We start from the raw sequence: 57,671 nt of genomic DNA, 5'->3' as shown, positions 1-57,671 counted from the left end.
ATGCTTAAAACCATTCGCAGTTTTGATAAAAGCACTAATAAAATTTTTAATATGATAAAGCATATTGAAAATTTACGTGCTGATGCGATTAATGGCATCTTATATCAGGATTTCAAACAAATTGTCCAAGACAAGCAGAGCTTTAAAGAAGCTTTTGAAGACTTAATCTTTAGCACTAAAATTATTTTTACAAACAAGAATGAGTTTTATGAATTTCTTAATCAACTTGTAGAAAATAATTATCAAGATATGTCAATGGAATATATTGAATATATGGAATCTTTAAAAAAAAGTGTTATTTACGATAAAGAGATTGAGAAGATTCTCCAAAAGGTAGCTGATGATAATCAAAAAAAACGTAAGTTATAAGGATAGAAGCTTTATAGCTCTGACAGATGATACACGAGTGATAGAATCCCTCTTAAAAGGTGAGGGTGATAAATTTGGCTTGCAAAAAGATGCAGATACAGACAAGGTTTTATTCGTAAAGAATAAACAAAATAAAAACTTTATTACGCCTCAAATAGCACAATCTTGCTCTATGGTAGAATCTTATGAACTTAACGATATTCTTATGGCAAATTTTTCTCATAATTCACCAAATATTGTAGGTATCACTGGCACAAATGGAAAAACAACCACCGCAGCTATTATTTACTCTATTTTGCTTGATTTGGGATTTAATGTTGCCTTGCTTGGCACAAGAGGTTTTTTTATTAATGAGCATAGGATTAAACCTAAAGGCTTGACAACTCCAAGTATGCTTGAGCTATATGAAAATCTTTGTATAGCAATGGAGCAAAAGTGTAATTTTTTTATTATGGAAGTAAGCTCCCACGCTATTGAACAAGAACGCATAGCCGGACTTGATTTTGCACTTAAGATTCTCACAAATATTACAAGTGATCATTTGGATTATCATAAGAGTGTAGAAGAATATCGGCGCATTAAAAATAGCTTTTTTGAAGGTGAAGGTAGAAAACTCCTCAATGCTGATGAGCCCTATATATATTGCACTGATAAAGCAGCATATTTCTATGGCATAGAAAAAAAAGGAAATTTAAGCGTTGATGTATATGCACTTGAAAATGGTATTGATGGGTATATTTCGTGGAGAGAACGAGATTATAAGACAAATGAACAAAGTGCAATACAAGCGCATTTGTATGGAAAGCATAACCTGTATAATACCCTTGCTGCTATTGGAGCAGTAAAGATTCTCACTCAAGAACCACTAGAGCGAATAGCGGAGGCATTAGAACATTTTGGTGGTGTGAGTGGACGTATGGAGGTAGTGCATAATATGCCTCTTGTTATTGTGGATTTTGCTCACACATACGATGGTATGTATCAAATCTTTGAGAGTTTTAGGCATTGTAAAATAGCTGTTGTTTTTGGGGCAGGTGGTGATAGAGATAAATCTAAACGCCCTAAAATGGGAGCTTGTGCGCAACAATTTGCACATAAAATTTATATCACAAGCGACAATCCACGCACAGAATCCCCAAAAAGCATTATTGAGGATATTTTGAGTGGTATGCAAGATGGAGAATATGTATTTGTTGAAGCAGATCGCAAAAAAGCAATTTATATGGCGCTAGAATCCTTAGAATCTGATGAAGTGCTTTTGATTTTAGGCAAAGGCGATGAAGATTATCAAATTATAGGTAATGAAAAAATATATTTTGATGATAGGGAAGTAGTGCGCAACTATTTTGCAAGCCGCACATAGTTTTATTGTTCAATCCATTCTTGTATTTTTTTATATAACTGAACACTTACGCGCTGTGAAGCAAAACGTAATGCCTCTTGCACATTGGTAGCATTATGAGTATAGCTTACATTTGTATTAAATATGGGATTATTGCGACAATCAAATATGGTAAAAATTATATTAATTTTTACACCTTCGTTGCTGTTGCTTACTTGCACTTTAGCTTTTAGAATTTGGTTTGCTTGAGAATCAAAGCTGTAAAAATGTCCCAATTCCTTTGCCAAATTATTATAAATTATTTCATTAGTCAAATTACTTTCAATAACAAGCTTCGCATTAGGTTGTGGTGTATTTGCGGCAAGGATATTTTCAAAATTATTAAGTGGTTTGCTTGTAGTTCCTAATGTTTGGAGTAGTGTAGCATACAGGTGTAAAATTTCTAAATTTTTCTCAATCTGTATTTTATCTTTAATAGAAATTGTGTTGCATTGAGTAATACGAGAAAGATTAAGGGAGTTATATACGGTATTGAACTTTTTTTGGAACTGCTTAATAAGAGTAGCTTTATGAACTTTTGCTTCTACATAAAATATACCATTTTCAAATGCACTACGTGAATATTGCACATCATTTAATTCAATTCCTGCACTATCAAGATATACCTCATTGCTTGAATTATGAGTGATAAGATTATTTTGTCTTTTTATATTGGAGCTAAATTGTGTGCTTACTTGGACATTGATTTGGGTAATAATATCACTCAAAGCATTAGCTTGAGCAGTATTGAGACTATTTGCACTTCCAAAACCAATGAGTTGGGTTTCATTTGTTGAGGATTTACCATACCAAGAAGGAGGTTTAGGCGAACTACCAAAGCAACCTCCATATATAATGATAATATATATGGGAAGTATGATTCTTAGCAATGACATCATATTTAATTTATTTTAGTTTTCAAATTTAGCATTACCGAATCAAAAATGATCTTGCAGCCTCTTGTCTTATATTGCTTGGAAGAGAACTTTTGTTAATTTCTCTCTTTACATTAGCTTGAAGCTTGGCTTTAAGCTCCGGATTAAGTTTAATAAGCACAAAGATTTTGGTTGCATCTTTGGTAATCCAAGTATCGGTTTGCTTTGTTCCACTAAGAGTTTGAGAAACACCCTGTTTTATGATTTGTTCACTAGCTTTAGAAACCTGCGCATCTTGGACTGAAGAACCCATAGTTACACTTGCTGCACGATTTATTACGCCTTCAACCTCTGTAGCTACTTGTCGTGCAAGTTCATCTCTAGCTAAAGCTAATGCTTCTGTGCGTGCATAGCCCAAATCACCATTAATAATATCAGCAATTCCTACGGCGCTCATATCACCTTGCCCACCATTGAGCACCCAATTTGGTGCACCTTGAATACTAAGAGCTTGAAGTGCTTTTTTATCGATACTCTTACCACCAACACCAAGTGCATCATCTTTATTGGCGCAGCCTATAATAAGCAACCCTGTAATAATGCCTCCAAATAAAACTTTTGTATGTGTTTTCATAAATGCCTCCTAAAATTTAGTTATTTACCAGCTTACAGATGAATTTGAGCCAAGCTTAATGATATTTACCTCATCGTCCCAAACAACAAGACCATCTTTAATGTTGGTAAGTGTGAGAAGGAAATAATAGTCAGTGCGCTGCTTTGAGCCAATTTTAGTATTTTTTTGCACAATTTTTCCTGATAGAGAAAATTCTGGAGCTTTTAATGTGCCTTTTTCAATTGTAGTGTGTTGGTCAAATTCATCATTATCACGCACACTCCTACCCATCGTAATACCTTTATCTTTTTTATTTCCTACTGCGAGAGTAAGAACAAATTTTCCACTATTACGCATATCACGTGTTACTTTCCGAGTAAGCTGTTCTGTATCAATAGTTTGCATAGTATCATTAATGACATTTGATATCATTAATACTTTAGGAGAGCCTGTGCGAGAAAGATTGCGCACATAATTACTATTGAGTAAAGAACGAACACTATTACTTGCTGCTTTTTCAATGTCGTGATAATCAAGTCCCATACTTGTATAAGATTTAGAATCTGCTGTATTAATATATTTTGGTGATGTGCTACAACCTACCATAAATAATGCACCTATGGTTATAAGATATAAAAAAGCTTTATTCATCAATGTTACCGCCCTTTAAGATTCTATAAGTTGGGTTATTACCCTTGACACGCAAATATAGAATGTTATCGTTTTTTTCACATAAAGTAATAATATTTTTTATTTTTTGCATATTTTTTTGTAAAGATGTTTCTTTTATACACTCAAAATGCACATTATAAAGTGGACGATTATCAGCCTGAAGCATAAATTTACCCACATTATTTGGAATTTGTAGCACAAGTACACGTTTGGGTAAAGCTGTAGCAATACGCACATCAGCATTTGTTGTGCTCATAGAATAAAGTGCACCTGCTAAAGCTCCTATTGTGCCAAATTGATTATCCAATACATTTTGAGTAATTGATTTGAGTATAGCAGAAGAGATTGTGCGTGTAAGAATAAAGGGGAGTTGCTTATTAAATTCATTTGCAATCACTTTATCTAAATCAGCTACTTCAGAGGCTTTAAAATTTTGTTGTTCTGTGCTTTGAGCTTGATATATGCGAGCACTTATTTTTCCTTCTACAAGCATTGGTATAGCAACACCTACGTGCAAGACATTATTGCTAACATAAAATGTAGGTAAATTAATTGACATATCCTGTTTATGCGCACTTTGCCCATCTTCAATAATAAACCAAGTATATCTAGCATCTGTATTACTATTTTTACGCTTTTGCATTATTTGTAAGTCTTGATTAATGATTGAAGCGTGATTAATCCCATAAGATTCTTTGTATAAATCCATTGCTTTATTGTAATCTTCTTCAAGCATAAAAAAAAGCGCGGAAACATAACTTACTGCAGGATTGATAAAGCCCTCATAAGCTTGAAAATTTTTTAAATTGCTGTATTCTTTTTGCAAAAGAGAAGAGATAGAAGAGTGAGTATCAACTTGCTGAAGATTCCTATCTTGTGCATTTTGTTTATGTTCTTGTGCAAGAGCTTTTTGAATATCTTTATTAAAGTAATCTTTAGCACGACGTTGTCTGTCATTTGCACGATTAAATTCTACACGTGCACGAGCATAGTCTTTTTGCGACATAGTATTGAGTGCCTTATAATAATTGAACATAACGCCCTCATAAATATTGCCACGATAATCTCTAATATTTTCATTAACAAGCACTGAACCTACACTGCCAAATATGCCACCCATTAAACCTTCTGATTCATATTTGCTAAAGAGTGTTTCACCTTGTTCTAAAAGATTTAGAGTATCTTCTTGATGTGAAGTAAATGCACTCACACCCGCTTGAAGATTCCATAATACATCTCCAGATTTTCCGGCTTTGTCTTTGGCATATTTATAGGCTTTTTCATCATTGCCACCGTAGTAATATTTATTAAATGATTGTAAAGAATCGTGGTGTGAGCAAGCAGTCATAAAAATTATAGTAATCCATAGCATACTTATGAATACAATTTGTCTCAAATGATTCTCTCTAAAATGTTAAGATTTAAGTAGTTTTGGATTCTAATCTTTTAATATTTAAGATTCACTTTAATTTCACATTTTTTCAATATCATTTTAAGAGTAACCTTAAGATATTAAAAGGAATGAGATAAGTGAGGAAGATATGCTTATTTGTTGGTATGATATATACTGGTTGTAGCACACCTATTCCCACACTTGAGCAAAGTGCTAAGCAAACACATATTCCCGCTGCTTTTTCTAATACCAAAGACTTACTTACATCTCAAAATACCACAAAAATAAAACAATCCACAAATCTTATAAATATGGAATCCTTACAAGAGCAACCTTTTAGATTACAGCAGTTTATGGCACTTATTGATGATAAGCAGTTGCACCAAATCCTTCATCTTGCGCTTGAAAATAATACAAATGTATTGAGTATGATTTCTCGTATTAAGCAAGCCAAGTCTCAAATGAAAATCAATACAGCAAATATGTTTCCTACAATTAATGCTGGGTTAAATTCAAGTTATATTGATAGGCGCACTCTCTCTCAAAGCACAATTATCCGTCCAGGTGCAAATTCAATCAATGCAAATATCAGTATGAGTTGGGAACTTGACTTATTTGGTAAACTTAATGCCTTACGTCAAGCGAACAAAAAATCTTATCTTCAAGCACAAAGTAATCTTGCTTTTGCACAAATTTCTTTAATTGCTGAAGTGGCGACTTTATATTTTACATTGCGGGATAATGCTTATTCGCTTGCTATTGCCGAATCTACTCTAAAAAACTTAGAGCAGATTCAGGCAATTAATATAGATAAATATAAATTAGGACTTATTGATGTAAGCACTTATCAAAGCTTTGTGGCAAATACAACCGCGCAAAAGAATACTTATGAAAGTCTCTCTTATACTTTTGAGCAAAATAAAAATGCTCTGCTTGTGCTTTTAAATATCACTGCCGATGAACTCGCCCAAAACATTGATTTTTTAGATTCTATAAATTACACATTTCCGCATATTGCAAATTTTTATGTAGATAAAATGCCAAGTGATATTTTGCTCTCTCGTCCAGATATCCAAGCAAGTCTTTATGCTCTGCATTCTCAGCTTTATAAACAAACAAATGCAAATGCTGCAAGATTGCCAAATATTTCGCTTAGTGGCTCAATCGGTGAGATTCTATATAGCACAAATGGCGCAGGTTCTCTCGTATTTCAGATAGCAAATTCCATTACTGCACCTCTGCTTAATCGCACCCCTTTAAAGCAAAATTATCTTATTCAAAAAGAGTTAAGTAATGAAGCATATTATACCTTGCAAAATAATGTTAATACAGCTTTAGGCGAGGTTGAAAACGCACTTTTTGATGTACAATCTAAAAAACGTCAGGTGCAAAATACGCAAAATGTATATGAAATTGGTGTAAAGGCTTACGAAAGTAATAGTGCAAAAAATAAACGTGGATTGCTTGATAAAAATGATTTTTTAAATAATGAAAATACATATCTTAATTTGCAGACACAGCTTCATAGTGCAAAAACAAACGAGATTCTATCGCTTATTACGCTTTTTAAAGCTTTAGGTGGGAATCTTGCTTTGGAGCAAATAGAGAATCCACAAAAAGAACAATCTCCACAAGGAAACAAAGAATGAATTTATATCAAACTCTTCATACAAAAAAATATATAGGCAAAAAAATTCCTCCTATGGTGTGGTTTATCTTACTTGGTGTCATTGCACTTTGTATAGGTGGTATTATTTTATGGAATCTTTTTACTTCCCAAATGGAATATGAGACAATAAAACCTACTCGTGGTGATATTAAATCAAGCATTTCAGCTTCAGGCTCTCTCTCTCCTGTGAATGAAGTAGAAATTGGGAGTGTGATTTCCGGACTTGTGCTTGAAGTACTTGTAGATGAAAATGATGAAGTCAAGCAAGGACAAGTGCTTGCTCGCATTAATCCAGAGAGTATTAATCAACAGATTGCTAAATTTCAAGCCCAGCTTCATTCCGCACAAGCTCAACTTAGAGCGAGTGAGCAAACTTTGGCAGATAAAAAATGGAATTATGATAGATTAAAAGAACTTTATAAAGCAACAAATGGGGCTTCGCCTTCTCTACTTGAATTACAAACTGCTAAAACTAATTATACCTCTGCACGTTCCGATGTAGATATTAAGCGCGCTACTATCATTGAAATTCAAACAAGCATAGAAAGCGCTAAGATTGATTTAAAAAATTCCGAAATTATTTCACCCGTTGATGGTATTGTTCTTACGCGTAGCGTTGAAGTGGGGCAAAGCGTAGCAGCAAGTTTTCAAGCTCCTACGCTTTTTAAGGTTGCTGAGAATCTTGAAGAAATGCAGCTTTATGCAAGCATTTCAGAGGCAGATATTGGCAAGGTTAAAGAAGGACAAGAAGTCATTTTCACCGTTGATGCTTACCCAGATAAAAATTTTCACGCAAAAGTTAATCGTGTGAATTTTGGTTCAGGCGATGGAGGCAGCTCTTCTTCAAATACTTCTTCAAGCACTTCTAACATCATTACTTATCGTGCAAAAATTGAAGTGGATAATAAATCTCTCCTTTTGCGTCCTGATATGAGTGCCACAGCTGATATTATCATTGCAAAAGCCCAAAATGCACTTCTTGTGCCAAGTTCTGCTTTGTATTTTGATTTAAATAAGGCATTGCAAAAAGCAGGCATAAAAAAGAATGATTCTGCACTCAATCCAATGGTTGCACCCTCGCGCCCACGTCCTAAAGCGCAAATTAATATCAAGCAAAAGCAACAAGGCAAAAGTGGCACATTATGGATTTTAAAAAATGGCGTGCCCGAATCTGTGGAGGTAGAGACGGGTATTACCGATGGGGTTTATACACAGATTCTAAGCGGTATTGACGAGCAAACACAAGTGATTACAAAAATAAAGGTGCAATGATTTAAGGCAAGTTAAATATGGAAGATTTTATTAAATTGCACAATGTGCGCAAAACTTATGGCAAGGGAGAGAGTGCATTTGAAGCACTCAAAGGTGTAGATTTACTCATTGATAAAGGCGAATTTGTTGCATTAATGGGACCTAGTGGTTCGGGTAAATCAAGTCTAGCAAATATACTTGGCACTCTTGATGTCGGGAGTAGTGGAGAATATTGGTTTTATGATGTGAATGTATTTGAACTTACACAAAATCAACGTGCACTTTTACGCAGAAACTATATAGGCTTTATTTTTCAAGGTTTTAATCTTTTAGCACGCACAACTGCGTTAGAAAATGTAGAATTGCCCCTTATGTATCGTGGAGTAAAAAAGACAGAAAGAGAAGAGATTGCTCTTAAAGCACTTGATAAAGTAGGATTAAAAGATTGGGCTTCGCACACAAGTGCAAAATTAAGCGGAGGACAACAACAACGCGTAGCAATTGCACGAGCAATTGCTTCAGAACCACTTTTTTTACTTGCTGATGAACCAACAGGAAATCTTGATACAAAACGAAGTGTGGAAATTATGGAAATTCTCCAAGAACTCAATCAAAATTTGGGTATTACGATTCTTATGGTAACGCACGAACCTGATATGGCAAAATATGCAAGTAGGGAATTGCACTTTTTAGATGGGCGCTTAATAAGTGATTCAAAGGATTGCTAATGATTTTAAATGCTTTTATCCTCGCATTAAGACAAATTAAACGCAACTTCTTGCGCGCATTTTTAACAATGCTTGGGGTAATCATTGGTGTGGGTGCAGTGGTGGTAATGATTAGTTTAGGAAATGGCACGACTAAAATGATAAGCGATAGAATCTCCTCACTTGGCAGCAACCTTTTGCTTGTGTTTCCTGCGCGCGTAATGAATCCAAGTGGAGCAAATCTTCGCCGTAATTTTAGCCTGCAAGAAGCACAGAATCTTACTATGCTTACACACGAATATATACAGGCTCTTGCACCCATTTCTCAAGGTTCAGTTACCCTACAATACCAAGCTCAAAATACAGCAACTCAAGCACAAGGTGTAAATGCAGCATTTTTTGAAGTAACGCAATGGGATACAAGTGAAGGAAGAAGTTTTGAAGAAAATGAATATCGTGTAGGAAGCAATGTGTGTATGATAGGACAATCGGTGCGTAAGAATCTATTTAATGAGGGTAATCCCTTGGGACAGAGGATTCGTTTAAATACAATCGTGTGTGAGTGCATTGGCGTATTAGAATCTAAAGGGCAGGGTGGTATGGGAAATGACCAAGATGATGTAATTTTGCTTCCACTCAAAACATTCTTACGTTCTGTATCAGGGAGCAATACACTTTTTTTTGTTAATCGACTTATGCTTCGTGCAAAAGATGGCGTAGATTCTGAACAAATGCTTCCCGCTCTTACTCAAGCACTGCGTCAAGTGCGCAATGTCCGTGCCGGAGATAGAGATTCTTTTGAGATTATGGATACAAAGCAGATTGCAGAGACACTCACTTCTGCCACAAAGAGACTTACCGCATTTTTAGGTTTAATTGCTGGAGTAAGCTTAGTTGTAGGGGGAATTGGCATTATGAATATTATGCTCGTTTCCGTAACAGAGCGCACCAAAGAAATTGGAACGCGTATGGCTATTGGTGCATTGCAGAGTGAAGTGCTTATGCAGTTTTTAATAGAATCTATTACCTTAAGCTCACTTGGAGGAATAATTGGAATTATTTGGGCATTTTTTGCTTCATTGAGCCTAAGTTATTATATGGAAATTCCTTTTATTTTTGATATTCCAACGGCTATCATTGCCTTTTTATTTTCGGCTTTTATTGGTGTTCTCTTTGGTTATCTTCCCGCAAGGAGAGCCTCAAAGCTTAATCCTATTGATGCGCTGCGCCACGAATAGTTGAGTAGATTCTATGGGAGAGAAAGAATAGGGTAGCCGTGTTTATTGCTTATAGGAAGCTCAAAGTGCCACCATTCTGTTTTTATACTCTTTAATCCAGCTTGGCTCATTATCTCTTGGAGTTCGTTACGATGAGTGCAATTTTGTGTTCGAGATTGCGGACACATATAATCACGCCACGCTTTTGCACTAAATTCATCAAATGCGCTTGGCATACTTAAAGCTTCTCCATTTCCTTGAGCTAAGCCCACATCAATGGCAATCCCCCTTGAGTGATTTGAGCCTTTCTTTGGGTGAGCGACATAGCGCGTATCAGGCACAATACTCCAAGCAAGCTCTTGTGCAGCTTGTGGACGGAAACAATCATACACAATAAGCTTTAAATTCTTTGCTTTTAGAATCTTGGCAAGTTTTTGCATATGCTCTTTCATATCTTTATGGAGATAGCATTTGTGTAAAGAAAAAGGTGCATAGATATTTGTTTTCATAAAGTTTTCTTTACTATCATAAGCAAGCCGCGTGATAAAAGTATCTTTATCTATTTCTTCAAGTGCAAAAAGCCCAATATTACGCATTTTATCTTCAATTAGAGAATCTTTGCCTTGCGCAAAGCTACATATAATTATAATTAAAAGCAAGGCAAGTTTCATTCTTTACATTCTTTCAACATATGTCAAATTTTTAAAACGCATTTTGAATCTCTCTGCTAAGCTTAGGTTCGTTTTCTCTCCATTTTTATGTAAAAAATTCAGCAACATTCCCCAAAAGCCTATTTCATTTTTACCTAACTCTTGCTTCTCAATGGCTGCTTGTTCTTGCGCAATATTGAGCACACTCAAAATATCTCCTTTAGCAAGTAGAGAAAATACTTTATATCGTAAGTTTTTCTCACTTTGGTCTTGAAGATGCTGCACATATTCATCAAAATTGCGATATGTTGCATAAAAGGTATCAATACAAGATTGGACATACTCTAGCATTAAGGGGAGTTTTTCTTTGATAGTTGTTATTTGGGCTTCATCAAAGGGCTTTTTACAAGGGATTACATAAAAGCTTTTTTCTGCTCCTATATTTTCGCTTGGCACAACAAAAGAACCATTTGCCCTCAAAGCATCACTTTTGTAAGTTAAGCATTCTTCTGCCTCTGTAATTTCCCAATAGAGTCTATCCATCTCATAGCCTTTAATCGTTACACTCCAAATGCCTGTATGATATGTATCTGGACGCCTATGTAATAACTCATAATGCACACTAATAAAATCATCTCCATTGCGTTTATACAAAATCCAATTTGAGTAAGTTTTAAATCCCTTTGCTTTGGCTAATACTTTAAAATAAGATTCTAATTCTTTGCTTATACTCTTATCAATTTTTGCCACTTCCCCTCCTAAAGCCTCTTATCGTGTTTGGTTATGATGAATTAACACCATTATAGCAGAGGATTATCTATAATCATAGCTGCTATAGCCTTCATAATCGGCATTGATAAGTGTGCTATCAATACAGGAGGGAATCTCCACATCATCATCTACTTCGATACATTTTAGATTCTTACACTCGCTTAGCCACTCTGGTAAAGCTTTTATGGGATTGTCATTCAAACATAAAATTTCTAAAGATTGTAGATTTTTTATACTCTCTGGCAAAGATGTAATGTTATTTCCACTTAAGTAAAGTTCTCTTAAAGATTCTAGTTTGCCAATTTCTTGTGGGATTTGTGTGAGTTCATTATCAAATAAATCCAAAACTTCTAAACCCTTGATTTCACATATTTCTTTAGGAATGCTTTGAATGGATTGTTCCTGTGCTACAATGGCTTTTAAGCCCTTTAATGCACCTAATGCTTTTGGTAAATCTTTTATTCCCTCAGGGCAATTGTCATCAAGTGCAAATAGTCTTGTTTCCAAAAGCCAATCTTCAAGTTCGCTAGGGTCTAAATCTGCAGGATTTTCATCGCAATATCGTAAAGAATCTGTCATATCTTCAAGCATTAGTCCGCAATCATCGCAATTATTCCATAGCCAATTACTTAACTCTTCAAGTTCCTGTGGGGTAAGTTTTGAAACATTATCTTCTTGTTTCATTGTTTCTCCTTTTTGTTTTTACTATTATTATATCACGCATTTTTTTTTTTTTTGAATAATAATTTTTAGAGTTTTTAGTAAAATTTTAAAATAAGTTACAATAAATTACATTATTTTTCTTTTATAATTTTAGTTTGCATAAAATAAATACATATAAAATATAAATATTTATTACTTTTTAGCAATCAAAGTGCCAAAATTCACCCATTTAAAAAGCACCTCAATGCCACTAAAACCTATATCTTTAAGCATTGCAATATTTTCTTCAAGGCTAAAAGGCACAAGCACATTTTCTAATGCTTCACGCTTTTTGCTAATTTCGGTTTTTGTGTAGCCTTGCTCTTGTTTATAGCGAACATATCGTTCTATCATTTGCCTATCAAGGATTCTATGATGAGAAGTCATCTTTTCGCTCACAATTAAAATTCCTCCCTCCGTAAGAGCATTGTAAATTTTTTGCAGAAGTGCAGGGCGTTGCATTGGGCGGATAAATTGTAAGCTATAATTAGCAATTACAATATCAGAGTGCAAAAAATCGTATTCAAGCAAGTCTGTGCAGATAAATTCAATGTTCGCGTTATAGGCTTGAGCTTTAAGTGAGGCTTTATCAATCATAGCTTGAGAACTATCAATACCAATAAAGCGTGTATGTGTTGATAAAGCTTGAGAGAGAGCTAAAAGTGTCGTTCCTGTGGAGCTTCCTAAATCATAAACAAGAGGTATAGCACTTTTAGAAGATTCTAAAGTATAGGAGCAAAAATCTACAATTAAACCTAACACCTCTTTATAATGAGGAATTGAACGCTCAAGCATATCATCAAACACACTTGCTACTTGCGCATCAAATTCAAATTGTTTGCCAATATCTTGTTTAAAGATTCTATCTTTCATTATTTTGCCTAGAATCTAACCAAATTGCATCATACCTTCAAGTGGAGAACTTGCACTTGCATAGGCTTTACGTGGTATGCGTCCAGCAAGATAGCTTAATCGCCCGGCTTTTACAGCGTATTTCATCGCTTCTGCCATCGTTACAGGATTTTGTGCTTGAGCAATTGCCGTATTTGTAAGCACAGCATCTGCTCCTAACTCCATAGCGATACTTGCATCACTCGCACAGCCTACCCCCGCATCAACAATCACAGGCACTTTTACTGCTTCTTTGATAAAGCCGATATTATAACGATTTTGGATTCCAAGTCCGCTTCCAATAGGCGCAGCAAGAGGCATAATCGCGCTTGCTCCCGCATTTTCAAGTCGTTTTGCCATAATAGGGTCATCATTTGTATAAGCCAATACGCAAAAGCCCTCATTTGCTAGAATCTCTGTGGCTTGTAGGCTCTCTATTACATCAGGATAGAGTGTTTTGTCTATATCGCCTATGATTTCAAGCTTGATAAAATCAATACCTGTTGCTTCTCTCACAAGACGAAAGAGTGTAATTGCTTCCTTAGCATTGACACACCCAGCAGAGTTGGGCAAAAACTGAATATTTGTATCTTTAAAGGTTTCAAGAAGATTCTCACTTTTATTATCCATAATATTCACACGCCTAACTGCAACGGTGATAATTTCTGCGCCACTTGCTAAAGTCGCTTCTTTGGTGGTAGCAAAGTCTTTATATTTTCCGCTCCCGACAATTAAGCGCGATGCGAAAGTATGTGAGCCGATTTTGAGAGTATCTTTAATATGATTCATTTATGTATCCTTTTATGAGATTGCAAGGTAGTAATGCTTTCAAGAAGCATACTTGGTGTCAATGCGTAATTTGCAATATGTTTTGTAGCTTCTCTTGCTGCAAGTGTATGAGCAAGTGAACCTTGCAGTGCCGAATCTAAGCCATTATATCCTTGAGCTAAAAGTGCGCCAATAAGCCCGCTTAAAACATCGCCACTGCCACCTTTTGCAAGTGCATTGATACCGAGCGGGTTAATATAAATATCTTGTGCCTTTGCTATAAAAACATTTGCACCTTTGAGGACAAGAGTAGTATGTGGATATTTTTGAGTAAAGCTAAGCATACTATCTATACGTTTTTGAGGATTATAATCTCCCAAATCACAATGCTTAAGTAATGCTTCAAACTCTTTTGGGTGTGGTGTTAAGATAATCTCACGTGAAAAATCTAAAGTCTGTTGATTTAAACTTTTATCAAGAAAATTTTTAATCATAGGTGTATGAAATACATCAGCATCAAGTATGCAGGGCAAAGTGCTCTCTTGTAAGTTTTGAAGTATTTGCGCAACATTTTTTACACCAAGTCCCATACCTAGAGCAATAGCAGTCGTATTGTGAGGGAGTGTGTGTGTTTGCATAATATCAAATGGAATCTGTAAATCTTTTTGAGATATTATGCTAACTAGTCCAGCACCAAAATGCAATGCGCTCTGTGCGCTCAAAATCCCAGCACCGCTTTTTTCTCCTACAAATACTGCCAAATGTCCAAAATCACCTTTATGCACATTTTTATTTATGCGCTGTGGTAATGCTAAATCAGAGCTTTCAAGCATTTTAAGATTAGAAGTTACTTCATAATGATTCCCACTTAAACCAAGTTTGCCAATATACAATTCTCCCACATAGTCCTTTGCTCTATCGCTTAGACACACAAGCTTAATTGCTCCCATACATAATGTATAATCTGCCTTAAATACAAAGCCTTCATCTTTATCGCTTAAACCACTTGGAATATCACACGCAATGCACAAACGAGCATTTTTATTTGCCAAAGAGAGAATCTCACTTGCTTCACGCTCTAAGCTACCTTTTAAACCGCTGCCCACAACACAATCTACTACTACATCACAAGGTAAGATTTTTTTTATGAACTTTATTCCACACTCACAGGCACGCTCGTATGCTTGAATACAAAGAGGTGATTTTGGTTCTTTTACCTGAAAGATTCTTATAGAGTAGTCCCCGCTTAAACGCCTAGCTAATGCATATCCATCGCCACCATTATCACCACTCCCGCATAAAATAGTTATCACGCTTCCCTTATGTGTCAAAGAATTGATTAAAGATTCTAATGCACAAGCCGCATTTTCCATAAGAATTTCAGGTGTAAGATGATATTTTTCACACGCTCTTTTATCCAAAAATATTGTGCTTTGATAGATATTTTTCATAGGCTACTCCATTGTTTTATGCTCCATAGCGTGCGCTTAAGGCCGCGACAATGACGCTTACCATATCATCTTCAGGCTTAGATTGTGGGGGGGGCATAAGCTCTTTAATTTTACTTTCAATATAAGAAGTATCAAAATATCCTCGCCTAAAGTCTTTATCATTGCAAATGTTTATCAAAAAAGGAATTGTTGTTTTCACGCCTTTAATGGTAAATTCATTCAAAGCTCGCGAGAGTTTATTTACCGCAAGATTATAGCTTGAAGCTTTCACAATGAGCTTTGCTACCATAGAATCATAAAAGGGTGGAATCACATAATCTTTATAAATACAACTATCTACTCGCACAAAAGGTCCTAAAGCAGGGTAATAAGTGGTAATTTTGCCCGGATTTGGCACAAAATCATTAGCCACATCTTCAGCATTAATTCTCACTTCAATAGCAAAGCCTTGTGCGCGTATATCGTGTTGTGTAAGGTCTAAAATTTCTCCTTGCGCAATGCGGATTTGTCTCCCTATAAGGTCATAACCAGTAATTTCCTCTGTAACGCCGTGCTCAACCTGTATGCGTGTATTCATTTCCATAAAATAAAAAGTATTGTTCTCATCAAGCAAAAATTCAACCGTGCCTGCATTTGTGTATTGTGCAGCTTTAGCGGCAGCCACGGCAGCAGCTCCCATTCTTCGGCGTAAATCATCGCTAATAAGGGGACTAGGAGCGATTTCAACAAGCTTTTGATGTCGTCTTTGTATGGAACAATCACGCTCAAGCAGATGAATCACATTACCATAATTATCCGCTAAGATTTGAAACTCTATATGTCTAGGATTAACGATATATTTTTCCATAAAAACATCATCATTTTTGAAAAATGCCATAGCTTCGCGTTTACACGCCTCAAAAGATTCTATTAAATCCTCTTCTTTTTCTACTACGCGTATGCCACGCCCACCTCCACCACTACTTGCTTTAAGTATCACAGGATAGCCAATTTTTTGCGCATATTTAGCAATATCACTTATAGAGTGCTTATTAAGTGGTTGAGTGCCTGGCACAATGGGGATTCCATTTTTTTCCATAATAGCTCTTGCTGCATTTTTATCGCCCATTTTTGCAATTGTTAGAGCATCAGGTCCTATCCAAGTAATTCCCGCTTCTTGCACTTTTTTAGCAAATGTGGCATTCTCACTTAAAAAACCATAGCCGGGGTGAATTGCATCAGCTTCAGCGCGTAATGCTACCTCAATAATCAAATCCGCATCAAGATAGCCTTGCAATGGGTCATCACTGATTTCATAAGATTCATCAGCCATTTTTACGTGCAAACAATCTCTATCAGCTCTTGCATATATGGCTATACTTTTAATATGTAAATCCCTACAAGCGCGGATAATACGCACTGCAATTTCGCCACGATTAGCAATGAGAATCTTCTGAAACATCATAACCTCCTTTAAACATCATTTTAAGAGTATTTTTAGCCTTTGTAGGCTTTGATTGATTTATCTAAAATCTCTTGTGCAGCAGTTTTGTCTTTGTATTCTTTAACTTTTACCCATTTGTTTGGCTCTAGTGTTTTGTAAGTTTCAAAGAAATTTTTGATTCTATCAAGTGTGATTTGTGGTAAATCTGCTAGGCTTTGAATCTTTTCAAATGAGGGGTCAATTTTAGAAACAGGCACAGCAATGAGTTTTTCGTCCATTCCGCTTTCATCTTCCATAATTAGCACACCAATAAGCCTAGAAGCAATCATACTTCCTGCTTGAAGTGGATAAGAATTAAGCACAAGAACATCAACAGGGTCACCATCATCTGCGAGTGTATTGGGGACAAAACCATAATTAGCAGGATAAAACATCGCACCATACATCACTCTGTCTACGACAACTAAACCGCTTTCTTTATCAACTTCGTATTTAATATTTGAACCATAAGGGATTTCAATGATAACATTGATTTTATTTGGATTTTCACCCACTGATACTTTTGAAAGATTCATTACTGCTCCTTTAAACTTAAAATATGTTAAAAGAAGCGATTATACCAAAAGATTCTACTAAAACGAAAGTGCAATTTGTGCTTTTGTGCTAAAACCGGGTTCATAGAGTGGTGTGCCTTCTCCTTTTGAAAAGAGTTCCTTAAGCGGACTCATAGGGTTTATGTAAGTTTGATTTGTAAGATTTAAAAATGCTAAACGCACACTCAAATAAGACTTCACATCATAGGTTAAATAAAGATTATGCGTGTTATAGCCTTTTTTAGTTACAGATTCGGTATCATTATAATACATATTGTAACCTTGATAATTTATTCCCTCTACAAAACGACTAAGCCATAAAATACGAAATTGCGGTAGAAAGTCAAAAGGGCGGATTCCCGCACTCAAAAAATAACTTCTCCCACTTACGGCAGCAAGCTCAAAAGTATCAGTAATGAGTTTTTGCCTATATGTAGGAAAGCTTTGAGCAATACCCATATGCACATCAATAAAACTAAAATCTAGCCCCATACTCGCTTCATAGCCAATTATTCGTATAGCGCTAGCCATATTCTCACGAAAAGAATCACCGTGAGCATGAGTAGCACCATTTGTATGGCTACCTGAATTGACATAGCTATTGATAAAGTTTTTTAAATATTGATGATAGAGACTTATATGCACACTAAAGAGGCTATTATCATAATCCATATTAAGCTCTGTGTTATACATTCCTTCTGCTTTTAATGGAGTAATTTTTACGTGAGGATTTGAGAGCAATGAAGCATCAAGAGGCATAGCTCCACGTGTATTATAATTTTGTGTGATTTTAAAGCTAAGTTCATTTGTTGGAGCATAAAGAAGCGAGATATAAGGGCTAAATCCTTGAGTATTATGCCTTGTATTAACTTTATCACGATAAGTGAAGACATCATAGCGCGAACCTACATCAAGGCTTAGAGATTCTAAAAAGTTAAAATTTGCTCCAATAAATCCGCCATAAATAGCACCTAATTCGTGTCCTTGATTATTATCATCTCTATCGTGTCCATCAAGATTGTGTTCTTTGGTAGTGATAAGCTGATAGTTTAAACCATATTTTATATAATGACGCACAGGGCTAAAGTAGTGTTTCAACATTATATCGCTTCCAAGATGATGCAAACTTAAATCGTGTGCTTTTTCGTGATCAGTGCTAGATACTGCTCCAATAGGTGAAAGTGTAAGATTCTTATATGAATAAAAAGTATTCCACAATAAAGTAAAATTATCAGTTGGCACATAAGCGTATTGTGTGCTTATGGCGTGAGAAAAGAGGGTATTATCATAAAGTTTTGGATCTTGGCTAAGCAAAACATTAGCACCATAGGGAGCTATGGCATTTACATTATTAAAATGATAGTTAAGGTTAAGCGAATGATTTGCATTAGGAAGAAAACTTAATTTAAAAAGTGCATTATGCGAGCGCGTTTTAGAGGAGGAGACCTTGTCTCCATTTCCTGCACGATAATAAGGCACATCATCAAAGCTATAGCTTGCGAGCAAACCTATATTCTCTGTAATTTTCCCGTATGTAGCAAGAGCGGTGTCTATACCTTTATTGCTTTGTCCTCCTAATACAAAATGTGCCCCATAACTGCGATTTGGTAAGAGCATATCAAACGCATTTTTTGTTATGATATTAATCCCCCCTGCAAGTGCACCTGCACCATCTTCTGGTTTTGCTAAACCTTTTTCTATCTCTATGCTTTTAATTAAAAATGGGTCAATAAGAAGGTTGCCTTGGTGATGAAAGAGATTTCCTCCTTGCGTGATTCCATCAAGCCTCACACGAAACATTCTATCTTCAAAGCCTCTCACGTAGAGTTTTTGTGCAATTTGTGCACCACCGCCAACTTGTATCTCGGCGTCTTTGGCAAAGATATCTCGGAGATTATTTGCTTGCGTATGGGTAAGAAAGGTATCATCTATAACGCTTATATTAGCATTGCTGATAGGGTGAGCTGCTGAAATAAGGGGAGAAAGTTTTGTGGAAGAAAGTGTTTCATCGGCAAAAAGTATGCTACTGCAAATTGATGCAAAAGTAAAACTTAAAATAGGTGAACCTTTAAAAGAAGAAAGTATCATAAAAAAACCTTTATATAAAAATAAAGTGTGAAGTGTATCACATTTTATAAAATGTAGCAACACGTTTTATAAAATGTGATAGAATCTAAATATTTTCACTTAAAGGAGTTTTTATGGAATGTCCTTATTGTAAGCATTCACTTTCTCATAGTGAGGTTGTATCATTACTTAAAAGCCTTGATAAAGCAAAAAAAGATTGTCAAGTATGCCATAAGCCATTTATTGGAAGTAAAAGTGCAAAAACTTGCTCAAGTGCTTGTCGTTCAAAAGCATATAGAATCCGCAAAGCAGCACAGATTCATTAAATCTTAATATAAAATAGGGAAGTTATGGTGGAGCTGTGGGGAGTTGAACCCCAGTCCAAAAGCTTGAGCTTCTTAAGAATCTACATGTTTAGTAGGTATTGTTTTCTTTTCGTGGTTATCCAACACCCCAAGATAAATCCCACAAGCAACCTTATTCTTTTCTTTTTGCTAAGGTATGACAAAAAGAGCATCTAGCAAAGATTACAGCTTGAAAGATTCTAGCTAGATTAGAAGTTCTTAAGCCGACTCCAAAAGTGTGATAAACTTACGCGACTTTTGCGTAAGCTGGAGCGTAATTTGCGTTGTTTGCGTTTATTTATTTGTGGTAGTTTTAGAGCTTACCAGCTCACATGCACTTAAGTCTCTTTGCTCCTGTCGAAAGCCAATCAGCCCCGCAGATTCTGTATAGATTTTATCTAACAGGGCGTGGATTATAATCTTTTTCATTATGTTTGTCAATGCTGCACTTTAGGCTTTTTATTAATAAAACTTATAAACACTAAACTCCCTACAAAGCCAAGTAATGCACCTGCACATACTTGAATTGGCGTGTGCCATAAACTGATAATACGAGCATAACCTACCATAAATGCTAAAAATATAAAAAATATACCCCATTTTTTGCTCATATATTGCCACGCAAATGCTGCAGCAATAAACGCCGCTGTCGTATGCCCACTAGGAAAACCTTTAAACTCACCATTAATTGGACGCTTTGCAATGTGGGCAATGTTTTCTACCCATACATTATCCATAAAATAATTTGCCATATAAAAAAAGGTATATTTACAAACAAATGCAATACCCAAAATAACAGCCGTAATTACTATAAAATATTTTAAGAGTATATATCGTTTTTGCAAAAGCCATACTAACCCAAGAGGAAAAAGCATAAAACGAAATACATCGCTATATAATTTTGGTTCATAAAGCCATAAAATTAAAGCACATACGCTTATGAGACACATTGCAAGATTACTGGCTTTTGGAGTAAGATATAAAGGAGAGTTCATAATGCCCCTTTAAGTAGAATGAGTTTTATTGGATATATTATCCATTACACTGACAACTTCTTGCAAACGTTCCATATCAAAATGCGTATAAATACGACTTGTATTTAAATCCGAATGTCCAAGTGCTTCTTGCACCATTACTAAATCGTGTTTTTGCTGATAGAGCAGGGTAGCAAAAGAGTGCCGTAGCATATGTGCGCCATTTTTTTCTTTACGAATCCCTGCTTGAGTTAAAATATTCTCCACATTTTTATAAATATAGCTCTGCGTGAGGGCTTTTCCCTTGGCATTACAAAAGAGTAAATCGTGCATTGGAGAAAAACCCAAACGTTGCGTAAGCCAGGTATTAAGAAGATTCTGAATATGGGATTGTCGTATCATTACTACACGCGGCTTGTTGCCTTTACCGCGAATACTTATAAGATAGCAGTCTTTAGCTGGTAAAATATCTTTACAGCGGAGATTAAGAGCTTCACTTACGCGTATGCCTGTATAAACAATGAGTTTGATAATAAGTTTGTTACGCGCAGCGACTTTTTCCCCAAGTTGAGATTCATCAATAGCGCGCAAGAATTGTTCTAATTCTTTTTGATTTAAAAATGAGGGGAGTTTTTGTCCACTTTTGCCTTGTAATGAGCTGATTTTGAGTGTAATATCATATACATAAGATGCACCATCACTCTCATTTTGCTTATCAATATAACCAAAAAAACCAATGAGAGCAATGCGATAGTTTTTTTTACTTGCGTTAGAAAGAGCACTTGTCTCCACACTTAAAAAATCGCTTAATACTTCCTCATCAATATCCTCCATTGTATCAATAGAGCTTTGCGTAAGGAAAGCGTAAAGTTTGAGTAGCGGGGTAGAGTAAGTATTAATCCCTATCATACCCGCTTTTCTCGCTTTTTTACAGATATTTTCTAATTCATCTATATTACTTATTTTATCATTACTTAATGTATTTATTGCCTGAAGAATGCTTGATTTATCATTTACTTGATGGTTAGATAGTGTTGTAAGCTTATAACGTATAAATCTCGTAATCCAAAAAAGCAAACTAGAAGAAAATTCATTTTTATAATTAAGCGGATATTTCATTTGTTTGTCATTTTCCTTATTCTTGTGCCTTTGCCCGAGTAAATATCAAAATTACAGGATTATACGATTTTGTATCTCTCAAGTCAAGATTACAAGGTTTGTGTTTGAATTAGTTATGAAAACTATACTTTTCAAACTTTTTTATCTCAATCCACTCTCCATACAACAAGCTAAAAAAGAAAATTTTTACCATAAAAATTCATTAATTATAGTAAAATTGAATTTTCAAAAGGAGAAAGGAGAATTGATGAAGAATGTTTTACTTCCTATTGCAAGAGGATTTGAAGAAATTGAGTTAGTATCTGTGGCAGATATTTTAAGACGCGCAGGTGTGCGGGTGGTAGTCGCTAGTCTTGATTCTCATAAACGCGTTTTGGGAGCACATCATATTGTAATCGAAGCGGATTCTGCCTTGCCCGAGCTTGAAATGGAACATTTCAATGCTATTGTCCTCGCAGGAGGTTATAATGGAATGCAAAATCTTGCCAACAATGAACTCATTAAGCTATGGCTCACGACCTTTAAGCAAGAACAAAAGCTCATAGCTGCAATTTGTGCCTCCCCTATCGTGCTTGATAAGGCGGGGGTGCTTGAGGGTGAATTTACTTGTTATCCTGGTTGCGAAAATCAAATCAATATGCAAGGCAAAAATAGAAATGCGGAAGCGGTAGTAAAAAATGGTAATATTATCACTTCAGTTGGTCCTGCTACAGCAAATGTATTTGCCCTTACTATCGTAAAAGAACTTTGTGGCGGAGAAAAAGCACAAGAGCTTTATGAAGAATTGCAAATGCCCTCTCTCAAGGCGTACTTATAAAACAAAATGTAAACACAAGAGAATATTAAGCATTTTTAGAAATTTAACCCTTAATAGAATCTAGAATCTGAGTTATTTAATAAGAATATCTTGGTAGAAAGTTGTTATTGGCGAATATAAAATAGTTTTGCATTTACTTATAATGTATCATATACCTGCATACTCACGCAATGTAAACTGCCGTGCCATAAAATCAATGAGCGACAATCCACACCCACTACCCTGCGTGTAGGCAATGCGAGAGAGAGAATCTCAAGTGCCTTTTTATCATTTTTATCCCCATAAGTTGGCACAAGCAAACCTCCATTGACAAAAAGGAAATTTGCATAGCTCGCAGGTAGCCGTTGTCCTTGTTCATCATAAATAGCTTGAGTAAAAGGCAGAGGAATAAGCTTATATGGCTCTCCATTAGATTGTTTTAAAGCGCGTAGCTCCGCCTCCATACTCTTAAGAGATTCAAAATGCTCATCTTGCTTATCATCACAAGTGATGTAAGCAATCGTATCCTCACTAATAAAACGCGCTAGTGTATCAATATGACTATCTGTATCATCTCCTGCAAGATAGCCTTGTGTAAGCCACAATACAGAATCTAATCCAAAATACTCTTTAAGCTTAGATTCTATTTCATCTTGGCTAAGATGAGAATTGCGATTTTTTTCAAGGAGACATTGTGTATTAGTAAGCAATACCCCTGCCCCATTGCTTTCTATACTGCCACCCTCAAGAATCATATCAGTTTTTATGGGACGATAAGATGAAAAAATTCTTTTTACAAGTGGCGATAAATGAGTATTTTTGAAAGCTTCACAAACAATATTTTGCGTAATTTGATTGTCATAATTTGCAGGATATTTTAGCCCCCAACCATTAAAGACAAAATCAAATAGGGCTATGCCCCCCTCTGCTTCCACGCTAATACCTCCAAAATCCCTCGCCCAAGTATCATTTGTGGGCACACGAACAATATGAAGCCCATATTGTTGATTATACGATTTAAATGTCTCATTTTGGGCAAATGTAATATGTTTTTTAAAATGTGTGTGCAATAATGCCATTCCCTCATCATCATTAATATCCACACAAAGTATTACTGATTCAAAATATAGAATCTGCTCTATAATACGCACAAAACATTCTCGAGCTACCTCAATATGTATTGCCCAATCGCTATTTTTGTGCGGAAAAGCCATTAATATAGCTATTTGTTCCTCCCATTCCGCCTTAAGTCTATATTTGATTTTTTTCATAGATAATCCTTTAAACTTCTTATGTATAATCTTAGCATACTTTGGAATTTTTAAGGAATTTGCTTATGATCTTAAGCATAGAATCAAGCTGCGATGATAGCTCACTTGCCCTAATGAGCATTAATGATGCTTCGCTTCTTTATCATATCAAACTTTCTCAAGATGAAGAACATAGCACTTATGGTGGGATTGTGCCAGAAATTGCTTCAAGACTTCACGCTCAAAGACTTCCAGAGATTCTAAAAAAGCTCAAAGCATTTCTCAATAACGATTTATCTCCTATTAAAGCAGTCGCGGTAACCACGCGTCCGGGACTAAGTGTAACACTCATTGAAGGTTTGATGATGGCAAAGGCACTTTGTCTTGGTTTGCAAGTGCCGCTTATTTGTGTTAATCACCTTAAGGGACATATTTATTCGCTTTTGATTCATAAAGCCACTTCAGATATGCAAGCCATTCTCCCTAAAAACACCTCTCTACCCCAACCTCTTGGCATTTTGCTTGTATCTGGCGGGCATACACAGATTCTCCATATGCGCGATTTTAATGCCATAAGCCTTATCGCTCAAAGCCTTGATGATAGCTTTGGGGAAAGCTTTGATAAAGTAGCTAAATATTTGGGATTAGGTTATCCGGGTGGTCCTGTTATAGAATCTTATGCTACAACTTTTATGCGCGACTTTCCACATATTGCGCCTCATAGTTTTCCTGTGCCACTTTTGCATAATCAAAAACTACAATTTAGCTTTTCGGGTTTAAAAAATGCCGTAAGACTTGCCATTCAAGCTCTACCCCAACCTCTTAGCCTCAAAGATAGAGGAAGTATCTGTGCAGGATTCCAACAAAGCGCGTGTGAACATATCGTGCGCAAAGTAAGATTATATTTTCAAAGCGCGCAGGCACAAGATTTAGAACATTTTGCTATTGTAGGAGGAGCAAGCGCAAATACATACCTACGCACCACCCTAAATGAGCTTTGTGAGGAGTATAATAAACAGCTTCATCTCGCTGACCTTGCTTTTTGTGCTGATAATGCAGCAATGATTGGCGTGTGTGCCATAGAGCATTATAAAAGGGGAGATTTTACACCCATAGATGAAGCGCAAATCTCGCCTAAAAGTTTGCTAAATGATTTTTTATAAGTTTATCCTAAAATTCAAGTCCAACTTCTGCTAAAACTTGAAAATTTTGCGTAGCAGGATAATTAAGGTTATTTGACATCTCCGAAGCAGCAAAATTTTGATATTTGTAAATACCTCTGACATAATAGCCCATACTTTGATTAAAATTAGACACATACGCCAAACTTGCCTTAATCATATAGTTTGTGCCTGTAAAATCTGAAATCACACCCACGTCTCTAAATCTATAATTACTCTTTTGGTTGATAATATAGTAATATCCAAGCAAATATTCTATCTTTGATGAGGACTGCAAAGTTGTTGAGCCATTTATCTCTGCACCTGCATAATGCCAAGACATTGCCAAACCTTTTTATCGTCTTTTTTGTAATTTGAGAAAATACCGCCTGTGTAGAGAGAGAAATTTTCAAAACCATACACCCCTGTGATAAAAATAGGCACCGATACGCTAGAGACATTCACGCCAAGCTTTATATCACCTGCAAGTGTGCTAGAAGTCGTTTTGCCCTTATAGTCTTTATTTGCAAAATATGATTCTTTTGCTTCTGCCCTTCCTATGCCAACTTGTCCATTAGCTTCAGCTAAGATTCTATATCCAACTAATCTTCCGCTTAGGGCAAAATAACCTCCAGAATTTCCTATATGAGCGTCTTTAGCAACAAATGTTTGATAAAGTGGTATGCCCACACCTACACGCAATGACTTACACAATGTTTCCTCACAGCTTAAAGCAAAAACTTGACTTACACTAAAGATGCCTACATAAAGAGTTAGGAATCTAAAAATGAAATTGTGGAATTTATACATAATTCCCTCCTTTTAAAGCATAAAATATGAAGTTATACTTCTTTGTATCAAAGCATAACGGCTAAATTCTAAAAAATTTTTTTAATCTTATAACTTAAATAGCGTTTTTTTTTTTTTGTAAATTTAAGAAAGTGTTACAAAAGGTAAAATTACTTTTATCTTTTAAGAGAGTTCAAGCATTCTATCAAGGGCGATTTTTGCCCATTTTTGAATCTCATTATCCAAAAACACTTCATTAATAGGCTTATTATCTTCAAAAGCAAGAAGCACATCACGCACATCTTCAAGAGTTGTTTCATTCATTGTGGGACATTGAGGCTTACTTGAGCTAAGGACAAAGGTTGTTTGTTTGCCATTATATTTAGGACGCAAACGATTGACAAGATTAAATTCTGTGCCTACTGCCACTTTTTGCTCTAAAGGCAAATTTTGCACATAAGCAATGATTTGACTTGTCGAGCCAACAAAATCAGCAAGTTCTACGACACTCGGGTCGCATTCAGGATGCACGACAATTTTAATATCTGCAAATTTTTCACGATAAAAGGTAATATCTTGTGGCGTGAAAAGCTGATGCACAGAACAGAATCCATCATAGCAAATCACATCAGCGCTAAGCACTTTTTCTTTGTCATCTGTGCCCAATATCGCGGATTTTTTGCTATTTAAACGAGCGAGATTCTCTCCCAGACATTTATCAGGGAGAAAAAATATCTTTTTGCCCTGCTCCTTTGCAAAATTAAAAATCTTATGAGCATTTGCACTTGTGCAAACAAGCCCTCCCATTTGAGCAACTTTTGCTTTAACATCAGCATTTGAATTAATATAAGTAATAGGAAAGATAGAATCTTTACTTAAGCCATAGGATTGCAAAAGAGCAATGCTTTCATCATAATAATCACTATCTATCATTCTTGCCATAGAACAACACGCTAAACGAGGCATAATCACACGCTTTTGTGGAGCAAGCACCTTAACGCTTTGTCCCATAAATGCTACACCACAAAATACAATGAGATTTTTCTCACTCGCTGAAGCCTTACGGGAAAGCTCCAAACTATCTCCACATAAATCTGCCAAGGCAACAATTTCATCTTTTTGATAATAATGTGCTACCAAAAGCCCATTGAGTTTATGGAGTAAATCTTTAATTTCATTGGTGAGTGTGGCTGACATAACTATTCCTTAAATTTATATAATTTTATGTATGAGTGCCTATGTCTTGAGCAAATTTAACTTTTTCATTAATATGCACATCTGGAATCATCTGCTCCATAAAAAGCACAATAGTTGAACCCATTTTAAACATTCCCAATTCCTCACCCTTTTTTATTGTAATAGGTGTGCGGTAAGTATAGCAAATATCGTGTGATTTGGCATTACTCTCAACTCTGCCCTCAAAATGCATTACTATACTTCCCACATTAAGTGCGCCTATGGCGACAAAATACAGCCATTTGTTTGTTGATGTTTTGCCTACTACTACTACGCGTTCATTTCGGGCAAAAAGACTTTGATTTTTTTGTAAAGATGGTAGATTCACAGGAAGCAGCTCCCCGCCAAAATATCGCACCTCATAAATCTCCATATCACAAGGTGCGTGATAACGATGATAGTCTTTTGGTGAGAGATAAAAATTTATATAATAGAACTCCCTATCAAGCTTTTGTCCTAAAAGCTCTTCAACAGAATATTCCATACCTTTGATTTGGAGAGCATTTTTTTGCGTGCTTTTGCCCATTTGAGTTATCAGAGAATCACAAGGCGCAACAAGCACAATAGGATTAGGATTAATCGTGCGCTCACTTGTAAGTGCTCGTGTAAAAAGTGCATTGAGCGAAGCATAGCTAGAAGCAGGAGCAAATTCACCAAGCTCAATGTGAAAGATTTTCACATACACGGCATTAATAAGATTCTGTAATGGAGAGGGAAACTCATAAGATGCGAAATGTCCAAAGAGCCGTGAGATTTTATTAGAAAGATTCATACTTCACCTCGTTTTTGAGTTGTTTTAGGTTGCTTATGTCCGCGTATAGCAAGGGCATAGAAAAATGGAGTATCACATAAAGCAAGAAAAGCTTTTATGCAAAAATCTGCAAAAACCATAGCCATAACTTGCTCCCAAGGATATATAAATAAAAACGCAATATGAAAGAAAATCATTGTATCAATAAATTGTGCAATTATTGTGCTTGCGTTATTGCGAAGCCACCATAAACGTGGAAAGCGACTTTTAAGATAAAAGAATATATGCACATCAAGATTCTGTGAGACAAAAAAGGCACACACACTTGCAATGGCTATGCTTAGCTCACTTGCTAAAAGTGAGGGAATAAAAGCAAGTATAAGCCCACACCAAAGTATTTTTAATACTTGAATCTTATTATATTTCTCACTCAATATATCTATGAGTAAAAAGCTCATAGGATAAGTCAAAGCCCCATAAGTGAGCGGCGTATCAAGCACAGGATATTGCACACTATAATTTGCTAAAACAATTATGCAAGCAAAAAGTAATGAGCTACCTATAAAAACCCAAATGCTCATCTCTCTCACCTTTATCTCCTCTTATTCACTTTCATTCTTTATTCTCTATAGGAGTGGATTCTATATGAGAATCGCCTTGTAATGAAAGCTTTTCTAATATCTGCTTTGAAAGTTGCGAATTATAACTAATGAGGCTGTTTTTTAGCTGAAGCTCCCACAAATCAAATCCCTCACGCATTTGTCGTTTAAACTCATCTTCATTTATCATCTCATCAACACTATTTATAGCATAATCACTTGCCACAAAAAATCCAATTGCACATAAGGGTGCAAATACGCCACATACTATTGAGCCTCCTGCTCCTACTGCTCCTGATAAACTCTTTTTTGCTACGCTTTTGCTCACAGCTTTGGCAGTAGATTTGGCAAGTGCTTTGCCCGAAGTTTTGAGAATCATCGCTCCTATTACGCTTGCTCCTAAAAGAGCTGCTACACCATCAGTAGCACGAGGAGAGAGTGAGCTAATTTGTGCATTTATATCTTTAAATGAAAGGGCAAAGGAAATAGTAGCATTAGAAGGTTTTTTATGCGTTGTAAAAAAGCTAAAGCTCTGCTCCAAGCGAAGCTTAAGATTTTCAATATGTGTGTCATATATACCATTTAAATGCTCTTGCAAATCATAGGGCGTATAAGATTTAAGTAAAAAAAGGAATTGTTCTTGTGCAATGTCTTCTCCTTTACCAATGGCGGCATAAAAAAGCCTTGTATATTCGCCACGCACACTAAAATACCATTTTGAATATTCATCAATAATACGCTCTTTTTGAGCAAGATATTCATTTATACTTTCTTGTGTTGTGAAGTTTAAGCTTTGTTGAAAATCATTCACATTTTCTTCAAATCTTTGATGTAAAGACAGCAAATCTTTGGTATGGATAAAAGTATGTGCTCCTTGGATACTTAGCTCAATGTATTGATTATTATGTGATAAAAGTTGTGTGCTTAAAAGCGTAGGAAGATCTTTATTGGATTTCGCTAAAGGCTGGAGATGAATGCTGATATTAAAAGCAATATACAAAAAAATTAAGAAAAAAAGCATTGCAAAAAATTGTTTTAAAGAAAGGAGATTCTCTTGTCCTAAAGGAGCAGATTCTTTACACGATTTGTTTCCTATGCAAAGCAAGGCAAAACTTGCAAATGAGGCAAAATGTCCGCATATAAAAAGCAGATTAAGTCCAATATGCAAATAAGTATCTGCTACGCTTTGATACAATACATCAAGCACAGCTTTTTTTAAAAGCACAAAACCAAAAAATTCCTGCCACCATTGGCAAGTCATTTCGGAGACACCATAATTATGCAAAAGACTTTGATAGTGAGATTGTATATCAAGCGTATGAGAAATTGAATCTCCATAAGAATGAATGAACATTTCACCTATGCACGCTAAAAGTGCGCAAAAAATCGCCGTATATTTTTTGGCAATTGTGGGAGCAAAATCTGCGCTGATATTGGCTTTACAAATAAAATTTATCACTCTTAGGCTATATATGCTAAGAGGCACAAGGAGACAAAAAATTAAAATATCTCCACCGCTAGGAAATACAAGCATAAAAAAGAGCGGCACACTCCCAATAAGAGCAATAAAAAAAGTGGTTACCTTCACAAATAAAAATCGCCCAAAATAGCGATACAATAGAGAATCTTGCCTGTAATAAGCCTTTATTATGGCTTGTTTTTTTATTTTTAAAATTCCATAGCTTTGCATAAAAAGTGCGATAAATTGCCCAATAAAAGCGACATAAAGAAGCACACATAATTGAGGATAGAATCCCACACATAAAATACAAAGGATACTTAATATAAAAAGTAAGAGAGGCAAAAATTGTTTCATTGTTATTAAAAGTAAGTTCCTTATATTTAACATTTAGATGAAAGATTCTATCTAAAAGAAATTGCTTTGAGCTTAAATAAAGGACAATTATGACTTATCAAAAAGTCTATTTATACATTGACTAAGGGCTTTCTTGCGATGAGAAATGGTATTTTTAGCGCTCATATCAAACTCTGCTAAAGTAAGAGATTGGGGATTATGTTCAGCAGGTATAAAAAGTGGGTCATAGCCAAAACCCTCATTACCGCGCATCTCATTTATCACTTCACCATTGAGTATTCCTTCAAAATGCTCTATGACACATTGCTCTAATGGTGGGAGCGTATATGTGCAAAAATAAGGTTTAATAAAGATAAGGGCAATATGTGCGACAAAAAAAGCGGGGGTGGGAGCGCAATGTGTAAGTGCATTCAGAAGACAATAGAGATTTGCTTCATCTGTGTTTTTATATTGCATAGATGCAAATTGTTTATGATGTGCGTATCTCGCACTATAAATACCCGGCTCTCCATTAAGCACAGGAACACATAAACCGCTATCTTCAGCTATAATAGCTAAAGGCTGTGCAAACAAATTGCGTATGTTTTCCTGCATTGTGCTTTGTGAAAGAGTATAAAGAGCTTGATATATGGCTTTTACCTTAAGGGTAGCATTTTCCTTAAAACTATTGCCATTTTCTGCTATCTCAAAAGTTTCTAAAAGCTCTCCATAAGCATAAACTTTTACTTTTTCTTTCACATTTTTAAGCATTGCTTGAAATTCACAAATCTTATGTTGGTTTGCACTAGCTAAGACAATAACCATTTTTACTCCTTAATGCCAATACTTACGAGGTGGTAACATTCTTCCTCTATGTGTGAGAGTGCCGATTTGACGCACAAAGATTCTATGCCTTAGGGCTTGTCGCTTTAATCTTAAAATATCTTTGGGAGATACAGCAAGGAGCATTTCATATTCTTCTCCGCTGTGTAAAAGCATCTTGATATGTGGGCGAAAAAGAGGGATAGATGGCTTAAAATAAAGATGATTGATTGTGCAAAGACGTGTAATTTCACTTAAGATTCCATCAGAAATATCCATACCTCCTTTTAAAAATGGTGCACAATGATACACAAAGTTTTTACGAATATATGGCATTAAAAATCTGCCTTTGGGATATAAAATACGATTTTTAGGTTGGTAAAGGAGGTTTTTTAGCACTTTATAACTTTGAGTGATAGTATGCCGTGGATATTTATCGCAAGTATAAAAAAGCACTGAACCTGCAGGAATTTTATCACGATAGAGCGTGTGTTTATGGGCTATTCCAAAAAAAGTAATATGAATCTGTAAATTTTGAGAACTAATGGTATCGCCCCCGATAAGTTTTACATTATATTTGCGACAAAAATCTCCCACGCCTCGAACAAAATCTTTAATCTCTATTTTAGTCCAATATTTAGGCAAGCTAATACTTAGCATTGCATAAGCAGGAGTAGCATTCATCGCTATAATATCAGAACAATTAACCAAAAAAGCCTTAAAAGCAAGTTGGTAAGGTGTAAACCAATGTGTAAGAAAATGCACTCCTTCACAAAAACTATCCATACCGACAACAAAAGGCGAAATATTTGCTTTTTGTTGCACTTTAGAATGAGTATTTATATGGATAGCTGTCTGCAAATAATGTGTTTTGATATGCGCTTTATGTGAGCGATAAGACTTATTAAATTGTCCTTGTGGAAAAAACACACAACAATCATCACCTATTCCTTGTGTAATTCCCTCTGATTGTAATGTATGAATAAAAAATGATTCTCTATCAAATCTTATCACAACCTAGCCTTCAATTTTGAGGCTCAAATCAAGCCATTGAGCTTGATGAATAAGTGAGCCTACACTAATAGCATCTACACCGCTAGAAGCATATTGCACAATATTTTTAAGATTAATATTACCACTTGCTTCAATGCAAATATAAGGTGCATTTGCATTGCGATATGCTACTACTTCTTTAATCTCCTCTATACTCATATTATCGCACATAATTACATCTGCTTTGGCTTGTATCGCCTCTTTTGCCTGTTTGTAATTTTCGCATTCTATTTCAATAGGACACATAAATGGCAATCTTTCTCTTGCGGTGCTAATAAGTTCTTTAAGATTCCCAGCATAAGCTAAATGTGTATCTTTTAACATAAGCATACTATCAAGCCCAAAACGATGATTATGCCCCCCACCATTAACAATAGAATATTTTTCAAGTTGGCGCAACAATGGACGGGTTTTACGTGTATCAAGAAGTTTAACGTGCATATCCTTTATTAATCTCACATAAGAAGCCGTGAGAGTAGCTATTCCACTACTATGAGCGAGAATATTGAGCAACACACGTTCTAGCTGTAAAATATGGATATGACTTCCTTTTATATTACATAAAATCGCGCCTTTTGCAAAGGATTCGCCATCTGAATATGATGATACAAGGGCAAGTTGAAAATGCTCAAGCATTGCTTTAAGATATATTTCCCCAGAAAATACACCCTCTTGTTTGGCAATGATATAAGCTTGAACTTCCTTATCGGTTGCAAAAAGAGCGTATAAATCTCCTCTGCCCAAATCTTCATCAAGAGCTTTTTTAATAAAGTCTTTAATATGATGTTGCAACATTGTGTGCCTTTGGCTTTTTTTAAATAATTAAGAGTAAGATAATAGCATAATTGAAGCAATATTCGCACAAAGGCTTATAAAGCCGCGCGAATATTGAAAAGTATTAAAGGAATTATTTTTTGTGAATCCCATTAATGTAGAATTTAAATGATTGTAAGCCTTCTTTAAGCGCCCATTCATAAGCTCTTGATACAAATGCCCAATTAATATGTTTCCAAAATGCTTCCAAATATGCAGGACGTGCATTTCTATGATCAATATAATAAGCGTGTTCCCACACATCAACAACCAAAAGCGGCACTTTAGAATCCGTAGCCGGTGTGGCTGCATTACTTGTTTGCACAATTTCAAGCTTTTTACTTTGTGTATTATATACGAGCCAATTCCAACCTGAACCAAAAAGAGTTGTGCTTGAAGCAAGGAATTTTTCTTTGAAAACATCTAATGAACCAAATTCAGCATTAATAGCAGCACTTAATTCCGCACTTAGCGCACTTTCTTTAGGGCTTAAGCAATCCCAATAAAAGTCGTGATTATACACTTGAGCTGCATTATTAAAAATACCACCACTTGATTTGAGGATAATATCGCCAAGCTCTGCGTTTTCAAACTCTGTCCCTTTAATGAGATTATTCAAGTTATTCACATAGGTTTGGTGATGCTTGCCATAATGATATTCAAAAGTCTGTTCGCTAATAAAACCATTAAACTCATTTTTACCATAAGGTAATTTACGTAATTCAAACATTTACTTTCTCCTTAATTTTGTTGTTTGCCTGCTAATTTTAGATTCTTTAAAAAGTTTAAAAAATCTAAACACTGACAAATGCGGAAATATTATAACTGAAATCTTTTAACCTTTAATCCACAACTTGATAAAATTCATTTTCTCCTACTCTACACTGCTTTAGCTTGCCTTTTTGACAGAGTTTATATAAAAGTGCTAAAGTATTGGAATCTAACATTTTTTGTGCGTCTATTGTGCTTAGAGGACGGCGTTTAATAAGTCCCAATAGCTCATTTGTACTATAAGATTGCAAAGTAAAATTTTGCTGTGTTTTATTATGCGTGCGTTTTGGAAGTGAAATATTGAGATGTGGATAAGCATAAAAATTTGCAGCAAGGGATTCTAGGCTTTCTTCGCTTATAGCCTCTACTTTATAAGCTGGTGGGCGGTCAATGCTTCCTATATCTACACGATGAATGGGTAATGTGGAGAGAAAGGCTGCAATAGCTTGGGCTTGGGTGTGCGTATCATTTATGTCTTTTACAAAAACCACTTCAGCGACAATCTCACCTTTAAATTCACTGCAAAATTGGACTATGCCCTCTTTGATTTTTGCCAAAGAAAGACTAGAATGTGGGCGGTCAATATGTTTAAATGCTTTCTCTTCAAGTGCATCACAAGAAAACTTAACAATATCAAGCTTTTTAAGACATTCGCGCACATCATCTCGCCATAATAACGAGCCATTCGTAAGCAAGAGTAGTTTTATAGAATTTGGCATAATATCTTTAAGAGCGCTAATAAGCTCTTTTAAATACGGATATAGCGTTGGTTCACCATTTGCAGTAAGTGTTAAAACATCACATTTATGCGCAACAATAGCTCTTTGAACGGCATTTACCACTTCATCAACAGATACTACTGCATTCATAGATTCTACGCTTTTTGCCTTTTGTAATTCACAATATACACAATCATAATTACACTGCTTTGTATAAGGCGATAAATCAACGCCAAGTGAGTGTCCAAATCGCCGCGAATGCACAGGACCAAATACGATTTCCATAACATTCCTTAATTTTATAAAAATCCAAATAAATTTAATGCACAAAGTATATCACATTTTCACATTTTGCGTTGTTTATTGATTAGCGAATCTTAATTTTTTACGATACAATCCCCACTTTAAAACAAAATCTAAACAAAGGCATTATTTGAAAACTCTTTGTTCTTTAAAGATTCTATACTTTTGCAGAGATAAATTTACATATACATTTATATGTATGCTTATAGCAATCATATGTATGGGGAGTTTTTGGGGTTGCTCTGCTTTGGGTAACAATGCTCAAATCACCATTACCGAAGACCCTCATTATGCGATAAAACAAGTAGCAGGCAATCAGCTTAGGATTTCCACTGACCAAAAGGCATTATTACGCGATATAAAAGAAGTTAAGCGTCAATATACCAAAGTCACTAATGCTCTTAGTGGAAATGTCGCTAAACAATGGAGCAATGAAGATGTCAGTTTGCCCAGTGCTCAAACTTATGTGAGATACTCTAATCATTATAAGTCTAAAGCAAGTATTAATTTTAGCACAGGTGCTATTCGTATAGAAACCATTGACACACAAAATCCCGCAAAATCTTTGGAAAGAGCTATTACTCATACTCTTTTGCTCCCTCAAGACCCAAGCAAGATAGATTTATATTCTGATGACGATTTTACTTTTGATGGAAAGCCATTTCTTGCAGGATTAATAAAAGATAATGAGGGAGAGGATATTTTAACACAATGGCGAGCAGAGAGATATGCCAAATATCTTATTGAAAATACGCTCAAAACGCGCAAAGATAGCAAAGGAAAAAAAGTAAGTTATGTGGATTTACAAATGGTTGGGGATTATCAAAGCAAAAATGAACATAGATATGAGGAACTTGTAAAAAAATATGCTCGTAAATACAATATCTCTCCCGCTCTTGTGTTAGGTATTATCCAAACAGAATCTAACTTCAATCCTTACGCTGTAAGTGCAGCTCCAGCTTATGGGCTTATGCAAGTGGTCCCAAGCACAGCAGGAGCTGATGCGTATGAGCTTATCAATGGTAAAAAAGGTATGCCCACAAAAAAAATGCTCTTTAATCCCGAAACAAATATTGAATATGGCGTAGCGTATTTAAGCATACTTTTTAATCGCTATTTGCCAAATGTCAAAGATAAACAAAGTCAAGAATATTGTGTTATTACCGCATATAATGCAGGAGCTGGAAGTGTGTTAAGGACTTTTCATAATGACAAAAATCAAGCTTTTAATCGCATCAATGCACTCTCATCTGCTAAAGTCTATGATACACTGCGTTCAAAACTCCCCTCTGATGAAGGGAAGCGGTATCTCCTCAAAGTCAGCACATTTAAGAAAAATTACGAACATATCAAATGAGATTAGTTGAATTTTACTCCGAAAAAAAAGTGTGTAGCTATATAGACTCTAAGCAAAGCATTTTTAGGTATTTTCATATTCAAAATGTAACGCCAAGCTTTTATTATGGACTACTTGAACGCGGTTGGAGACGCTTTGGCAATTATTTTTTTACACCTATGTGTGAAGGCTGCACCGATTGCATTTCAATACGCACCTTAATTGATGATTTCACTTTTAGCAGAAATCACAAGAGATTGCTAAAAAAAGCTCAAAATATTGATATTTACATACAAAAACCCACTATAACTCAAGCACACATAGAACTTTATAATCGCTATCATCGTGTGATGCGTGATAAAAAAGGTTGGGAATACACTCCAACCACGCCAGAATCTTATATGGATATGTTTGTTGAAGGACACCAAGACTTTGGCTATGAGATTCTTTATTTTATAGATTCTCAACTTGTGGGCGTGGGGCTTGTTGATGCACTTTTTGATAGTATCACAGCAGTATATTTTTACTATGACCACACATTTGCACACCATAGCTTAGGCACACTCAATATTTTAAAACAAATCCAAATTGGCAAAGAAAATGGGCTTAAATACTTTTATCCGGGCTATTGGATAAAAGACCATTATTGTATGGGCTACAAACAGCGATTTACACCTTTTGAAGTGCTTAAAAATATCCCTGATGTGTTTGAAGCACCCATTTGGGAAATGTATAATGGATAAGAAGTTATGAAACCTAAGTTACAAGGCATTTATGCGATTTCAGATGAGATTCTCACTCCTTATGAGATTTTGCCTCAATGTTTAGAATCCGCTCTCAAAGCAGGGGTGAAAATCTTTCAGTTGCGTGATAAAAGCCATAGTGATTCTTGGCTTTATCCTCAAGCAAAGAAGCTTATGGCATTGTGTGAGAAATATAATGCGCTTTTTGTGATGAATGATAGATTAAATCTCGCCTTAAAACTAAACGCTCCTGCTTTGCATTTAGGCAAAGATGATGGGGTAATCGCTCAAGCAAGAGAAAGATTCAAAGGAATTTTAGGTGCTTCAAGTTACGCAGATTTGCAGAGAGCAAAAGATTTAGAATCTCTTGGTGTGAATTACGTTGCTTTTGGTGCATTTTTTGCCTCTCCTACGAAACCAAATGCCCCGCTTACACCCTTAGAGATTCTAGAATCTGCTAAAGCGATTTTAAATATTCCTATTTGTGCCATTGGAGGTATTAGCACTCAAAATATATATTTGCTAAAAAATGCAGATATGTTCGCTGTAATAAGTGCTTTGTGGCAGTATAAAATACAAGATTCACCCTTAGAGATTCAATGTCAAAATATCCATCGCAATGCCCTTGCCTTGATTCAATCTTTAGAATAAGATAAGACAAATATCAGTAGAATCCAAATTTCAGCATTTATTAAAATTGTTGTGGGGGAAATTATGCGTTGTTTGTATTTTGTAATTTGTATGATAATGCTTGGAGCGTGTGTAAATCCAGAGCCACCACTGCTACCTTGTGATGATAAAGAAAGTTGTGAGAAAGCTATCACTTTATTGTTTGATTCTAAATTTTCTGAAAAAAAATTTATCAAAGTAATAGAATATGCTACTAAAGCCTGTGATTTGGGTAGTAGTAAGAGCTGTATTTTTTTAGGTAAGTTGCATCAAGACAGCTATGAATCTTATTTTCAAAAAGAATTAGCAAAGTTAGCAAAGAGAAATATAGTTTTAGATTACCATAAGGCAAAAGCATTTTATGAAAAAGCCATTAGCTATGGTGCTTTTGAAGCTTATATTTATTTAGGGTCGCTCTATTTTAGGGGCATTGGTGTAAAACAAGATGACACAAAAGGTATAGGCTTACTTACCAAGGCGTGTGATAAAAAAATAGTTAAAGGTTGCCAAACTTTAGGGGATTTATATGAGTTTGGAAGCGAAACTATTAAACAAAACTTGCTTAAAGCTAGTGAGTTTTATACAAAGGCTTGTGTTTTGGAGGGTAGTTTCAGAGGTTGTCATCAATTAAGTCGTTTAGGCTTACAATATTTTAAAGGCAATGGTGTCAAACAAGACTATGTCAAGGCAAGAGAGCTTTTTACCAAAGCTTGTAATGTTGATATAGGTGAGAGTTGCACAAATTTGGGCGTTTTATATGGCAATGGTATGGGTGTGAAGCAAGATTTTGCAAAAGCACGAACACTTTACAATAAGGGTTGTGATTTAGAGAATGGCAGAGGGTGTTATAATCTAGGCTTACACTATTTTTTAGGCAAAGAAATTAAACAAGACTATACAAAAGCAAGAGAATTTTTTACCCAAAGTTGCAATTTATATGATTCTTTAGGTTGTTATGAATTAGGCACTATGTATTATCGTGGCGAAGGTGTTTTGCAAGATGATAGAATCGCATATGAATTTTTGAGTAAGGCTTATGAAATTGATGAGAGTTTAGATTATAATGAATTGGGTTTGCTGTTAACGTGGAGTGAAAATATTAAACACGACTATGCAAAGGCAAAAGCAATCTTTAGTAAGTCTTGTAGTGAGGGTAACGGCATTGGTTGTGTGAATCTAGGCATTTTGTATGCCTTTGGTAGAGGGGTAATGACAGATTATACAAAAGCAGTGGAACTCTATACGCAAGCTTGTAATATGAATAATCGTGTTGGTTGTTATAATCTAGGATTACTTTATAGCGAGGGTAAAGGAGTTAGGCAGGATTATATAAAGGCTAGAGAATTATACACAAAAGCTTGCAATATGGGTGAAGCGGGGGCTTGTAATAATTTGGGAGTTTTTTATACTTATGGAAAAGGTGTGAGGCAAGATAAGGCTAAAGCAAGAGAACTCTTTGGTAAAGCCTGTGATATGGGAAATCAAAAGGGTTGCGATAATTATAAAGACTAAAGGTTATATTTTGTTTTTTATAAGAGGAAGGGGCTTAAATTGTGAGGATTTAGAATCCTACCACTCCTCGCCAATGCCTAGCATAATGCACTTATCAAAGCGTGGTAATACGCAGTAGGCATAAATCTTGCGCCCTATGCCAAAAAATTCCATATCTGTCAAATATCGCCCATCAAAATTAAGATAAAATTTTTCTTCATCATTTGGCTTAAGCTTCGCACCAATCCCTACACCGCCCAAATGGCTATATTTAATAAATTCATTAATAAAAGCCCCTATAAGCACAATGCCACCGCGCAAAGACTCTTTATCTTGCTGTGAGAGTGTGCGATATGCACTATATTCTACAATAGGACGCGCAGGGCGTGAGGAATAAAGAGGATAATCTTTCTCTAAAGTTTGCTTTTTGACTTGCTCTAAGTAAGATTCTAAAACTTCCGTATTGCGCTCTAAATAATATTCACCATTTTTTGGGAACCTAAAGGGGTTTGGCTCTTGGTTTATCACAGCATTTCCACCCGCAATGGCTATATCAAGAGCAAAGCATATAAATGTATAAATGAATGCAGTTTTTAAAACAAAAGTTTGCATTTTTACTTTACTCAATTCCCCTTAAAATCACAAATCTTGAGCAATTAACTTTTCAAAACTCTCAAAATAAAGCTTTTTCATCTCTTCAAGGCTTATATTAATCTCATCAACACAAAAAATATCACCTCCTACACAACCAATTTCTGTAAAAGCAATCTTATGTTGTTTTGCTTTTTGCTTTAGCGTATTGAGATGCTCTCCTGCTACTTCTACAATGATACAGCTTTGGGAAGGTGCAAAAAGTAGCTGTGAGGGTAAATGCGTATGGACATTACAACCTATGGGTTGGCATTCGCCATTGCCTAATGCCATTTTTGCAAGAGTAATAGCTAATCCCCCCTCACCAATATCTTTTGCAGCACTCAACATACATTCATCACTCGCCTCAAGCATTAAATTCCATAAAGCAAACTCTTGTGTTAAATCAATGCTTGGAATTTGCCCATAAATATGTCCTTCCAAAATCTTTTGTGCCAAAGAGCCACCAAACTCGGCTTTAATTTCGCCAAGTAATACGAGCATATTCCCCTGTGTTTGGAATGTTGAAGACACTACCTTACTTACATCATCTATCAAACCCACACTTACAATAGAGGGTGTAGGGTAAATATCCACGCCATCGCTTTGATTATGCAAAGAAACATTACCGCTTACTACTGGAGTATTTAATACTTTACAAGATTCTTTAATGCCTTGACATACTTCCTTGAACGCCCACATCACTTCAGGATTATGAGGTGAGCCAAAATTCAGACAATCACTAATTGCCAAAGGCTTTGCACCATTGACTATGGAGTTACGTCCTGAAGTTGCTACCGCAATCTTTGCGCCATTTTTGGGGTCAAGGTAACAATAGCGCATATTGCAATCCACGCTCATACTCAATGCACTATTTGTGCCTTTTATACGTATCATACTCGCATCACCGCTTCCTGCAGGAGTAATCGTATTGCTTTGCACACTACTATCATATTGGCTATAAACCCATCTTTTATTTGCAACCTCTACACTTCCAAGCAGAGTTATAAAAATTTCTTGTGCGCTTTGAGATGTTTTAAGTTGATTAGCTTTATGAGTTTGCACTGCAACAGGGCGTAAGGGCATATCAAGCATAGGAGCATTTTCACTTAATTGCGCGATTGGAATCTCCGCACATTTCTCTCCATACCAAAAAAGTTCCATAATGCCACTTTTTGTAACTTCTCCAATAATTGCTGCATCTACTTCCCATTTGGCAAAAATATCTAATACCTGTTGCTCACAACCTTTTTTAGCGCAAATAAGCATTCTCTCTTGAGATTCACTTAGCATTAATTCATAAGGATTCATTCCTTCTTCGCGCATAGGCACTTTATCAAGATACAGTGTCATACCGCTGCCACTACGACCTGCCATTTCAAAACTTGAGCTTGTGAGCCCAGCTGCACCCATATCTTGAATCCCAACAATTAAATCTTGCTTGAAAAGCTCTAAACACGCTTCAAGCAAAAGTTTTTCTGCAAACGGGTCGCCTACTTGCACCGCGGAACGCACAGCCTTTGAAGTAGAGCTGAAACTATCACTGCTCATCACTGCTCCACCTAACCCATCACGTCCTGTCTTACTCCCTACATAAATAACAGGATTCCCTATCCCTTCAGCTTTTCCATAAAAAATCTCATCTTTTTTGACTAATCCTAAACAAAATGCATTTACTAAGATATTGCCATTATAGCAAGATTCAAAACTCATTTCTCCGCCAATTGTAGGCACTCCCATACAATTTCCATAACTCCCTATGCCTTCTACCACGCCTCGTAATAAGTAACGATGTTTTTTGCCAAGTGTGCCATTATCGCTTATATCGCCAAAACGAATAGAATTAAGGCTTGCCACAGGACGTGCTCCCATTGTAAAAATATCTCGCATAATCCCACCTACGCCAGTAGCAGCCCCTGCGTGAGGCTCAATGAAACTTGGGTGATTATGAGATTCTATCTTAAAGACCGCACAAAGATTTTCCCCAATATCAATTATGCCCGCATTTTCACCTGGTCCTTGTACAACCCAAGGAGCTTTGGTAGGGAATCCATTAAGATATTTTTTGCTTGATTTGTAACTACAATGTTCACTCCACATTGCCGCAAAAATCCCTAATTCTATAAGGTTTGGAGGACGCTTTAAAATCTTAAGAATCTCCTCATAATCCTGCTTTGAAAGCTTATGAACCTTTAGAGTCTCATCAATGTCTTTAATCTCACCCAAAAGATGTGTAATATTTGTCATTGCCACCTCAATCATTGCAAAAATAAATAAAAAGTGTAGATTCTATCACAACTTATGCTTTTTTTCGCTTTTGTTTAAGAGTTACACTTTTTAAGTTTGGGATAAACTTTGATTAACTACAATATTCGCTCTAGTTAAAAACAACAATGAAGGTGTAGTGTATGAAATATATTAAGTTTTTTAAAGAGCTCAACAATAAAGATGTGCCGATTGTAGGCGGTAAAAATGCAAGTATAGGCGAAATGTTTCAAGAACTTGTGAGTGAGGGTATTAAAGTCCCTAATGGTTTTGCCATCACAAGTGAGGCATATTGGTATCTCTTAGATTCTGGTAGCATTAGAGAGAAAATTATTGATTTGCTTGATGGTGTTGATGTAACCGAAATAGATGTGCTTAAAACACGTTCTAAAAAAATCCGTGAGCTCATCTTCGGCACACCATTTCCTGATGATTTGCGCAAAGAGATTTTTCAAGCATATGAAATTTTGAGTGGAGAATATGGTATGAAAGAAGCTGATGTGGCAGTGCGCAGCTCTGCAACAGCTGAAGATCTACCTGATGCGAGTTTTGCAGGACAACAAGATACTTATTTAAATGTGAAAGGCAAAACAGAGCTTATACACTACATCAAATCTTGCCTTGCTTCACTCTTTACTGATAGAGCGGTAAGTTATCGTGCTTCAAGAGGGTTTGACCACTTTAAAGTTGCTCTCTCTGTGGGAGTGCAAAAAATGGTGCGAGCAGATAAAGGAAGTGCTGGGGTAATGTTTAGTATTGATACAGAAACAGGCTTTAAAGATGCAGTGTTTATTACTTCATCTTGGGGGCTTGGTGAAAATGTAGTGGGTGGCACGGTCAATCCTGATGAATTTTATGTATTTAAACCTACGCTTAAAGAAGGAAAACGTCCTATTATTAAACGTCAGCTCGGACACAAACATCAAAAAATGGTTTATGCACCACGTGGAAGCGAACACCCTACAAAAAATATTAAAACAACTCAACGCGAAATGAAAACCTTTTCTATTACTGATACAGATATTCTTACGCTTGCACGTTATGCAATAAAAATTGAAGAGCATTATACAAAAGAAGCAGGAGAATATCGCCCTATGGATATGGAATGGGCAAAAGATGGTGATAGTGGCGAAATTTTCATCGTCCAAGCCCGCCCAGAAACCGTTCAAAGCCAAAAGAGCAAAAAAAGTGATGGGCAAAAGTTAGAAAAATTTAAGTTTGTCAATCCCGAAGTCAAAAAAGAAATTATCCTTGTAGGAAAGGCAATAGGTGGTAAAATAGGTTCAGGAAAAGTGCGTATTATCAATGACATAGAACATATGGATAGCTTCAAAGAGGGTGAGATTCTCGTAACTGATAATACTGACCCAGATTGGGAGCCAGCAATGAAAAAAGCTGCTGCAGTTATTACTAATCGTGGTGGGCGCACTTGCCACGCAGCGATTGTTGCTAGAGAAATAGGTGTGCCTGCAATTGTGGGGGCTATTGGTGCAACTGATAGGCTTTATAGTGGTATGGAAGTAACCATTTCTTGTGCAGAGGGAGAAGAGGGATATATCTATGATGGTATTCACGAATATGAAATTGAAACTATTGAGCTCAATAATCTTGGGAATCCAAAAACTAAAATTTATATGAATGTGGGCAACCCTGAAAAAGCCTTTAGTTTCTCACAGATTCCAAATCACGGCGTAGGTTTAGCGCGTATGGAGCTTATTATTCTTAATCAGATTAAAGCACACCCCCTTGCTCTCCTTGATATTCAAAATGGCAATACTAAAGGCTTGAAAGAAAAATCAGAAATTGAAAAAATAATATCTGGCTATGAGAATCCAAAAGATTTTTTTACAAAGAAAATTGCTGAAGGTATCGGTATGATTTGTTCAGCCTTCTATCCTAATCCTGTTATAGTGCGCACAAGTGATTTTAAATCAAATGAATATCGTGGTATGCTCGGTGGAATGGGATATGAACCACACGAAGAGAATCCAATGCTTGGCTATCGTGGGGCAAGCAGGTATTATTCCGAGCAATATCGTATAGCCTTTGAATGGGAATGTCAAGCTCTCGCAATGGTGCGTAACGAAATGGGATTAACTAATATGAAAGTAATGATTCCATTTTTGCGCACACCTGAAGAAGGAAAAAAGGTGCTTGAAATTATGCGGCGTAATGGATTAGAATCTGGCAAAAATGATTTAGAAATTTATGTTATGTGCGAATTGCCTGTAAATGTCATTTTAGCTGATGATTTTTTAAGTATGTTTGATGGATTCTCAATCGGCTCAAATGATTTAACCCAGCTTACACTCGGTGTAGATAGAGATGGACAGCTTGTAAGTCATATCTTTGATGAACGTAATCCTGCAATGTTTGCGATGTTTAAAAAAGCCATAGAATCTTGTAAGCGCCATAATAAATACATTGGTATTTGTGGGCAAGCTCCAAGCGATTATCCCGAAGTTACTGAATTCCTTGTTAAAGAGGGTATTAGCTCTATTTCACTTAATCCCGATTCTGTTATTGCCACTTGGCAAAAAGTCGTGGAAGTGGAAAAATCACTAAAAAAATAAATACATTAATAAAGGGTGCAAATGTATCCCTTTATTAAAGAACCCTAGTGCCCTTTGAATACTTAAGTCATTATTTAAATACTACAGGAATATCAGGATAATGTGGAATATTAGGATAATCCAAACCTACAAGTGTTGCGCTTCCCCTTAATGGTTGTGCATCATTTGGTATCAAATCTTTCCGCAAATACGAAATTTCAATAAGAGGAGAAAAAAGTAGATTTTTAGCAAATAAAAGTCCTCCATTATGATTAAAATGCGTATGGATAGGACAATAATATTCGTTTAATTTTGCTAATACGGCTAGTCGCCTTTGTGTAAATACTTCATTATCAGGGTTACAATTATGAAATTCAAAAAGTATTTGAGGAAAATATTTTGCAAGAAGGCTTATGTCAATATTTTCAAGCAATTCCCATTCGGCATCTTCAATATCACATTGCAATATATTATGTGCATTTTTATCAAATTTATTTTCATTGATAATCTGCATAAGTGTAGTAGTATCGTGAGATTCCACAGCACCTACAAACTTTTTAAAAAATTTTATGTTTGGGTGATTGGGATAAGGAGAAGATTCTATACTCGCATCATATTCTAGCACTTCATAACCCATATCTGCCATTTCTAAATCAAACGGAGAATAATCAGATACACCTAATGAAACACATTTTGGCAGAGAATTGCCTTTAACGGGGGGGGGGGCATAATAAACAATAACCACCATCAGCTTGTCCGCCTACACGCACAAATTGAAAAGAAGAATGGCGAAGCGGTCTTATGAGAGAAAAGTATTTTAGGGCATTTTCAGTATTATGTAATATCTTTGGACTAATAAAAGCCTTTGATAATTCTAATAATACATTAGGATTATCCATATGAGCCACCATTTGAGCAGAAAACAAAATATTAAAAGAATTAAAATTTTTATCTTGAGCATTGAGCTTATCATAAACTTTTTTGAGCCTTTTAGGCATTGCAAAAGCATATTCAAAGTAGCGAAGAAATTTCATTTCATCTCCTTATTTAGTAAATACCATAGAGTAGCATTAAATTTATAAAAATATTATGAAATCCCAAGTAAAAACTTGCAAATGGCTTTTACAAACAAATTAAAAATAACTCCTTGCACCTTTATAAGTTTTGTTCCAATAAGCTGAATCTAATCGCGCCTTACTTACTACTTTCCCTTTACTTGGAGCGTGAATAAACTCATTGTTACCAATATAAACACCAACGTGATTTATTCTTTTACTTCTATTTGTGGTAAAAAATACCAAATCACCCTTTTGAAGCTTAGATTTTGTAACAGAGCTTCCATCATTGTATTGCTCATATGAAGCGCGCGGAAGAGAAATACCATTAAGACGATAAATTGCACGTGTCAGCCCACTGCAATCAAATCCAGATTCTGAAGTGCCTCCCCATTTATATGGCACACCAAGATATTGATGAGCACTCTCTACAATGTCATCTCTAATATCATTTGATTTTTTGCGCTTAGATGTTTTGAGTGCATAAACTTGTGGAGAAACAATAAAAAACTCATTAATGAGCCCTTGTTTTTGATACTCTTGTGCTCTTATTTTTGCATCTTCAAAACTTTGATAATTCCCAAAGCGCACTTTATACATTCCAGCTTCTTTAAATAAAAATGCATCAAGTCCTTTTTGATTAAGAGAATCCACCAATCGCCCAGCATTCTCTACACTATTAAAACTTCCCACCTGCACATTATATAAAGGAGATTTTGGCACACTCAAAGCACAACCGCCATAAAAAACAATAATAATTAAACATAACAAAGATAATACATAGAGTTTTATTTTCATTTTAATCCTTATGTGTAGATTCTATATAATTAAAACATCGGTGGAGCTAAAAAGCGTAATCCTAAAGATACCCAACTTTCTTTACCTAAAAAAGCATTTCCATAAGTGCCATCAAGCTGGATTCTATCTTGTAATAACCATACTCTAAGTCCTAATTGATATTTTGGCGTATCAAATCGCTCATAAAAAAACTCTCCTAAAATCCATAATCTTTGAGTAATTTGCTGCTCTAAACCTAAACCAATATTATAAATTTGCCTATCTCCATTATTACGCTTAAGCTTATAGCCAAGATTAGAATGCAAAAGCAAAGTATTATCAAAAAAAGCCGCACTTATAGGAATATACATATAATATTCATTCCGGTGTTTAGAACGTTTAAAATTATAAGCATTACCCAATGCTAAACCAAAACTATATCCATCAGATTCCACATCTTTAAAAACTTTCTTTGCCCCTGTTACAAACTGACGACCGCCAAAGCTCTCATCGGCTAATCTCTCATCAATAGGTGCATTACTAAACATACCACCCATACTTATTTCCACATCAAAAAATAAATTACAACCGGGCAATATCCAATACTCGCCTATTTTACCATTATATACTCCCCAAGTTTCAAGCTGACAGGAATGTTTATCTACCACGCGTGCATCATCATTAATCATTGGACGCGCCCCATACATTCCTATCGCATATATGAGTAAAATGAGACAGATTCTATAAAGTGAATTTTTCAAAAATTTTCTCCAAACCAACTTGCTACATCACTTCGTATAGTTTGATGTAAATGAATGCCAGCAATAAAATTATCTTTAAGCGCTTTAGTAAGCAAGCTTAATGCACCATTGCGAAACTTGCTTAAATATGGGTGGTCAATCTGTGCCCAATCTCCTAAAAATACAATCTTACTCCCCTCGCCTATGCGAGTGCCAATAAGTTTAATTGTAGCATTTGAAGCATTTTGCACTTCATCAAAAATGACAAACTTATTGCCAATACTAATTCCTCGTGCGTGAGCAATATCTACTATTTCAATTTTGTGTTTTTGGAGGAAATATTCAGTTGCATCTTGCTTTTGTATACCATTGACTTCACCACGATATTCAATGCGTTTAGCAAGTGAGCTTTCTTGGAGTTTGTCAATAGTGAAATTTATAGCACCATAAAGTGGATACATAAAATATCCAAGCTTTTGATTCTCATCTCCTTTACGATAACCAAGCTCCGCTTCTTTGTCATTTGCGGTAATGGTATTACGCATATAGATAATACCATCAACTATACCATTTTTGACAAGAGTAATGCCTGCTTGAAGAGCTATGAGTGTTTTTCCACTTCCTGTTGAGCCTGTGGCAATAGTGAGATTATTTTGCGGGTGAGTAAGGAGTGCATAAAACATTTTTTGCTCAAGATTAATAGGCATAATATAGGGTTGGTGATTTTTAAGAATCTCATCAAGATTGAGTTCTTCAAATGCTTCTCCTACCTTAATTCCAAAGATTTTCTTACCTGTTTTATACAATGAATTATCTGTATTATCCACTTCATCAATTTGGATAAGACTCCATTGTGTAAGATTCTGAAATTTTTTATTATCTTTTAAATGCGTCAAAGGCGTATCTTTATGTATCTCAAAAGACACCCAAAAATCAATATCACTTGGATTTTCAACTCTATCACGAAAAAGTGATTGTGCAGGAATACCCTGTGCTTGGGCACGCACTTTGAGCGAAATATCATTACTTAAAAGAACCAAGCCATAATCTCGTGCAATTTCAATGAGTTTAGAATCGTTATAGCTATGCTCTTGTGGCAAAAGTTTATATTTTGAGCGATAAATCAGCGTCAAAGGAACGGAAAAATTCTCATATTTGAAAATGAGAGTTTGGGTGAAATCATTATTATCTTTAGCTACGTGCATAAGAGTTGTATTAGTTACTATTTTCTGCAAAAGCCCTTCATTATCCGCGCCATCACTATTAATGCACCGAAAAAACTCACGCGCAAAGAAGCCTGTTTCATTCTGTAAATCTTTCTTTTTATCAAGCTCTTCAATAACAACATCGGATATAAAAAGTTCATTTTGTGCATTTTGCCACAAAAAAATGATATTTTGCGTATCATCAAGAATAATAGAAGTATCAAGTAAATAATGCTTAGTAATCAATTAACTCCCTTTGGTTAGAATGCCTGATTGTATCAAAAGATATATTAAATAATAAAAAGGAATAAAAATGGAAGTAAAATTTAAAGGTACTCCAGCGCAATTAAGCGCAAATACAATTAAAGTCGGCGATGATGCTCCGCAAATCAAACTTACTGCAAAAGACCTCTCACAAGTGCAAATAGGCGGTGCAAGTGGAAAATATCAAATCATTAATGTGGTTCCAAGTCTTGATACAGGTGTGTGTGCAACACAAACAAGACGTTTTAACCAAGAGGCCGCTACATTACAAAATACGAACGTATATGTAGTTTCAATGGATTTACCCTTTGCACAAGGGAGATTCTGCAGCACTGAAGGGATAGAGAATCTTACTCCTTTGAGTGATTTTGTAACAAAAGATTTTGGCAAAGCTTATGGCTTACTTTTGCAATCCTCTCCGCTTGTAGGATTACTTACTCGTGCAGTGCTCATAATTGACCCTCAAGGAAAAGTGATTTATATAGAGATTTGTGAAGAAATCACACAAGAACCAAACTATGAAAAAGCTTTAGCAGTAATAAAATAGGTTTTAAAATGGGAAAATTTACACTCACACAAATTGATAAGATTCTTGCTTTAGGTGTCTTTTATCTTGCTACTAAAGGCACTTGTGGAAACCCAAGAGTGCGTCCCATAAGCTCCTATATTGTTCATAATGGCAAGCTTTACTTTGGCACTTCTAAAAATAAAAATCTTTATAAACATATTGAACAACACTCAGGAGTTGAAATTTGTATTAGCACACCAGATATTCTTTCATTGCGCATTAGGGGCGATGCACATATTGTTAATCATCTTGATGCAAAAGAAGCATTAATGGCTAAATATAAACGTATAGCTCAAAGTTTTGACAATAATCCTGCTCACCCTAATTTCGTAATTTTTTATCTTGAAAATATAAGTGCGCAACTACAAGATTTTAGCGGCAACATTCTCCTTTATAGGGAAAATTAAAAAGGGATTAAAAAATCCCGCCATTGACATTATCAACAAACTTCATCTTATTAATCACAGAATCTATCAATCCTTGCATTTCTTTGCTATGGTCATCATTTGCTGCAATTTTGTCAAATTCATCAAAGCTCACTTTTGATGAATGATTTTTTAAATAATCCATAGCTACTTTTTCATTGCTATTAATCAAACCTTCTTTTCTTAAGGTATCGGAGAGATTCTCAAATGAAGTTTTATCCCTAAAGCCACCCTCAAGATCTCCACCAATCTCGCGAGCTTTTTTAAGCTCTTGAGAAGGAGAAAACCTATCCTCTATACGTCTAGTAATATCTACGGATTGCAAAGATTGTATGCTTTTATCTTTATTGTGCACACTATCTACGCCATTAAGCTTTTGTTCGCTTTCTTTGCTTTCATTTGCATTTCTTGGCTGATTTTCAACATTATAGATATTAGCAAGCATACCTTGCACGCCACCATTGTGATTAATTTTTGTAATATCCATTTGAATCCTCCATTAAGATTACAAAATTAAAGCAAACTTTATTCCTAAAAATCCCAACCTTTGTGCGCTTTATCCCCTTTTTCGGTGATTTTTTCTATTTCTTTAGTGTCTTCTACTAAAGAGCCGCTCCTAGATAAAGATTCTAAAAGCAAGGTATAAGCCCCATCAATCTCCTTAATACGTATAAGCGAGGTATTATGAAAACTTTTATTGATGTTTTTATTATCAAAAATATTTTGCTTAGCACTTTTAATAAGTTCATTGTATTTGTGCGTTAAACTCTCCTTTGTTATATTTTCATCTTTTATATCAAAAATTTCTTTTGCTTTTTCTTCATTCATTGATATTTCTTTAGCATATTCTTGTTCAAATTGTTCAAAAATGACATTAAAATCCTCATTAGAGATTTCAAATAATGCTGCAATATCAATAATACAATCACGCTCACTTTCTGCAAGAGAGCCATCAGCATAGGCAATGACAAATAAAAATTCTACCACTTTTAAACGTTTTTTATACTCGCCCTTTGTGAGCATCACATATTCATCACATAACTCTTCAAGGGCAATATTTGAAGATTTTTGCTCCATCAATATGTCTTTTAATTCTTCCTTGCTCATCTTTGGATTCTTTGCTTCTTGTGCCATATCTGTAAGCATTTCATCAACAAGTTGTTCTTCAAGTGGGCACATCTTCTCATCACTCCATACTACGCGTCCTAAAATCGCGGCTAATACTCCAAATTCACTTGATTTTACTTTGTCAATCTGCGTCATTTCTTGATAAGGATTTTTAAAATCTATTGGAGTATTATCTATACGATTTGTATTAAATTGTGGATTCTGATGAAGCGGATTTTTAAGGTATTCTTGTAAAGTATTGTAAAGAAAATACACCACCACTCCAGCAATAAGTAATAACACGATTTCCATTGTGAATCTATCCCTTTTTATGTAATTTAAATATTATTGTAACAAAAATTTAGTTTAACGTTTATTAATCCGTTGTTCAAAATCTTTTTTAAGCTTTTCCTCTTGCTCAAGTGCATTTTTTTTAAGACGCCTTAATTCCTCTAAACGTTCATTTTCAAGTGCAATTTTACGCTCTCTACTATCACGGATTCTTTGCATATATTCCTCTCGTCTTTTGGGGTCTTGATAACGAATAGGCTTCATAAAAAGCACACCTAAAATAACAAAGAAAAATATCAATGCCATTGCTGCATCGCCACCACCAAAATGATACCAAGTTGAGCCAACAATTGCTGCAAAAAGCAATTTAAGAAATACTTGCATTTATATCAACTCCACCTTTTGTTTATGATGTGCAAAACCAAGCTTAGTTTTATCTTTTTCACCAAATGCTAAAAGCAAAATTTGAGGCAAAAAAAGAATAGGCAAGGCGATATTATCACGATTATATGCTTTACAAAGCTGTGTGCGCTGCACATCAAGTATATTGAATTGACTAAGTGAATGACTCAAAATAAAATCTATGCCCAAATCTGCTAAATCAAAAAAAAGCTTTGCACTATTATAAATTGCACTCTGTGGATTAATATTAAGTAAATGTGCATAATATTGATAGCAAATGGGCGTATCAATAAATTTTAAATCAATTTGTTCATAGATTCTATGATTAGTGCTTTTGGGCAAATGCGCTTGATACGCACCACGAAGTATTACAGATGAAAATGTCGTAAATTTTTTACAAACTAATGTATTTACATCACACCCATTAAGCAAATCAGGTAAATAACTCATCTGCACCTTACTATCATAGAGCAAGTTGAACTTATGGAGGTATTCTGTCTCAATTTGACGCATAATCTTCGCATTAGATTCTATAATCATTTTAGCATAAAGAGCATTGGCATACGCATCTTCTTCTAAAAAAACAAGTGTCGCATCAGCAGCATTTGCTAAAGCTAAATTATAAGCAACATTGCGTATCAAATCATCTTTTTGCACTAATCGTGCCCAATATCCTCCACAATCAGCCAATGGTGTATTAAGAGTGAGCACTTCTAGCTTAAGTTGGGTAAAAAGCTCCTTGGCGCTGCAGAGTAATGCTTGTGCATTCTCATATTTATCATAAATAATATATTTCATTGCTTTACCCCTACCCTTTATTTTTGAACTTTAAGTGTATACAAATGCTTCCATTGCTTAGATTCTGAAGAAAATACAATATTTCTCATAATCTCCCATATTTCCTCATCAATCGCATTTGCACGTGGATATACCATATCTGCAAGACTTACAAAATTTAATATGCCACTTTGTTTATCAAGAATCCACTCACGAATAGCTTTAATTCTATCTGGATGACGCGAGAAAATCCATTTAAGATATAAAAAAAAGCCATCACCTAAATATGTATCATTTCTCATAGGGGTAATTAAATTAAGAGCAAGATATTTTTCAAACTCTTCCTTCTCTTCGACACTCAAAAATTCTGCCCATACGAAAAATGATTCATATCGTTTCCACAACATTTGTCTATCAAAAAGCAAGTCCTTAGAAGCATAATAAGTGCTAAGAGGTTCAATTTGCCATTGTTCCCCAAATTGCTGTATAAGCTCAATAATATCAATGTCTTCAAAAACTGCTATACCATTGATACGCAATGCCAAAGCACTTGTATCGCAACCATAACCCTCTATTTCACTTTTAAGAAAGTGGAGTATATCTTTAAGTGTTTGGCTTTGATTAAAGTGAAATACAAATTTTTTATAATAAGGCAAATAATCTACGCCTGCCTCAAAAGTAAAAGCTTCAAGATGCACTTTGTCCATAACACCCCCTTTTTCTAAAGTTTTTAAGATGTATGACAATAATCTTAACATATTTCATTTACACTCTCCCTTAAAAGGTTAATTATTTTTTAAAAAATCTACTATTTTGTAAGCTAGAAGCAAATGCTAGGTTTGATTGCTCTAAGCCTTCTTGCTGCACAAAAGTAATTTGCTCTAATTCCTCCGGAGAAAGATTATAAAAGCAAGGGTGGCTTACATTAGTAAATAATGGAATCTCACGCAATAAATCGTTATCGTGAAGTAATATCTGCACAATACCGCTATACGGAATACTCACCAAACTGCCAATATTCTCATTACCAAAACCTGCCTCAAAAGTAATATGTTCATTCCTAAGTTCAATACTCTCAAAAGTGTAGCCAGCAAGCACAAAAAGTGTAATATCATTAAAAGTGCTGCTAATATTCTCGGGCAACAATGGAGAAAAATTTGTGCGCTTTATATCACATAAAAGATTAAAATTTATCCCCTCTTGAACAAGAAACATTAAAGTATCTTTAGCGTAAGTATCTACAATTAACTTAAAATGTGGATGAAAGAGAATTTTGTGCATTGACCAACTCCTTAAACTCCTCAAGCATTTTTTGCACTTCAGCCATACCTATAAGCCAAAATTTATCACTCTCAAGGTTAAAACCAAATGAAGCAATCAAATCTTTAGGGCTTTTACTTCCGCCAAGTGAAAGAAAATCTGTATATTTTTGGATAAATTTTGCTCTCATACGAGGTGTTTTTTGAGATTTATACAAACCAAAAAGCGCTAACACAAGTAATTGCCCATAACTATAAGCATAACAATAAAAAGGTGAGTGCACAAAATGCGGGATATAACACCACCAGCCATCATAATTCTTAGTTAATTTTAGGCTATCTCCAAACATACGTTCATTTTCTTCGCGCCATATTTTATCAAATGCTTCAGGCTTAAGCTCTTCACTTTGAGCGTGGATTCTACGCTCAAAGTGTGTCATTACAATTTGACGAAAAAGCGTAGAAAAAATATCTTCTAGTTTTCCTGCATATAAGCTTATAAGCTCTTGTTTATCCAATGTTGTTTTAAGCATATCAAAAAGTAACATTTCAGCAAAAACAGATGCAGTCTCTGCTGTTGTAAGCGGTGTATCCATATTGAGATAGCCCTGCGTTTTAGAAAGCTCCTGATGTATCATATGTCCAAATTCGTGCGCAATCGTAAAAGCATCACGGCGTGAGTTTGTATAATTAAGCAACACATAAGGGTGCGCACTAGGCACACTTCCGTGGCTAAAAGCTCCACCACGTTTGTTAGGTGTAGGGTGAGAATCTACCCACCCTTTTTTTAATGCTTTTAAAGCAATATCTTTGAATTCCTTGCTAAAATTCTCAAATGCTTTCAAAACAAGTTTGATGGCTTCGTTATAGGATATTTCGTATGTATGAGTGTCAAGAGGCGCGTAACGATCATAATCTTGCAGCTCATTTATACCAAGTAAAGAAGCTTTAACACGATAATAATCAGCCACAATACCATAATGCGCACTTACAATATCAATGAGTTTATCTACGCTTTTTTGTGTTGCACCATTATTAATATGACGGAAAGATTCAGGAAGTTTATAGCCACGCAATGCTGTTGTAATACTAAGGTCTTTTCGCACCATATTAAGAACATAACTCAAAAGATGACGGGATTTTTTGAGTTTTTTACTAAAAACCTTTTGAGCATATTTACGCACACTGCGTTTTGAATGATGAAGCAAACTCAAAATTTCCTCCTCACTCAATTTATGAGACTTTTTACCCTTATTTGATTTTTTATTTTCTTTCTTAAGTGGCTCAAAACGAAATTGTGCTAAATGCTCATCAAAAAGCCTTGAGAATGCTCCTACACCAACGGGTGAAGTTGCTAAAAGCACTTTTTCCTCTGCCAAAGAAAGTTGATAAGTATCTTGTTCGATAATCTTTTCCAAAAAATACGCATATTGTGGTGTATGTTGTATAACCTCTTTCCTATGCGTCTCAGGAAGCTTACAAAATTCAATCTCAAAAAAGAGCACAAGATTCTGTATTTGTGTAGTTTGCATTTCATATTTAGCATACAAATCCCCTTGTGTAGTATCTTTTGCAAAACACAAAAAAACATAGGTCATTATGCGTCCAAAACCTTCAAGAATCTGTTCATACTCTTTTATCACATCAGCAAATTCATTTGGTTTAATATTTTTAAGTTGCCCTTCATAGCTTTTGGCAAACTTTTTAGCACGGCGCAAATGGCTTGACATAAATCGCTCAAGTTGCTCTTTTGTCTTAAAAAGTGCAGTTAAATCCCATTGACTAGATTCTATAATGCCTCTCATACTGCTCCTTTGTGTTTTTAATTTATTTTGCTCTAAATTCATTTTACTCCTCCTGAATAAGTGCAAGAGCTTTAAGAAAGCTTATGCTATCTATTTGCACACCTGAAGTCATATTTTTAAGTGTGAGAGTTTTTGTATTAAACTCATTCTCTCCAATGACAACTACAAACTCATATCCTTTCAAATGAGCATAAGTAAATTGTTTTTTAAGTTTGGAAGCTTCTGGATACACTTCAATAGGAATCTCACTACAACGAAAAGATTCTGCAAGTAAATGAGCATATCCAAAATATAGTCTATCCATACACACAATAAGTGCGCGAGCAGATGTCGCTCTTTTTTGTAAGAGCTCAAGCTCCTCAAGTGCTGCTAAAAGCCTATCAATACCAATACTCGCGCCAACACCACTCATTTTTTCTTTAGAAAAAGTGCGCGTAAGATTATCATATCTTCCGCCAGAACATACGCTCCCGATGCTTTTTAAGGCATTCAGAGTTGTTTCATATACAATGCCTGTATAATACCCTAATCCACGAGCAATTGAAAAATTAACACGATAAGTATCTCTATCCATTTGCAAAGATGAAAGCACTTCATAAAGCATTTTTAAATCCTCAATGCCTTTTTTAATAGAATCATTCCATTCTTCCATAAATGAAATTTGTCTAAAAAAGCTTTCACTCTCACCTTGTTGCTTAATTGAAGTGTATTCTAAGAGATTCTCTACTTGATTATTATTTAAACCCAATTCCTTTTGTAACTCCTCGCTCACACGCTCTTTACCAATTTTATCAAGCTTATCAATAATACGCAAAGCCACATTTATATCTTTTTCTTGTGTAATACCACAATATTCACAAATACCATTTAGAATGCTACGATGGTTAAGCCAAATAGTAAATTCCTCGATGCCAAGTTTCATCAATGAGGCATAAATGACTTGTAAAATTTCAGCATCACACGAGATACTATCACTCCCAATAAAGTCAAAATCACATTGTGTGAATTCTCTATACCTTCCTCTTTGTGCTCGCTCTCCACGAAATACATTTCCAATCGCATATCGTTTAAAAGGCAATCCTACTTCATTTTTGTATTGTGATACAAAACGAGCTAAAGGCACGGTTAAATCAAATCTCAATGCTACATCGCGGCCACCGTGATCTTTAAAACGATAGAGTTCCTTTTGTATTTCATCGCTACCCTGTTTAATAAGCACATCAGCATACTCTAAATGCGGTGTCTCAATAGGCACGAAACCAAAATTCATAAATACATTGCTCACTTTATTAAGTAAATGTGCTTTTGCAAGCGCCTCTTTTGGCAACCTATCTTTAAAACCGCTTAATGTGCGAGGGGTAACCAACGCCATCTGCAGACCTCCTTTAAAATTTCACAAACTAAAGTATGTGGATTCTACCTTAAAAATGTTTTATTTTGGCTACATTATGAGGTAATTTGGCAAATTTTTCACACTTTATAGTTAAATTTTAGCTTTTTATGCTTACAATATTGCTTTTGTTGTATTTTACACAGGAGAAATTATTGTGCTATCATTGAGATGTCCTACAAATATTCCCACTCAAGAAGTAAAAAAGATTCTATTACGCTTACCAAATTGGTTGGGCGATAGTGTAATGGTTTCTCCCGCATTTGAATGGCTTAAACATAGTTTTGATAAAGCAAATTTTACTCTGGTAGGAAGCAAAGCAAGTTGTGGGATTTATGAACGAGATGAACGCGTAAAACATATTTTTATTGATGAGAGTAAAAAAGCGCGCTCTCGCATTTTAGCTACAAAGACACTTGCGCAAAATATAGGAAAGCACGATATAGCTATTAGTTTTAGCAATACTTTTTTCTCAGCATTATTGCTTTATTTGAGCAAAAGCGTAGTACGCATAGGCTACGCTAAAAATGCGCGAAGTTTTTTACTTACACACGCTTTACCCTTAGAGAAATATGATTCTCAAGGACAAAAATATCATCAAGTATTTTTATATCTTCTACTTATCACACCCCTTGTGCAAGTGCAAAAACAAGCTATTGCATCTTATACGAAGACACTCTCTACACTTACAGAATCTTCACATCTCACACAAAATAAACATTTCTCACCAAAAGATATACTCTCTATTCTTGCCACACAACCGCTTACACTCATTTCCCATACGCAAACATTACATCAATCTTATACCCATACAATAGGAATCAATCCCGGAGCAGCTTTTGGTAGTGCTAAACGTTGGAAACAATCACATTTTATTACTATAATAGAGCACTTTCTTACTCAAGGCTATGAAGTCTATCTTTTTGGTTCAAGTGCCGAATCTGATGCGAACACATCTATTGCAAATGCTTTTATTGCACATTCTCAAAATCAACATTTCCATAATCTTACTGACAAAACAAACTTAAGCGAACTGATTGATTATATCGCTGCAATGGATATTTTTATTACCAATGATAGCGGACCTATGCACATCGGTGCAGCTTTAAAAATACCTATGATAGTGATTTTTGGACCAACAGATATGAACGAAACAGCACCCT

59 protein-coding genes and 1 other RNA gene (2 of these 60 running past the window's edge) are annotated in these 57,671 nt (G+C 35.4%); 17 read left to right on the top strand and 43 right to left on the bottom strand.

Translation table 11 applies throughout. The annotated features are described in order from the left end of the window. Together HH_RS09010 and HH_RS09005 are read left to right on the top strand one after the other, a co-directional pair. A protein-coding gene (locus tag HH_RS09010; protein ID WP_011116705.1) for a hypothetical protein crosses the window boundary here: on the top strand, positions 1-369 show its 3' portion. The gene continues 273 nt to the left of window position 1, outside the view; 369 of the gene's 642 nt are visible here — the last part of the coding sequence; the start codon falls outside the window, past its left edge; the stop codon is at positions 367-369. Then, positions 341-1,732: a UDP-N-acetylmuramoyl-L-alanyl-D-glutamate--2,6-diaminopimelate ligase gene (locus tag HH_RS09005; protein ID WP_011116704.1), complete on the top strand. Its 1,392-nt coding sequence runs from the start codon at positions 341-343 to the stop codon at positions 1,730-1,732. Before HH_RS09010 ends, HH_RS09005 begins: the two co-directional genes overlap by 29 nt. Positions 1,733-1,734: 2 nt before the next feature. On the opposite strand, the gene HH_RS09000 is transcribed toward HH_RS09005, so the two are convergent. From HH_RS09000 to HH_RS08985, 4 genes are read right to left on the bottom strand one after another with little or no spacing between them, the layout of a single operon-like run. Beyond that, entirely contained in the window at positions 1,735-2,649 is a 915-nt protein-coding gene (locus HH_RS09000) for an LPP20 family lipoprotein (protein WP_011116703.1), read from the bottom strand. Between the two features lie 31 nt (positions 2,650-2,680). After that, positions 2,681-3,259, bottom strand: coding sequence for an LPP20 family lipoprotein (locus HH_RS08995; protein WP_011116702.1), 579 nt, complete (start codon positions 3,257-3,259; stop codon positions 2,681-2,683). A gap of 24 nt (positions 3,260-3,283) precedes the next feature. After that, positions 3,284-3,889 carry a penicillin-binding protein activator LpoB gene (gene lpoB, locus HH_RS08990; protein WP_041309161.1) on the bottom strand — a complete coding sequence of 202 codons (606 nt, stop codon included), beginning with the start codon at positions 3,887-3,889 and terminating at the stop codon, positions 3,284-3,286. Beyond that, positions 3,882-5,258, bottom strand: a complete 1,377-nt coding sequence (locus tag HH_RS08985) for a hypothetical protein (RefSeq protein ID WP_226989496.1) — start codon at positions 5,256-5,258, stop codon at positions 3,882-3,884. Before HH_RS08985 ends, lpoB begins: the two co-directional genes overlap by 8 nt. A gap of 182 nt (positions 5,259-5,440) precedes the next feature. On the opposite strand from HH_RS08985, the gene HH_RS08980 reads away from it, so the two are divergent. From HH_RS08980 to HH_RS08965, 4 genes are read left to right on the top strand one after another with little or no spacing between them, the layout of a single operon-like run. Further along, complete coding sequence (locus tag HH_RS08980) at positions 5,441-6,952, top strand: TolC family protein (protein ID WP_011116698.1); 1,512 nt, start codon at positions 5,441-5,443, stop codon at positions 6,950-6,952. Then, positions 6,949-8,244: an efflux RND transporter periplasmic adaptor subunit gene (locus tag HH_RS08975; protein WP_011116697.1), complete on the top strand. Its 1,296-nt coding sequence runs from the start codon at positions 6,949-6,951 to the stop codon at positions 8,242-8,244. The genes HH_RS08980 and HH_RS08975 overlap by 4 nt, the downstream gene beginning before the upstream one ends. A 17-nt stretch (positions 8,245-8,261) precedes the next feature. Continuing rightward, complete coding sequence (locus HH_RS08970) at positions 8,262-8,951, top strand: ABC transporter ATP-binding protein (protein WP_011116696.1); 690 nt, start codon at positions 8,262-8,264, stop codon at positions 8,949-8,951. After that, positions 8,951-10,168 carry an ABC transporter permease gene (locus HH_RS08965; RefSeq protein WP_011116695.1) on the top strand — a complete coding sequence of 406 codons (1,218 nt, stop codon included), beginning with the start codon at positions 8,951-8,953 and terminating at the stop codon, positions 10,166-10,168. The genes HH_RS08970 and HH_RS08965 overlap by 1 nt, the downstream gene beginning before the upstream one ends. 11 nt (positions 10,169-10,179) lie before the next feature. On the opposite strand, the gene HH_RS08960 is transcribed toward HH_RS08965, so the two are convergent. From HH_RS08960 to HH_RS08920, 9 genes are all read right to left on the bottom strand, one after another. Beyond that, entirely contained in the window at positions 10,180-10,818 is a 639-nt protein-coding gene (locus tag HH_RS08960) for a M15 family metallopeptidase (RefSeq protein WP_011116694.1), read from the bottom strand. Between the two features lie 3 nt (positions 10,819-10,821). Then, entirely contained in the window at positions 10,822-11,547 is a 726-nt protein-coding gene (locus tag HH_RS08955) for a hypothetical protein (RefSeq protein WP_011116693.1), read from the bottom strand. A gap of 63 nt (positions 11,548-11,610) precedes the next feature. Further along, positions 11,611-12,252 carry a leucine-rich repeat domain-containing protein gene (locus HH_RS08950; protein ID WP_011116692.1) on the bottom strand — a complete coding sequence of 214 codons (642 nt, stop codon included), beginning with the start codon at positions 12,250-12,252 and terminating at the stop codon, positions 11,611-11,613. Between the two features lie 171 nt (positions 12,253-12,423). After that, positions 12,424-13,143: a carboxy-S-adenosyl-L-methionine synthase CmoA gene (cmoA, locus tag HH_RS08945; RefSeq protein ID WP_011116691.1), complete on the bottom strand. Its 720-nt coding sequence runs from the start codon at positions 13,141-13,143 to the stop codon at positions 12,424-12,426. 15 nt (positions 13,144-13,158) lie between these two features. After that, a complete protein-coding gene (locus HH_RS08940) occupies positions 13,159-13,941 on the bottom strand; it encodes a thiazole synthase (protein ID WP_041309433.1) in 783 nt (260 codons plus the stop codon). Between the two features lie 5 nt (positions 13,942-13,946). After that, entirely contained in the window at positions 13,947-15,380 is a 1,434-nt protein-coding gene (locus HH_RS08935) for a bifunctional ADP-dependent NAD(P)H-hydrate dehydratase/NAD(P)H-hydrate epimerase (protein WP_011116689.1), read from the bottom strand. A 16-nt stretch (positions 15,381-15,396) separates the two neighbouring features. Continuing rightward, positions 15,397-16,821, bottom strand: coding sequence for an acetyl-CoA carboxylase subunit A (locus tag HH_RS08930; protein ID WP_011116688.1), 1,425 nt, complete (start codon positions 16,819-16,821; stop codon positions 15,397-15,399). A 35-nt stretch (positions 16,822-16,856) separates the two neighbouring features. Next, positions 16,857-17,378 carry an inorganic diphosphatase gene (gene ppa / locus HH_RS08925; protein WP_034367769.1) on the bottom strand — a complete coding sequence of 174 codons (522 nt, stop codon included), beginning with the start codon at positions 17,376-17,378 and terminating at the stop codon, positions 16,857-16,859. A 57-nt stretch (positions 17,379-17,435) separates the two neighbouring features. After that, positions 17,436-19,484: a TonB-dependent receptor plug domain-containing protein gene (locus HH_RS08920; protein ID WP_011116686.1), complete on the bottom strand. Its 2,049-nt coding sequence runs from the start codon at positions 19,482-19,484 to the stop codon at positions 17,436-17,438. A 113-nt stretch (positions 19,485-19,597) separates the two neighbouring features. On the opposite strand from HH_RS08920, the gene HH_RS08915 reads away from it, so the two are divergent. Then, the gene (locus HH_RS08915) at positions 19,598-19,789 is read left to right on the top strand and encodes a hypothetical protein (protein WP_034328179.1); all 192 of its coding nucleotides are present in this window, start codon (positions 19,598-19,600) and stop codon (positions 19,787-19,789) included. Between the two features lie 25 nt (positions 19,790-19,814). On the opposite strand, the gene ssrA is transcribed toward HH_RS08915, so the two are convergent. The 3 genes from ssrA to HH_RS08905 all read right to left on the bottom strand — a co-directional run bounded on the left by ssrA (position 19,815) and on the right by HH_RS08905 (position 21,900). After that, positions 19,815-20,183: a transfer-messenger RNA gene (gene ssrA, locus HH_RS09385) on the bottom strand. Positions 20,184-20,244: 61 nt separating this feature from the next. Then, a complete protein-coding gene (locus tag HH_RS08910) occupies positions 20,245-20,802 on the bottom strand; it encodes a phosphatase PAP2 family protein (RefSeq protein ID WP_011116685.1) in 558 nt (185 codons plus the stop codon). A 9-nt stretch (positions 20,803-20,811) separates the two neighbouring features. Next, positions 20,812-21,900 carry a tyrosine-type recombinase/integrase gene (locus HH_RS08905; protein ID WP_011116684.1) on the bottom strand — a complete coding sequence of 363 codons (1,089 nt, stop codon included), beginning with the start codon at positions 21,898-21,900 and terminating at the stop codon, positions 20,812-20,814. 244 nt (positions 21,901-22,144) lie between these two features. Here HH_RS08905 and HH_RS08900 point away from each other — a divergent pair, with 244 nt between their 5' ends. Then, positions 22,145-22,717, top strand: coding sequence for a DJ-1 family glyoxalase III (locus HH_RS08900; RefSeq protein WP_226989495.1), 573 nt, complete (start codon positions 22,145-22,147; stop codon positions 22,715-22,717). Positions 22,718-22,854: 137 nt separating this feature from the next. On the opposite strand, the gene HH_RS08895 is transcribed toward HH_RS08900, so the two are convergent. Beyond that, entirely contained in the window at positions 22,855-23,967 is a 1,113-nt protein-coding gene (locus tag HH_RS08895; protein WP_011116682.1) for an agmatine deiminase family protein, read from the bottom strand. A 65-nt stretch (positions 23,968-24,032) separates the two neighbouring features. On the opposite strand from HH_RS08895, the gene tsaD reads away from it, so the two are divergent. Further along, the gene (gene tsaD / locus HH_RS08890) at positions 24,033-25,109 is read left to right on the top strand and encodes a tRNA (adenosine(37)-N6)-threonylcarbamoyltransferase complex transferase subunit TsaD (RefSeq protein WP_011116681.1); all 1,077 of its coding nucleotides are present in this window, start codon (positions 24,033-24,035) and stop codon (positions 25,107-25,109) included. Between the two features lie 7 nt (positions 25,110-25,116). Here tsaD and HH_RS08885 read toward each other — a convergent pair whose 3' ends face one another. The 11 genes from HH_RS08885 to HH_RS08835 all read right to left on the bottom strand — a co-directional run bounded on the left by HH_RS08885 (position 25,117) and on the right by HH_RS08835 (position 34,739). Then, the gene (locus HH_RS08885) at positions 25,117-25,449 is read right to left on the bottom strand and encodes a hypothetical protein (protein ID WP_011116680.1); all 333 of its coding nucleotides are present in this window, start codon (positions 25,447-25,449) and stop codon (positions 25,117-25,119) included. Then, complete coding sequence (locus tag HH_RS08880; RefSeq protein WP_011116679.1) at positions 25,419-25,916, bottom strand: hypothetical protein; 498 nt, start codon at positions 25,914-25,916, stop codon at positions 25,419-25,421. The genes HH_RS08885 and HH_RS08880 overlap by 31 nt, the downstream gene beginning before the upstream one ends. A gap of 162 nt (positions 25,917-26,078) precedes the next feature. After that, positions 26,079-27,092, bottom strand: a complete 1,014-nt coding sequence (gene nadA / locus HH_RS08875; RefSeq protein ID WP_011116678.1) for a quinolinate synthase NadA — start codon at positions 27,090-27,092, stop codon at positions 26,079-26,081. A 25-nt stretch (positions 27,093-27,117) separates the two neighbouring features. Further along, the gene (locus HH_RS08870; RefSeq protein ID WP_011116677.1) at positions 27,118-27,903 is read right to left on the bottom strand and encodes a phosphatidylserine decarboxylase; all 786 of its coding nucleotides are present in this window, start codon (positions 27,901-27,903) and stop codon (positions 27,118-27,120) included. Next, positions 27,900-28,463: a queuosine precursor transporter gene (locus HH_RS08865; RefSeq protein WP_041309431.1), complete on the bottom strand. Its 564-nt coding sequence runs from the start codon at positions 28,461-28,463 to the stop codon at positions 27,900-27,902. Before HH_RS08865 ends, HH_RS08870 begins: the two co-directional genes overlap by 4 nt. 31 nt (positions 28,464-28,494) lie before the next feature. After that, on the bottom strand, positions 28,495-30,285 hold the full coding sequence (locus HH_RS08860) for a hypothetical protein (RefSeq protein WP_226989494.1): 1,791 nt from the start codon (positions 30,283-30,285) through the stop codon (positions 28,495-28,497). Between the two features lie 99 nt (positions 30,286-30,384). Next, a complete protein-coding gene (locus tag HH_RS08855) occupies positions 30,385-31,101 on the bottom strand; it encodes a non-canonical purine NTP pyrophosphatase (protein WP_011116674.1) in 717 nt (238 codons plus the stop codon). Between the two features lie 9 nt (positions 31,102-31,110). Next, positions 31,111-32,112 (bottom strand): thiamine-phosphate kinase, encoded by a 1,002-nt coding sequence (locus tag HH_RS08850; protein WP_011116673.1) that lies wholly within the window; start codon positions 32,110-32,112, stop codon positions 31,111-31,113. 3 nt (positions 32,113-32,115) lie between these two features. Continuing rightward, positions 32,116-32,946, bottom strand: a complete 831-nt coding sequence (gene nadC / locus HH_RS08845) for a carboxylating nicotinate-nucleotide diphosphorylase (protein WP_011116672.1) — start codon at positions 32,944-32,946, stop codon at positions 32,116-32,118. A gap of 112 nt (positions 32,947-33,058) precedes the next feature. Continuing rightward, positions 33,059-33,694, bottom strand: coding sequence for a superoxide dismutase (locus HH_RS08840; protein ID WP_011116671.1), 636 nt, complete (start codon positions 33,692-33,694; stop codon positions 33,059-33,061). A gap of 112 nt (positions 33,695-33,806) precedes the next feature. After that, complete coding sequence (locus HH_RS08835) at positions 33,807-34,739, bottom strand: radical SAM protein (RefSeq protein ID WP_011116670.1); 933 nt, start codon at positions 34,737-34,739, stop codon at positions 33,807-33,809. 148 nt (positions 34,740-34,887) lie between these two features. On the opposite strand from HH_RS08835, the gene HH_RS08830 reads away from it, so the two are divergent. The 4 genes from HH_RS08830 (at position 34,888) to HH_RS09255 (ending at position 39,017) form a co-directional block, all read left to right on the top strand. Further along, positions 34,888-36,114 carry a murein transglycosylase domain-containing protein gene (locus HH_RS08830; protein ID WP_011116669.1) on the top strand — a complete coding sequence of 409 codons (1,227 nt, stop codon included), beginning with the start codon at positions 34,888-34,890 and terminating at the stop codon, positions 36,112-36,114. Then, positions 36,111-36,836, top strand: a complete 726-nt coding sequence (locus HH_RS08825) for an arginyltransferase (protein ID WP_011116668.1) — start codon at positions 36,111-36,113, stop codon at positions 36,834-36,836. Before HH_RS08830 ends, HH_RS08825 begins: the two co-directional genes overlap by 4 nt. A gap of 6 nt (positions 36,837-36,842) precedes the next feature. Then, positions 36,843-37,487 carry a thiamine phosphate synthase gene (thiE, locus tag HH_RS08820; RefSeq protein ID WP_011116667.1) on the top strand — a complete coding sequence of 215 codons (645 nt, stop codon included), beginning with the start codon at positions 36,843-36,845 and terminating at the stop codon, positions 37,485-37,487. Between the two features lie 63 nt (positions 37,488-37,550). After that, complete coding sequence (locus tag HH_RS09255) at positions 37,551-39,017, top strand: tetratricopeptide repeat protein (protein ID WP_011116666.1); 1,467 nt, start codon at positions 37,551-37,553, stop codon at positions 39,015-39,017. Positions 39,018-39,074: 57 nt separating this feature from the next. On the opposite strand, the gene HH_RS08810 is transcribed toward HH_RS09255, so the two are convergent. Both HH_RS08810 and purL read right to left on the bottom strand, forming a co-directional pair. Continuing rightward, positions 39,075-39,623 (bottom strand): hypothetical protein, encoded by a 549-nt coding sequence (locus tag HH_RS08810; protein ID WP_011116665.1) that lies wholly within the window; start codon positions 39,621-39,623, stop codon positions 39,075-39,077. A 12-nt stretch (positions 39,624-39,635) separates the two neighbouring features. Further along, positions 39,636-41,873 (bottom strand): phosphoribosylformylglycinamidine synthase subunit PurL, encoded by a 2,238-nt coding sequence (gene purL, locus HH_RS08805; RefSeq protein WP_011116664.1) that lies wholly within the window; start codon positions 41,871-41,873, stop codon positions 39,636-39,638. Between the two features lie 161 nt (positions 41,874-42,034). Between purL and ppsA the strand changes: the two genes are divergently transcribed. Continuing rightward, on the top strand, positions 42,035-44,464 hold the full coding sequence (gene ppsA, locus HH_RS08800) for a pyruvate, water dikinase (RefSeq protein ID WP_011116663.1): 2,430 nt from the start codon (positions 42,035-42,037) through the stop codon (positions 44,462-44,464). Positions 44,465-44,534: 70 nt separating this feature from the next. Here ppsA and HH_RS08795 read toward each other — a convergent pair whose 3' ends face one another. From HH_RS08795 to HH_RS08780, 5 genes are all read right to left on the bottom strand, one after another. After that, positions 44,535-45,191 (bottom strand): hypothetical protein, encoded by a 657-nt coding sequence (locus HH_RS08795; RefSeq protein ID WP_050720620.1) that lies wholly within the window; start codon positions 45,189-45,191, stop codon positions 44,535-44,537. Continuing rightward, the gene (locus tag HH_RS09250) at positions 45,154-45,477 is read right to left on the bottom strand and encodes a hypothetical protein (RefSeq protein ID WP_011116661.1); all 324 of its coding nucleotides are present in this window, start codon (positions 45,475-45,477) and stop codon (positions 45,154-45,156) included. The genes HH_RS08795 and HH_RS09250 overlap by 38 nt, the downstream gene beginning before the upstream one ends. Positions 45,478-45,576: 99 nt before the next feature. Next, positions 45,577-46,296 (bottom strand): NlpC/P60 family protein, encoded by a 720-nt coding sequence (locus HH_RS08790; protein ID WP_011116660.1) that lies wholly within the window; start codon positions 46,294-46,296, stop codon positions 45,577-45,579. Positions 46,297-46,325: 29 nt separating this feature from the next. Continuing rightward, positions 46,326-47,036, bottom strand: coding sequence for a hypothetical protein (locus HH_RS08785; protein ID WP_011116659.1), 711 nt, complete (start codon positions 47,034-47,036; stop codon positions 46,326-46,328). Next, the gene (locus HH_RS08780; RefSeq protein ID WP_011116658.1) at positions 47,033-48,466 is read right to left on the bottom strand and encodes a PhoH family protein; all 1,434 of its coding nucleotides are present in this window, start codon (positions 48,464-48,466) and stop codon (positions 47,033-47,035) included. The genes HH_RS08785 and HH_RS08780 overlap by 4 nt, the downstream gene beginning before the upstream one ends. A gap of 67 nt (positions 48,467-48,533) precedes the next feature. On the opposite strand from HH_RS08780, the gene tpx reads away from it, so the two are divergent. Both tpx and HH_RS08770 read left to right on the top strand, forming a co-directional pair. Continuing rightward, positions 48,534-49,031, top strand: a complete 498-nt coding sequence (gene tpx / locus HH_RS08775) for a thiol peroxidase (RefSeq protein WP_011116657.1) — start codon at positions 48,534-48,536, stop codon at positions 49,029-49,031. A gap of 8 nt (positions 49,032-49,039) precedes the next feature. Then, complete coding sequence (locus tag HH_RS08770; protein WP_011116656.1) at positions 49,040-49,459, top strand: pyridoxamine 5'-phosphate oxidase family protein; 420 nt, start codon at positions 49,040-49,042, stop codon at positions 49,457-49,459. A 7-nt stretch (positions 49,460-49,466) separates the two neighbouring features. On the opposite strand, the gene HH_RS08765 is transcribed toward HH_RS08770, so the two are convergent. The 8 genes from HH_RS08765 to hisS all read right to left on the bottom strand — a co-directional run bounded on the left by HH_RS08765 (position 49,467) and on the right by hisS (position 56,484). Next, a complete protein-coding gene (locus HH_RS08765) occupies positions 49,467-49,964 on the bottom strand; it encodes a hypothetical protein (RefSeq protein ID WP_011116655.1) in 498 nt (165 codons plus the stop codon). Positions 49,965-50,008: 44 nt separating this feature from the next. Further along, positions 50,009-50,896 (bottom strand): TerB family tellurite resistance protein, encoded by an 888-nt coding sequence (locus HH_RS08760; protein WP_011116654.1) that lies wholly within the window; start codon positions 50,894-50,896, stop codon positions 50,009-50,011. A gap of 54 nt (positions 50,897-50,950) precedes the next feature. Next, complete coding sequence (locus tag HH_RS08755) at positions 50,951-51,259, bottom strand: hypothetical protein (RefSeq protein WP_011116653.1); 309 nt, start codon at positions 51,257-51,259, stop codon at positions 50,951-50,953. Then, the gene (locus tag HH_RS08750; RefSeq protein ID WP_011116652.1) at positions 51,260-52,075 is read right to left on the bottom strand and encodes an HdrB C-terminal domain-containing protein; all 816 of its coding nucleotides are present in this window, start codon (positions 52,073-52,075) and stop codon (positions 51,260-51,262) included. It lies immediately after the preceding gene. Positions 52,076-52,092: 17 nt separating this feature from the next. Further along, the gene (locus tag HH_RS08745; protein ID WP_011116651.1) at positions 52,093-52,761 is read right to left on the bottom strand and encodes a DUF5644 domain-containing protein; all 669 of its coding nucleotides are present in this window, start codon (positions 52,759-52,761) and stop codon (positions 52,093-52,095) included. Between the two features lie 82 nt (positions 52,762-52,843). Beyond that, a complete protein-coding gene (locus HH_RS08740; RefSeq protein ID WP_011116650.1) occupies positions 52,844-53,335 on the bottom strand; it encodes a hypothetical protein in 492 nt (163 codons plus the stop codon). Further along, positions 53,304-55,106, bottom strand: a complete 1,803-nt coding sequence (locus tag HH_RS08735) for a M3 family oligoendopeptidase (protein WP_193328827.1) — start codon at positions 55,104-55,106, stop codon at positions 53,304-53,306. Before HH_RS08735 ends, HH_RS08740 begins: the two co-directional genes overlap by 32 nt. 55 nt (positions 55,107-55,161) lie before the next feature. Continuing rightward, a complete protein-coding gene (gene hisS, locus HH_RS08730; protein WP_193328826.1) occupies positions 55,162-56,484 on the bottom strand; it encodes a histidine--tRNA ligase in 1,323 nt (440 codons plus the stop codon). 181 nt (positions 56,485-56,665) lie between these two features. Here hisS and waaF point away from each other — a divergent pair, with 181 nt between their 5' ends. Continuing rightward, positions 56,666-57,671: the 5' portion of a lipopolysaccharide heptosyltransferase II gene (gene waaF, locus HH_RS08725; protein ID WP_011116647.1), read on the top strand. Its footprint extends 227 nt past the window's final position; 1,006 of the gene's 1,233 nt are visible here — the first part of the coding sequence; the start codon lies at positions 56,666-56,668; its stop codon lies off the right edge, out of view.

Source organism: Helicobacter hepaticus ATCC 51449 (assembly GCF_000007905.1).
Classification (GTDB): domain Bacteria; phylum Campylobacterota; class Campylobacteria; order Campylobacterales; family Helicobacteraceae; genus Helicobacter_C; species Helicobacter_C hepaticus.
This window is presented reverse-complemented; position numbering and strand designations above follow the sequence as displayed.

What these genes read in the sequence shown, in the direction of transcription:
- HH_RS09005 (WP_011116704.1), top strand. Translation starts at nt 341, where the DNA reads ATGATAATCAAAAAAAACGTAAGTTATAAGGATAGAAGCTTTATAGCT.
- HH_RS09000 (WP_011116703.1), bottom strand. Translation starts at nt 2,649, where the DNA reads ATGATGTCATTGCTAAGAATCATACTTCCCATATATATTATCATTATA.
- HH_RS08995 (WP_011116702.1), bottom strand. Translation starts at nt 3,259, where the DNA reads ATGAAAACACATACAAAAGTTTTATTTGGAGGCATTATTACAGGGTTG.
- lpoB (WP_041309161.1), bottom strand. Translation starts at nt 3,889, where the DNA reads ATGAATAAAGCTTTTTTATATCTTATAACCATAGGTGCATTATTTATG.
- HH_RS08985 (WP_226989496.1), bottom strand. Translation starts at nt 5,258, where the DNA reads ATGACTGCTTGCTCACACCACGATTCTTTACAATCATTTAATAAATAT.
- HH_RS08975 (WP_011116697.1), top strand. Translation starts at nt 6,949, where the DNA reads ATGAATTTATATCAAACTCTTCATACAAAAAAATATATAGGCAAAAAA.
- HH_RS08970 (WP_011116696.1), top strand. Translation starts at nt 8,262, where the DNA reads ATGGAAGATTTTATTAAATTGCACAATGTGCGCAAAACTTATGGCAAG.
- HH_RS08965 (WP_011116695.1), top strand. Translation starts at nt 8,951, where the DNA reads ATGATTTTAAATGCTTTTATCCTCGCATTAAGACAAATTAAACGCAAC.
- HH_RS08960 (WP_011116694.1), bottom strand. Translation starts at nt 10,818, where the DNA reads ATGAAACTTGCCTTGCTTTTAATTATAATTATATGTAGCTTTGCGCAA.
- HH_RS08950 (WP_011116692.1), bottom strand. Translation starts at nt 12,252, where the DNA reads ATGAAACAAGAAGATAATGTTTCAAAACTTACCCCACAGGAACTTGAA.
- cmoA (WP_011116691.1), bottom strand. Translation starts at nt 13,143, where the DNA reads ATGAAAGATAGAATCTTTAAACAAGATATTGGCAAACAATTTGAATTT.
- HH_RS08935 (WP_011116689.1), bottom strand. Translation starts at nt 15,380, where the DNA reads ATGAAAAATATCTATCAAAGCACAATATTTTTGGATAAAAGAGCGTGT.
- HH_RS08930 (WP_011116688.1), bottom strand. Translation starts at nt 16,821, where the DNA reads ATGTTTCAGAAGATTCTCATTGCTAATCGTGGCGAAATTGCAGTGCGT.
- ppa (WP_034367769.1), bottom strand. Translation starts at nt 17,378, where the DNA reads ATGAATCTTTCAAAAGTATCAGTGGGTGAAAATCCAAATAAAATCAAT.
- HH_RS08920 (WP_011116686.1), bottom strand. Translation starts at nt 19,484, where the DNA reads ATGATACTTTCTTCTTTTAAAGGTTCACCTATTTTAAGTTTTACTTTT.
- HH_RS08915 (WP_034328179.1), top strand. Translation starts at nt 19,598, where the DNA reads ATGGAATGTCCTTATTGTAAGCATTCACTTTCTCATAGTGAGGTTGTA.
- HH_RS08910 (WP_011116685.1), bottom strand. Translation starts at nt 20,802, where the DNA reads ATGAACTCTCCTTTATATCTTACTCCAAAAGCCAGTAATCTTGCAATG.
- HH_RS08905 (WP_011116684.1), bottom strand. Translation starts at nt 21,900, where the DNA reads ATGAAATATCCGCTTAATTATAAAAATGAATTTTCTTCTAGTTTGCTT.
- HH_RS08895 (WP_011116682.1), bottom strand. Translation starts at nt 23,967, where the DNA reads ATGAAAAAAATCAAATATAGACTTAAGGCGGAATGGGAGGAACAAATA.
- tsaD (WP_011116681.1), top strand. Translation starts at nt 24,033, where the DNA reads ATGATCTTAAGCATAGAATCAAGCTGCGATGATAGCTCACTTGCCCTA.
- HH_RS08885 (WP_011116680.1), bottom strand. Translation starts at nt 25,449, where the DNA reads ATGTCTTGGCATTATGCAGGTGCAGAGATAAATGGCTCAACAACTTTG.
- HH_RS08880 (WP_011116679.1), bottom strand. Translation starts at nt 25,916, where the DNA reads ATGTATAAATTCCACAATTTCATTTTTAGATTCCTAACTCTTTATGTA.
- nadA (WP_011116678.1), bottom strand. Translation starts at nt 27,092, where the DNA reads ATGTCAGCCACACTCACCAATGAAATTAAAGATTTACTCCATAAACTC.
- HH_RS08870 (WP_011116677.1), bottom strand. Translation starts at nt 27,903, where the DNA reads ATGAATCTTTCTAATAAAATCTCACGGCTCTTTGGACATTTCGCATCT.
- HH_RS08865 (WP_041309431.1), bottom strand. Translation starts at nt 28,463, where the DNA reads ATGAGCATTTGGGTTTTTATAGGTAGCTCATTACTTTTTGCTTGCATA.
- HH_RS08855 (WP_011116674.1), bottom strand. Translation starts at nt 31,101, where the DNA reads ATGGTTATTGTCTTAGCTAGTGCAAACCAACATAAGATTTGTGAATTT.
- nadC (WP_011116672.1), bottom strand. Translation starts at nt 32,946, where the DNA reads ATGTTGCAACATCATATTAAAGACTTTATTAAAAAAGCTCTTGATGAA.
- HH_RS08840 (WP_011116671.1), bottom strand. Translation starts at nt 33,694, where the DNA reads ATGTTTGAATTACGTAAATTACCTTATGGTAAAAATGAGTTTAATGGT.
- HH_RS08835 (WP_011116670.1), bottom strand. Translation starts at nt 34,739, where the DNA reads ATGGAAATCGTATTTGGTCCTGTGCATTCGCGGCGATTTGGACACTCA.
- HH_RS08825 (WP_011116668.1), top strand. Translation starts at nt 36,111, where the DNA reads ATGAGATTAGTTGAATTTTACTCCGAAAAAAAAGTGTGTAGCTATATA.
- thiE (WP_011116667.1), top strand. Translation starts at nt 36,843, where the DNA reads ATGAAACCTAAGTTACAAGGCATTTATGCGATTTCAGATGAGATTCTC.
- HH_RS09255 (WP_011116666.1), top strand. Translation starts at nt 37,551, where the DNA reads ATGCGTTGTTTGTATTTTGTAATTTGTATGATAATGCTTGGAGCGTGT.
- purL (WP_011116664.1), bottom strand. Translation starts at nt 41,873, where the DNA reads ATGACAAATATTACACATCTTTTGGGTGAGATTAAAGACATTGATGAG.
- ppsA (WP_011116663.1), top strand. Translation starts at nt 42,035, where the DNA reads ATGAAATATATTAAGTTTTTTAAAGAGCTCAACAATAAAGATGTGCCG.
- HH_RS08795 (WP_050720620.1), bottom strand. Translation starts at nt 45,191, where the DNA reads ATGGTGGTTATTGTTTATTATGCCCCCCCCCCCGTTAAAGGCAATTCT.
- HH_RS09250 (WP_011116661.1), bottom strand. Translation starts at nt 45,477, where the DNA reads ATGAAATTTCTTCGCTACTTTGAATATGCTTTTGCAATGCCTAAAAGG.
- HH_RS08790 (WP_011116660.1), bottom strand. Translation starts at nt 46,296, where the DNA reads ATGAAAATAAAACTCTATGTATTATCTTTGTTATGTTTAATTATTATT.
- tpx (WP_011116657.1), top strand. Translation starts at nt 48,534, where the DNA reads ATGGAAGTAAAATTTAAAGGTACTCCAGCGCAATTAAGCGCAAATACA.
- HH_RS08770 (WP_011116656.1), top strand. Translation starts at nt 49,040, where the DNA reads ATGGGAAAATTTACACTCACACAAATTGATAAGATTCTTGCTTTAGGT.
- HH_RS08765 (WP_011116655.1), bottom strand. Translation starts at nt 49,964, where the DNA reads ATGGATATTACAAAAATTAATCACAATGGTGGCGTGCAAGGTATGCTT.
- HH_RS08760 (WP_011116654.1), bottom strand. Translation starts at nt 50,896, where the DNA reads ATGGAAATCGTGTTATTACTTATTGCTGGAGTGGTGGTGTATTTTCTT.
- HH_RS08755 (WP_011116653.1), bottom strand. Translation starts at nt 51,259, where the DNA reads ATGCAAGTATTTCTTAAATTGCTTTTTGCAGCAATTGTTGGCTCAACT.
- HH_RS08750 (WP_011116652.1), bottom strand. Translation starts at nt 52,075, where the DNA reads ATGAAATATATTATTTATGATAAATATGAGAATGCACAAGCATTACTC.
- HH_RS08745 (WP_011116651.1), bottom strand. Translation starts at nt 52,761, where the DNA reads ATGGACAAAGTGCATCTTGAAGCTTTTACTTTTGAGGCAGGCGTAGAT.
- HH_RS08740 (WP_011116650.1), bottom strand. Translation starts at nt 53,335, where the DNA reads ATGCACAAAATTCTCTTTCATCCACATTTTAAGTTAATTGTAGATACT.